We start from the raw sequence: 57671 nt of genomic DNA on the forward strand, positions 1-57671 counted from the left end.
TTTGTACTGGCCCATTTTGAAATCTTTCAGGGAATAACGGTCACTGCCTGTATAGATAGTATTACCCGTTCCCCAGTAAGCAGCAAGTATTGCTTCTGTATTTTTTGTTATCTTATAATGCAATGATCCGGCCAGTTTAAAGTTAACCGTATTCGGATTTAATAATTCCTTTTCGGTATAGCCTGTACGGGATACATTTTGAGGTGTATTCAATAGTCCGTTGGCATTGATGAAATTGGCTGCACCCGGAAGGCTGGCTGCAATGCTTGAAAAGAATGCACGGATGTCAACCGTGGTTTCGTCACCGTACACATTGATGCCGTCATAATTCGGATCTGTTTTCCTGTTACCCGGAATTACACTGCCCGTGGTACCTGTCCGGCTGTAATTCCTGTTATCGGTAGCCATCCAGTCTTTTGCCTGTATGAGCTCGGCATTTATTTTAAAAGCAAATCTTTCAGACATTTTTTTTCCCCACCTCAGGTTCCAGTTATTATAGAGGGAAGGATCTCTTTGACGTTTATTACCCACATGCATGATACCCTCTTTGATCAAAAAAGAGAAACCCTGGTATTTGAATGGGTTCTTGCTGGTCATCAGCAGGGTTCCGTTCATACCGCCGGGGCCGTATAAAGCAGAAGAAGCGCCGGACAGCAGTTCTATATTATCCACATCCAGTTCACTCAATCCGATGATGGAGGCCACGGAAAAGTTCAGACCTGGGGCCTGGTTATCCATTCCATCCACCAACTGGTTGAAACGGGTATTACCGCTTGAGTTAAAACCACGGGTGGTCGGTGTTTTAAAAGTAAGTGAAGAAGTGGTGATGTCCACGCCTTTAAGCGTTGTAACCACATCGTAATAATTTGAAACCGGTGAGTTACGTATGTTGGCGGCGCTGATCCTTTCGATGGAAACAGGCGATTCCAATATCCGCTGGGGAACCCTGTTTGCCGCTACCACTACTTCCTGGCCAAGGGCATTACTGGGCTTAAAATCAACCTGGACCGGTTTGGCTGCACTGGTCACCGTAACTTCCTGCAGTTCATATCCTACGGAAGATATCAAAATGGTTACAGGCAGGCTTTTCACGGTCAGCTTAAAATTACCTTTATCGTCAGTGAAAGTACCGGTCTCCGTCCCCTTGATCATTACCGAAACAGCCCCGGACCCTTCCTTCGTGTTGCTGTTTCGTACGTTTCCGTTAATAGTTACATTTTGTGCATAGGCCGCAATCGTTAAAATAGTAGCCATGAAAATAGTAACCATATAGGTTGTAACTTTTCTCATATCTCGTTTTTTGGTTTTAAATATAAGGCAAATTAAGCATTGTTATTTTTAACTTAAAATTTAATTTTTTACCCATCTTGTTGAAATCTAAGCTGGTAAAAAACGTGGTATTACAAAGCCCGGCAGTAATTTAGCAGCATGGCAAATTTCAATTTCCCCGGGCAGACCGCTTTTTACAAAGGCAAGGTAAGAGACGTTTACACCATTGCCGGTAAGTACCTGGTGATGCTGGCCAGTGACCGCATCTCGGCCTTTGATGTGATCCTTCCCCGGCCCATACCATTTAAGGGACAGGTATTGACCCAGATTGCTGCATACATGCTCAAGGCAACTTCCGACATCTGTCCCAACTGGCTGATGGATGTTCCGGCACCCAATGTGAGCATCGGTAAAAAATGCGAGCCCTTTAAAATTGAGATGGTGGTAAGAGGCAATCTTACCGGTCATGCCTGGCGTACCTATTCTTCCGGTAAACGGGAATTATGCGGAGCAGAAATGCCCGGCGGAATGAAGGAAAATGACCCCTTCCCCTCCCCGGTCATTACACCCAGCACGAAGGCTTCAGAAGGACATGATGAAGATATATCTCCCGCAGAGATCATAAACAACGGGTTGGCAACAGAAAAAGAATGGAATGCATTGTCCGGTTATGCGCTGAAACTTTTGCACGCGGAAATGAGATAGCAGCCCGGCAGGGATTGATACTGGTGGATACCAAATATGAATTTGGCAGGATCGGTAATGAGATCATTTTAATGGATGAGATACATACGCCCGATTCGTCCCGTTATTTTTATACCGACGGTTTTGAGGAAAGGCAGCAAAAAGGCGAACGCCAGAAACAACTGAGCAAGGAGTTTGTGCGGGAATGGCTGATCGAAAATAATTTCATGGGCAAGGAAGGACAGACCGTTCCGGCCATGAGTGATGAATGGGTGGACACCATTTCAAAAAGATACATTGAACTGTATGAAAAAGTGATCGGGCAAAAATTCGTTCCTCAAAAACTCAGCGACGAAGAAACGGAGAAACGGATCATCGCAGAAATAGAAAAACTGGGATTAACGTAATATCAGGTCTTTTTCATTTCATCCAGCCTTGGCCGCAGCCGTTTCATGCTTTTGTTGAACACCATCATCCCTTTATCAATTCCCTTGCGCAGTTCCTTTTGTTCCTCCAGGGGTAAATTGTACACCGTTTGGCAAGCCTCGCTGCAGCAACCATCCTTTTTTGCAGCACAATCCGCACATTGGATGAAAAGCAGGTGGCAGCCGTCATTTTTACAATTGGTATGTGTATCGGCCGGTTTGCCGCACTGGTGGCACCGGGCAATGATGTCTTCCGTGATGCGCTCACCCAGCCGGTCGTCAAAAACAAAGTTCTTGCCGATGAATTTACTCTCCAGCCCCTTTTCCTTCGCCTGCCGGGCATAATTGATGACGCCGCCTTCGAGGTGAAAAACATTTTTAAACCCGTTGTGCAGCATATAAGCGCTTGCCTTTTCGCAACGGATGCCGCCGGTGCAGTACATGATGATGTTCTTATCCCTGTTCTCCTTCATCATATCCACCGCCATGGGTAACTGCTCCCGGAATGTATCGCTGGGGATCTCGAGTGCTTTTGTAAAATGCCCCACTTCGTATTCATAATGGTTGCGCATGTCGATCACGATGGTGTCTTCTTTTTCCATCAGTTCATTCATTTGCTCCGCATTCACATAGCGGCCTTTTTTCTCCATGCTGAAACCGGGATCGGTGATCCCGTCCGCCACGATCTTGTGCCGCACTTTTATCTTCAGCACCCAAAAAGATCTTCCATCGTCATCCACGGCAATATTCAGCCGGATACCGTTCAAGGCAGGGATGGAATACAGGTAGTCCCGGAATGCATCTACATTGCTGTCGGGCACACTGACCTGTGCATTGATTCCTTCCTGCGCTATGTATATCCGTCCAAATACTTTCAGGGCATTCAGGGCCTTGTACATTTCGTCCCGGAACTGTTTGGGATCCTCAACAGGAAAATACTGGTAGAAGGAAATGGTGGTGCGGTGTTCGGTTTCGGCGAATAATAATTTTTTCAGTTCCGCCTGGGAAACCCGGTTGTGTAATACTGCCATAGTTTTTTCATTTGAATTTTTAACTGGTCTTCGACTTCGCTCAGACCAACTAAGAATAATCTTCCGGTACTTAGGATGTACAAGTACTTCGACTCCGCTAATACTTCGACTCCGCTAATACTTCGACTCCGCTAATACTTCGACTCCGCTAATACTTCGACTCCGCTCAGTACCGGAAAAGATTGGATGCTTGCAGGGCAAACCAAATTTGAGTTGCAAATATACTCAAAAATTCAGTGGAGTTTTATTGAAACAGTATTTTATAACCCGATGCTGAGTCCCCCGTTCCTGCGCCGGGGCTGTGCATTGGCCCGTACTGAATTACCCAGTAATCCGCCCGTGCCGATCCTTATTTCGCCGGAGATCGCTTTATTGTTACTGTATCCCACCACATAATCAACCCGGAATATCTTCAGTATATTTTCCAGTCCCACAAAGCCCTCGGCAAAATAACTGCTGCGGTTCACATAATATGCATTGGTGCCGGCCACCAGGTTCCAGTTCAATCGCTTAAAGAGCGGGATCTTATTCGTGAGGAAGCCATTGAAATGATGTTCAATATGCCCGAATGCAAAAAATGGTTCGGTTGAACTGTTGAGATAATAAGGAGCCAGTTGGTAGCTGTTCACGTATTCGCTGGCGGCAGTGGAACGGTTGCCGTTGAAATGCTGGAAATCCTGGATATGAACAGTCCGGGCATTGAGGAAACCTCCTATTCCGAGTTTATACCGGAATGTGCCTGCCAGTTTTAAATTCACGCCATCTGCCACACTGAAACGCCACTTGTCGAAGTTTGCATCGCTCCCCAAGATATTTTTGATCCCCCGGGTGTAGTTCAGACTGAACGTGGGATATTTTGAACCCAATGACATCTTGCGGTTTGGATACTGAATATAACGCTGGCCAGGCCTGAAGCTTATATCAATGCTCAGCACCAGTGCCTGGTTGGGGGTAAATTGTGCGGGGATCCTTTCTACGGGATAGTTGGGGGTAATGCGGCCTGAATCTACTTTGAAAATGGTAAAGGTACTGCTGTTATCCAGCGGGATCCTGTCTTCGTACAAAACATGGACCGCAAACCGGAAACCACTTTCGTACCGTTTACTGAAACCCAGGGAAGCAAAGTAGTTCTCATAGATCTTCATGAAATTATCGCCCCAGAATAAGGTATTGATCGCATTATTCAAAGGCAATACCTGGCTTTCTTTGTTGAACTGGCTCACCCGCTTGCCGCCACTGAATTCCCAGGTCTGCCGCCTGATCTTTTTATCCGTTTCCCAATCCCTTGTCCGCAGCGTCAGTTTGGCCCACGCATTCAGGTGTGTATTACTGAAGCCATAACGAAGATTGGGTTCAAAGGAAACATTCGTTTTGAATTTACTGAAGTACTTATCATAAAACATATTCAGGTTCACCACCACCCCTTCCACCGTATTATACTCCAGCCCTTTTATCAGGGATTCAATACCCCATTGAAACGTATTGGTCTTGCTGTAATGCGTGCGCTGGATCCCCTTCCAGAAAATATTCAACGGCTTCAGTTTGCCCTGTTTCTTTTTCAGGGAGTCGATCGAAGACTGGCTGAGCAATGAATCCCTTCGTACTTCAAAAAGGCTGTCCTTCACTTCGTAGTCAAGCCTTTCTTCCACTTCCAGCGGAACCGGCCGGATGGTATCCCAGTATTCCTTCGAACGTTTGTTTACCGCCGTATCGTAGCGCACAATGATGTTATTGAACCGGTTTTTGGCAAATACCGGGTTGATGAGGTAGTTTGAATATACCGCCACAAAATTTCCGATGGCATCAATGCCAAATTGTTTGAAGCTGAAATGGATCAGTTGGTTCTTCACCCGCCACACATCATTGCCCACCGGCACATGTATCTGGGTTATCTGGAGTGTGTCTACGATCTCAAGCTGCGAGGTCTTTGTAAGCCGCAGGTCCAGGCTGTGAATACGCCAGTCGCCATCGGTGATATTGATGATGCCGGAGAACACGGGTTCATAGTTACGCCGGGGGATCACCTGAATGCTGTTGATCTCTTTTCCGTCTTCATAAAAACTGCCCAGGAATTTATAGCGGTACATGCTCAACGCCGCATCGGCAATGGGAGAAACGAACCCTCTTGGATTGAGCTGGTTGAGGAATATGGAAACATTGTTTTGATAAAAACTGATGAAGGTTGGGAACGTGAAGCCAAACCCATCGCTGCCACTGACCCGGCTGCTGATCACTTCCAGCCGCAGTTTATCCGGCAACTGGCTGTATATTTCAGAAACCGATTCAGAAAGATAGATAATGCCCCTGCCGGATGAATCTACACCCATGTCTTCCCGGTCCTGTTCGGAGATCTTACGGCCCAGTATCTTTTTGGGAAGGTTCCGCAGCTTCAGCATATCCTTTGCATAGAGGCCGCATTGAAATGCCTTTACCTGCTCACTGTAAAATGACCTTTTCTTAATGGCCTGCCGGATGATAGCATATGCCGGGTCTTCCCCTTTTTTGATCACTACTTCGGCCATATCAAGCTGCTGGTTGGCAAGAATGAATGTTATCTCTTCATCGGCTTTTGCGATGGTGATCTTCGATTCCTGTTTGCGGTAGCCTATATGCTGGCAGACCACGGTATAAGTACCCGGGGAAACAGCAAAAGAGAATTTGGCTTTATCATTTGCACTGGCCCCGATGGATGTTCCTTTGATGGTAATGGATGCATAGGGCAACAGGTCGCCCTTATCAGAAAAAACAGTACCGTAAATTTTTTGAGCAGAGACGGGAACAGAGGCAAGTAAAAAAAGGACCAATAAAGCTCTGGGCATATTCAGTTTTGATTAATAACAAAAATAAAAGGCATTTTGTTACTGAAAGACTAAAATTAATCAAGGGATCCTTTATGCCTTGCTTTTGCGGAGAAAACTGCCTGCCAATGCCGCAAAACCCGCCACCAGCGCCCCGATGACCGCAGTTGCCAGCATCAGCAAATAAGGATTATCCATGTTGATCATAAGCAGGGATACTTTATGCGCCAGTATATGTTCATTGGCATTGCTGATCCAGAAACCCAAACCACCCCACAACAGGAAAAGCGCAACAAAACCGGTGATGAATGCCTTCCCGGGTCTTTGCGGGATCAATGCAGCCACTAAAAATGCAGCCAGGGCAATGCTCCACCAGGGAAGAAAAAGGCAGGCGGCAAAACTTAATAAAGCGGTTAGAATTAAAGAAACTATAAACTTCATAATATTAATTTGAAAATTTGAAGATGTACCAATCTGAAAATTTGAAGATGTACCAATCTGAAAATTTGAAGATGTACCAATCTGAAAATTTGAAGATGTACCAATTTGAAAATTGCTATCATTCATTTTCAAATTGTTTAATTTTCAAATCTTCAAATCATTTACTGAATGTCATTTTTCCCTGCACACGTTTATCGTTCACTTCTTCCTTCGTCATCATCCAGAGTGAATAGTATTTTCCGGCAGCCCACTGGTCAACAAAACTGTCGTAATATTTACTGCCCGGGTTACCGCTTTGCCCGCCGGGATAAACACCATAAGCTTCTGTTTTGGCCGTAAGGCTGATCACCATCCGCCAGCTGGGACCATGGTCAACCTTGGTGGCGTTGATGCATTGTGCACCGCCGCCGACCGGCAAATTCATCCTGCTCAGCGGCGCCAGTTTTGCCAGGTGGTTGATACGCGTAGCTTTGTTCTTCTCCCATTCCAGTTTTCCTTCGGCTTCCAGCTGCTGCAGTTGCGGCACCGATTTTTTAAATGCGGCTGTGATATCATCCGCCAGCGTTTCTGTCTGCGGCGTGGAAATATCATCCAGGAATTTATAGGCTGAATCTTTAATCACCCCCTCCACCAACGTACTCACAAAAGGACGCATGCTGACCCCGGGAGCATTCGCATACTCGTCGTCAAACACCACGCTTTCAAAACTTTTCCAGAACTTTTCAAATACAGTCGGGCCTGTTGAACCCACTTCATTTCTTGCATCCCAGCTTTTAAACAGCTCGAAATATTTTTTCTCCGCCGCATTCAGTTCATGCACTTTCATGTTGGCAATGATCAATGGCTTCATCATCACGGCACTCATATCCAGGTTGTCTGTCTGTAATGCCATCATATCCTGCGGGGTTATATTGGTCATGGAATTCAACCGCCGGTTAATGGCAATGCCCCGGTACACAGGGTAATCCCTTCCCAGGTAATAATGATAGGTACTGTCGTCAACCGGCTTTTGGTTGGCGCTGCTCACAAAACCACGTTCGGGGTTGTATTGATAAGGCACTTCATCCTGTGGTATCATGCCCTGCCACAAATAAGTGGTATCCGTTCCGGGCATCACAAAATCACCCTGGCCCTTCCACTTTGCCGGCCATTCGCCCTGTGTACGGATGGCGATGTCGCCGCTCTTGCAGGCAAACACACAGTTCTGACCGGGTGTGTGCAGGTTGGTAACGGCGGCCTGGTAATCGGCATAATTCTTTGCGTGATTGAGCATGTTGAATATCCGCAGTTCGTTGCTGGCATCGTGTGCCTTCCAGCGAACGGCATAATATTTATTGTTGGTGCTTCTGCCACCCGAGTACGATTTATCAAACATCACCGGGCACCAGTCCTGTCCCAACTGCACATACGCCACCGAATCTATAAAATCAGCCTTGCCTTTTATTTTGATGGTATCCACCCTGAATCTTGATTTGATCCATTGCCCGTTGAATAAATATTCCTGGCGGGAGTCGTCTTTGAATTTTATCTCGTAATAATCCCGCACATCCCGTCCACCGTTTGTAAATCCGAAAGCGCAACTGTCGTTAAACCCGATGATCACACCGGGCGCCCCGGGAAAACTGACCCCGTATGCATTGAATTCCGGCGTTGATATCTGCACTTCGTACCAGAGGGACGGCAGGTTCAATCCCAGGTGCGGATCGTTGCACAAAATGGGGGCTCCGCTTTTTGTTCTGTTGCCGCTTACTGCCCAGTTATTGCTTCCGTTATCCCGGTCGGGTTTGGATGCTTCTGATACAGCAAGTTCTTTATTGTTCAGGTATAACGAATCTGTACCTGCCGGCGCCACGGGAAAAACCTTTTGTTTTTCAAAGGGGGTCCCTTTCGGAATGATGGGATCCAATGAATCCTGTAAAGAGGGGAACAGTTTCGCAAAATCATCCGCACTGAAATAGCTTTTTACATTGGTCAGTTCAAAATCATCATCCCGGGCTGCCAGGTCATAACTCATGTACTTAAGAAAGAGAGCCGTTTTAAGGTTGCTCCATTTTTCGGGTTTATAGCCGATCAGTTTATACTCCAGCGGCAATGAACTTTCGGTCAGCGTTTCAATATAGGCATTCACACCGGCAGTATATGCATCGCCCTGCGCCTTGATCACAGGGTCTTTCTCTGATTCCTGCAACGCTATTTCTGCCGCGTATACCATTCCCAGTCTCCTGAATTCCCGGTCGTGTTCCAATGCTTTTTCACCAACGATCTCACTTGCCCTTCCCCCGGCAGCAAAGGTTTGCAGTTCCATCTGCCAAAGCCGGAACCTGGCATGGAGGTAGCCCTGTACAAAATAGGCGTCGTTCTCCTGCTCGGCAAAAATGTGCGGCACCAGGCGTTCATCAAAATATACATCCACCTTTCCCTTCAGTTGCGGGAATTTAAGGTCGGCAGCATACTGCTCATTGACCGGCTCGGCATTTTGCCAAAAGCCATGCTGGGGGCTTAAAAATGTACCGAAAGGCGGGGCATCTTTTCCGCCTATTTTCCAGCTGGTATTTAGTACATACACCAACCCCGTGGTTACTGCTGCACTGATCAGGAAGGGAACAATTCTCATACAAGAATATTATTTGCTGTAAAATACTAAAAACTAATATAATACTGTGCAATGATGTCACAAACCAGCCTGTCCGGGAAGAAAATAGTTTTACACCGCATGTTAAAAAACCTGCTTTGGCAATAGGTGGTATGATGTTTGGATTTAAAGATAACGGTATCCGGATCGTTCACGTTCAAAAGATAAAAACCATGAAAAGGAAAATATTTTCGTACGTCTTCATACTGGCGGCATTATGGGTGTTTACCTCATGCAGTAAATCAGATACGCAGCCCCCTGCTACTATCACGTTAGATGGCAAATGGATTGGCACATACCACAATGGCGCCGGCGGCCCGGTCAATTATTTTGCGCTCACTTTTAAATCAGGCGGCGCCCTGGTGGTGCATGCAAACAATTCCTTAACCCCCGACGTAGCGAATGGCACCTGGACCCTTTCTTCTGACAGTGTGAAAGCCAGTTACAGTTATACGGGATCAAGCGCCATCTATTCCATGGCGGCTAAATATACCGGCAGCTCCAATATCATGGCCGGTACAGTCGGACTCAGCCCAGCCGTTACAGGCGAAGCGGTTTTTTCTGTGACCAAACAATAAAGCGGCATATACCACTAAAGTAGTATTGCCGGTCTGGCACACAGGCCTCAACTTTGCACTACTCATATTTTAGTGGTTTCGAGTTTAAGTAAAAAAGTTGCCCCGGGAACGTGGCAACTTTTATTTTTGCAGTATGGAAGAACTAAGCATTGATACAAAGAACATCCTGGGTCTTAAGTTGCCATCCGATCCACGCTGGGTGAACCTGGCCGAACTGCAGCTGGAAGAGATCCTGACCGATCATGCCTATTGCGAGCAAAAGGCAGCTACCACCTGCATCAGCCTGATCCAGCGATATTCCGATAAAGAAAGACTGGTGAAAGAATTAAGCCCGATCGTAACGGAAGAGTGGGGACATTTCAGGCAGGTATTGGCCGAACTGCATAAACGGAAACTACAGTTGGGCAAACAGCGAAAAGATGTATACGTTAATAAACTGCTGGAGTTTCAGCGCAAAGGCGGGCACCCCGACGAGCGTTTCTTAGACCAGCTGCTTACCATGGCGCTGATAGAGGCCCGCAGTTGCGAACGCTTTAAAAGGCTGAGCGAAGGGCTGGATGACCGGTACCTGAAGAATTTCTACCGCCGTTTTATGGAAAGTGAAGCCGGGCATTATACCTTGTTCATCAACCTGGCAGAACATTACTTAGATAAAAAGACCGTACGAAAACGCTGGACCGAGTGGCTGAAATATGAAAAGGAACTGATGAATGAGATGGAAGTGAGGGGCGACCGGATACATTAATGCCCCCACCCCTGAAGCGGGCCCGGGATCAGGACGCAAAGTAATTTTCCTCTTCTTCAAAATTAATATACGGGTATTGTTCCTGCAGCTTTTTCAGCTTTTCCAGGTTGGTTTGCAGGAATTTTTTATGTTGTTCCGAAGCAGGATTGAAAGGCCTGTGATTCTTTGCCGCAACGATCACGGAGATCTCCTTCATCAGCTGCTGTGATGGTTCGTCAATACAGGCAGCAATGAATTTTTCCCACACATAGCTGGTGGCGGCATAATTGGGATGCACCATATCCTCTGCATAAAAACGGTAGTCCCGCAGGTCGTCAATGACCAGTTCATAGGCCGGGAAATAAAAACAGGAATCATTTTTTTCCAGCAGCTGGTGCACGGCATGGTTCAGTGTTGCCTTGCTTCGGTTATTCTCTACAAACCCATCCCGTAAATGACGGACCGGGCTGATGGTGAAAATGATCTTCAGACTAGGATTGAATGCCCTGGCTTTCCCGATCATCTGTTGCAGGTCATTCGTTACTTCCTCAACAGAGAGCAGACGTTTATTGAATTTATCGGTTGGCACTTTATGGCAATTGGCAACCACTGACCTCACCCCCAATCCCTCTCCGGAGGGTGAGGGGAGTTCGTACACAAATGCCGAACCCAGTGTCAGCAGTAACCAGTCTGCTTTTTTAAAAAAAGAATGCGCTGCAGCCTGTGATCCATTGATCCGTTGCAGGCATGCATCCTGGTCCGTGTTTGAAAAACGGCTGTGATGTTCCCAACTGTTCCAGCATTCGTTCTGGTAAAACAGGTCTGCTGCACCGTACTGCTTATTTTCTATATACGATGCAATGGAACGGCTAATGCTGACGGGATTGAACAGGATGCCATTCGGATTATCCAGTACAGTGAATTTATGCGCAGAAAGTTTAGCCCCTACCTGTTCGGTAAAACAGGACCCGATCAGCAGCAACCTGTGCCGGTGATTGATCTTTGTATCAAACTGCCTGGGAGTAAATTCCAAATGAAAGTCCATATCACGAATTAAACGAATTGCACGATTTAAACGACTTCAACGATTTAAACGACTTCAACGCCTCAAACGATTTCAACGGTTCAAACGCCTCAAACAAATATCTCCGATGCCATACGACTACATATCTTTAAAGCATCTTTGTCAAGTTCATTGAGCAGATCTTTTTCTTCAAAATAAGGGATCATCCTTTCCGTATCCATGTTGCCCACCAGTTCATCATCGGCCATGGGGCAGCCCCCGATCCCTTTGAGGGCGCCGTCAAACCGCCTGCATCCTGCCTCCAGTGCGGCATCCAGCTTTTCCTTCCAGTTTGCGGTGGTTGAATGAAGATGCACACCTATTTCTGTCCCGGGCAATGAATCCACCAGGTAACCGGTAACGCTTTTCACCTGGCCGGCCGTTGCCAGTCCAACTGTATCTGCCAGCGAAATGATCCTGATTTCCATTTCCACCAGCTTATTCACCCAATCAAAACGATCTCTTCATCATACACATCGCCATAGGGATTTCCAAAACCCATGGAAATATAAACCACCAGTTCTGTTTTATTTTTAATGCAGAGGTTCTGTATCTCCTCCACCCTTGCCAGGGATTCTGCAATGGTTGAATTGGTATTTCTTTTCTGAAATGTTTCCGAGACAGAAAAAGGGAAACCGAGATAACTGATCTCATCAAAAACCACTGCATCCTGCGCCCCTCTTTCATTGGCAATGATCGCCAGGAGTTTTGACCGGCTGTTTGTCAATTGCAAATTGCCTATTACCTCTTTGGTATCTGCCATCTGCGGTATTGCTTTGGGTGAAACAAAACTGCCGAAGTCGATGGTATCGAACCCTACTTTCAATAAGGCATTGATGTACGCTGTCTTTTTTTCCGTAGGTATAAAATGTGCCCAGCCCTGCATGGCATCACGGGGACATTCGATCAATTTTACAGGCTGGTCCATCATTTTCCGGGTTAGGAATGCGAAGGTAGTTATCAATATTGATTAATGGATTCCTTTTGCAGCCGGATCTTTTTCCGGAGGCGTTCAAAAAACCGGGCCCGGGCCCTTTCACCCACCCGGCTTATCTGCGTTGATTTCCGGATAGCACTTTTAAAGGTTTCCAATGTGTAATTATTAAACCGCTCATCCCGGGTATACATGAAATTGATGAGGTTATGGTTGATATACGTGATCATCGTATTCCCGGTTTCAGCCAATACACAATTATCCCCGGTAATAAGTTCATTATAATACATACTGCATGTTGCTGAGTTCTTGTCCGGTGATTTCCCGTAATTGAATTTGAGCCCCAGCTCAGCCTGCTTTTCCAGATGGGTTAACAGATCTTCCAGTTTATCGTACAGGCAACGGACATCCTCTTCCGATTCAAATAAATGCGTGTCCCTGTAAAATGCGATGTGGTTCAATATACTGTCTACCGAATCGGTACTCCATATTTCTGTGGATGGGATCCGGTTAAAGCTCTCCTGTACTTTCATGCCCAGTTTTACGTGTTCCTTATCCAGGTTCTTCACGGAGAATTTCAGGTCCTTCATATCTTCAAAATGCAGGAGGTTCTTCCGGTAAAAAAAGAATGTAAATGCAGCCAGTTCGGGAAACTGGAAATAAACAAAGGGAAAAATATCCTTCGGGAGGGAATAAATATGCTTGTGATCAAAACCCAGCATGAATTCAAACTGCTGCAACATCTCATTCAGGTACTGGTCATAAAAACCAAAGGAACTGTAGCCGAGTTTACCGGTAAAAATAAAATGATTGGTTTGCTGGTGCAAAAACCTGTCAACGGAAATATTATATGCGGAGCATAATTTCTGGATCTCATCAAACGTGAGGGGCTTCTCGCTCCCGGATACGCCGGTAAGCACTGTCGGGGCTTATCCCCAGTACTCCCGCTACCTCATCCGCAACAGACAGGTGGGGATGCAGCATGGACCTTATTTGCTGAAAAAACAATACCTGTGCATTATTCTGTTCCATTGGCCTCTCAGTTTATAATAAATAAAAAGCGGATCGGGAATTACATCATTATTTCAACCATAGCTGATATAAAATGCAGTTTAATTTTATGTAAGCCTGGCCTTCCTGTTGTTTATCTCTTCCCGCAGGCGGTTAAAGAACCGTATCCGCTCCCGTTCATTACTGGAACTGATGAGGGTGGCTTTCTGCATAATATTCGTAATGTTATTAAACATCGACCTGTTAAACGCTTCATCCCTTGTTCCGATGAAATGCATGAAACTATGATTGAGAAAAGTGATCCGCATATCGCCCAATTCTGCCTGCAAAGTATTATCGCCCAAAACCAGTTCGTTGTTGAATAACCGGAATGTGGCCGAACCGGAATGGGGATGATCCCCCATTTTGAATTTTACACCCGCTTCTGCCTCCTTTTCAATATGGCTCACCAGTTGTTCCAGTTTATCAAATAAGATGATGGCCTGTTCTTTAGACACCACCGCCCCGGCTTCAAGATAATATTCGACCTGGCGCAGGGTGGTGTTTACCGCCTCCGCATTCCATATCTCAGTGGTAGGTATGGAATTATAAACCTTCACGATCTCCTGCCCGATCGCATAGTGCTCATCAAACCCGGGATAATTGAAAGAGAATTTTGTTCCCTTCTCCACCTGGAACCCGGTAAAGGACCTCTTCCAGATGAAAAATTTGAAAGCCGCCAGTTCGGGTATCTGGAAATGCTGGTTGAACGGAAGGTCCTTTAACAGGAAATAAATGTGCTTTTTTTCAAAGCTGCTGATCACCGTATATTGTTTCAGCACTTCTTTCAGCCATTCGTCAAATCCAAAATTTGCATCATTATCCAGCTTCCCGGTAAAAATGAACGCATCACTTTTCAGGTTCATTAACTGGTCAAGTGAAACCTTGTAATGGACGCATAGCTTCTGCAGTTCTTCAAAACTGATGGGTTTATCGCCCCGGATGCGGCGGTAAGCGCTGTCATTACTGATGTCCAGCAGGCCGGCGATCTCATCCACCATAGAAATATGACCGGGCAGGATGGATCGGAGGTGCTGAAAGAACAGTAGCTGTGCATTGTTTGATTCCATGCAAAAAATTTGGCAAAAACTGCAAATGCCGCTTCTAATTTATCTTATATTATCCCAAACTACAATATTCTTTTTGCATTTTTTGCAAAAAAGTCAACTGGCGTTGCCCAGGCCGGGTAACAGATGCAGCAAATACGGATTTTCAATTAACACGGGTATTTATCAATTAGGAACCGGGGCTATGCATAAATAGTTTTGGATAATAAAATAATAATCATGAAAAAGTTAATGTTAGTTCATGCAGCAGTATTTGCAAGCATACTGAATCTATCGGCAAAATCAAGTCCAACCGGCATCCCAAAGGTCATCGACCTGAGCAGCAGCTTTGTACTGCCCAATACGCTCGTTGCCGAAACCGGCTGTTCCATAAAAACCACCGCCACCGTGGAAATAGCCAATCCGGACAAAGAAGCATATACAGCAAAATTCAAATTGGTCCTGAAAGAAGGCATGAAGGTTTTTCAATACCGGATCACCGGGTTTAATGGATACGAAGCAACGGAAGCTGATATACCCAACCCCAACCATGTTTTTATACTAATGCGGGGCCAACGGGTAACGGTCAAACTGGAAATACAGTTTTCGGGTACCGAAATTCAGTTCAATAAAGTCCACATTCTTACCTGTACAATAAAACCGGAACCGGGTTCTGCGTTTATTGATAACAAGCCCGGAAACGATCAGTTAACCAGGGAAATTTTTATTGGTTCGCCTAATGTCTTGTGTTTCCGTTGTGTGGAAACAGCCGACTTACCGGAACGTACCCAATTCTCTTTCTTTACTCCCGGTATAGACTATCTCCTACGGGACTGCCAGACATTTCCTGCATTTCTTTCCGGCCCATCCCCCGAATTGAAGCAGCCTGCAACCAAGGCAGAAACGGGCAAGCAGTATTTCGAGATCATTAATAATGCTGTGTTCGCCAACACAACGGTAAAAAAAGTATTGATCAAGAACCTGGAAGGGAAGTATCTGACTTTCAATAACAGTGCCGTTGCATTCATGGACCGGATTGAAAATGATACCCATCATTACCAGGACTGGGTAATACTTAAAAGTTCACTAAATGCATGCCAGGACCGAAAATACAAACTGGTGCAATACCTGGACGATAACCGTTGTTTTGAATTATACCAAATACAGGTGAGCGGTAAATATTACCTCTATTACAGGACAGGCATCCGCACCGGGAATGAAGGAGAAAAAATAATTATCAAGCCCCGGTATGAACTTAACGGCAACAATGACGGCAACCGGAAGCTATAACCCGGCTTTTGATAATTTACAAAAACAGAAATAATTGAAAAAGATAAAATCAAAACAAGAAAAGGCCATGCATGGGCACAGTTATTACGTTTGGCGTGCCCGCAAATAAAAGTCCTGGCATACCTGGCATCAGTATGACCATACCGATAGGCGAATGATGTGGTTTATCATATCACATGAAAACGGAATTGGGTATTGATTTGAAAAAAAAATAAAACTAAAATCATGAAAAAAAACATTCTATTATTTGTTTTAGTCCTATCAGTTCATGCAGTAACTGAAGCACAGCAAAATGATCTGCTGCTGACCAAAACCAAATCTCCCGTACAACTGAATGCAGTATTACGGGGAAACACATACATAAGGAATCAATACCCTGCTTTCAGAAACACCCCAATAAAAGATTACGATTATTACAACCGCAAGAGCAGGACCCTGCGAATCACCGGCCTTTCTCTGCTCGGCGCTGGTCTTGTTCTTGGGCTGTCAGGTTTACTTGTTGCCAGCAATGATAATTATACTGATTATGAAGGAAGGGATAGAACGATCCGAACCTTATTCGTGCTGAGTGCTGCCACCGGGATAGCCAGTATTCCATTGATGGTTCTGGCGCACGTGAATAAAACAAAGGCCAGGGCTTCATTATCCAGTCAGAAGACCTCTTTTGGCATTCCCGGCAAGGCAGAAAAGAATATCGTTGGACTTACATTATCGATCCCTGTCGGGAAATGATACCCTGCTCACTTTTAAAAGCATTTCTTGAAAATCGATACAACTATCCGGGATAATCGTTTTATTTTTCACTTGTTTTGGTTAACTTCATGATGAGTTGTATCAAGTATTAACGTGATGGTGGTCATCCATTTACGTGTAAAAAAAGATTTACTTTAAGGCGGTAAGATCCGTCAACAGAAACGAAAATTATGTACATGGCATCCATGCAGTTCCATATCGAAAACGGCCGGACCGGGAAACCGGAAGGGGTTGACCGGATCCCGGGCTCCATCCTGCCTGAACGCAGGGGAATTGCCATGGCCCTTTTGGTTTCCCTGGTTCTTTTGATCCTCAGCAGTTTCCCGGCAGACTGTAAAAGCCAGACCCTGAACTATAAAGTGGTCCGTAACGGCAGCGAGATCGGGTGGATGAAACTGGAGAAGACCTGTGAAGGCAATTACTGCAAGATGTTCCTGAATTCGGATATAAAATTCCGTATCCTCATACAGCTTACCGCATACGTTTTTGAGTCTGCTTATTTTTTAAACGGGAAACTTGTATATTCAAGCCAGTATCATAAATCGAACGGTAAAGTAAATGTGAACAAACAAACCCGGTTTACCGGCAATGGGTATGAAGTAATTGAAGACAATGAGTCAGCAAAATTAAACATCGGCAGTGATGTCAGTTTCAATCTCCTGAGTCTGTACTTCCGGGAGCCGGTGTCTTTAACGAAAGTGTATTGCGATAAACAACAATGCTATGCAGCCATAGAAAAAACAACAGACGGGGGGTACAGGATCCGGTTCCCGAACGGGAACAGCAATTGCTTTTACTACAGTAAAGGCATTTGCACCAAAGTAAAAATAGAGCATACATTTTATTCGGCAGAGATCATTCTTAATCCTTAATTGATGAACAGTACGGTCACTTTACTGGTTTTTACACTTTGTTTCGGAATGGCATTCCTGGCTGCCTGGATAAGCATACGGGAAAAAAGTAACCGCTTATTCAATTCAGACGGTGAACCGGCATCCAGTTCCGTTAAATTGCTGGGGGCACATATTGCGGGTATCTTCTGGCTGGGGCTGGTTCCACTATTCCTTTTTACACAAACAGCCATCCCCCTTTTAACCGGTGCTGAATTCCCGGATATGTACTGGCTGGTCTCCTTTTCGGTTGTGTTTGTATTGATAGCCCTGGCCGGTAACCGGTCTGGCCGCCAGGTACATCTCCGTTACCAAAACAGCAACCTCCTTACCGGTAAATTCGTAAACCTTTATTTCCCGGTGAGGATATTATTCCTGGCTTCATACGAATTTTTTTTCAGGGGCATTTTACTTTTTGACCTCAACAGCAGCCTTGGCATATACCCGGCCATCCTGATCTCAACGGGACTTACCGTTCTGATACATGTATTTCACGACAGAAGGGAGATGTGGGGCTGCCTGCCTTTCGGGATCATCCTGGGCGCTCTTTGCATCAGCATTCATGCGGTATGGCCAGCCATCGTGTTACACATTACCCTTTCGATGTTTTATGAGATACCCCCGGTTACCCGTTTTTTTTCCCAGTTAAAACCCACCAAATGAAAATTTTAGTCACAGGAGCTACCGGTTATGTTGGCCACAACCTCGCAAAAAAACTTGCGGAACGTGGAGACCAGGTACATGTATTGGTAAGAAATACGGCTTCAGCCAATATTCCGGTGCATGAGAATATCCGTGTATTTGCCGGCGATATAACCGACAGGCAATCCATTAACGCTGCGATCCGGGGTTGCGAACAGGTATATCATACGGCAGCGCTTGTAAAGATCTTCGCCAAAGAAAGATCCCTTTTTGAAAAGGTAAATGTGGAAGGGACAAAGAATGTATTGTCGGAAGCACTCGAAAACGGGGTTGAAAAATTCTTATTCACCAGCAGTTGTGGTGTGATCGGCCCGTCACTGGGAACGCCCATGAGTGAGAACGACCCACGCATTGTTTCTTTTGACAATGATTATGAGTTCACAAAATTCCTGGCGGAGAACGTGGTTAAGGAATTTGCGCAAAAAGGATTATTTTCAGTGATCGTTGCTCTTTCCAAAGTGTATGGGCCCGGCATCGAAACGCATCCTTTCAGTGTTAATACCGTGATAAATAAATTCATAAAGGGAATGCCTGCACTTATCCCCAGGCCGGGTGAACTGGCCACGAATTATTGTTACATCAACGACGTGGTGGAAGGGCACCTTCTGGCCATGTCCAACGGCACTTCCGGGGAGAAATATATATTGGGGGGCGAAAACATCTCGTATACAGACCTGTTTCAGAAGATCCGGTCCCTTTCCGGAACAAAGGCCAGGATCATACAGACCCCGCAGTTTTTTGTACAGGTATGGGGAGCAATGCAATGGGTACAATTTAAACTGACCAATAAAGAACCGTTTGTAACCAATAAGTCAATACGTACGATCTTCTGCAACAAGACCTTTACCAGTGAGAAGGCCATACAGCATTTGGGATACCGCCTAACCCCTATTGAAGAAGGGCTTCAGCAAACCATTCAATTCTTAAAAAACAACCATCATGCCTAACAGTAACTATTGCCTGATCACCGGAGCCAGCGAAGGGTTTGGAAAAGCCCTGGCGCTTGAATGCGCATCCAGGAAAATGAACCTGGTGCTGGTGGCCCTGCCCGGTCCTGAATTACATTCCCTGGCCGGATTCATTAAACGCAATTTCCAGGTGGATGTGGTGATCATTGAAAAAGACCTTACGGTGGAAGAGAATTGCATCTCGGTATTTAAACAGGTGGAAGAACGCAGGCTGCCGGTCAATATGCTCATCAATAATGCCGGCGTAGGAAGTACGATGATGTTCAGTGAAGGAAGCATTGATTTTTATCAAAAACAGATAAAGCTGAATGCCGTGGCCACCACCTTACTCACACACCTGTTCCTGGATACACTGAAACAGAACGGCCCATCGTATATCTTAAATGTAGGAAGCCTCAGCAGTTTCTTTTTCCTTGCCAAAAAGCAGGTGTATGGCGCAACCAAATCCTTTATTTATTTCTTCTCCAAAAGCCTGCGGAGGGAATTGCAGGCCGATAATGTACATGTGAGCGTGGTTTGCCCGGGCGGAATGAAAACCAATGCATCGGTCATTATGGTCATCAGATCGTGTAACTGGATCGGGCGGCAGTCCTTCATGAATCCCGAAGACGTTGCCCGGATCGCCATAGATGGATTACTTAAGAAAAAAGAAGAGATCATCCCCGGTCGGGTAAACCAGGCCTTCCTGCTGTTCAATAAGCTCTTGCCTGGTTTCATTAAAAAAATGCTCACCAATTACCAGATGAGAAAGTTACGGGCTGTTCCAAAAACAGAACCGGAACAACCAGCATCACAACAACCCATTGTTCAGAAAAAGATCAAAATGCATCTGCAATCTGTGGACCTTCCGCAAAACTAAAATGCATGAGACTATTCTTTACGAAACCAACGGTTCCTGTAATGTTACGATCAGGAACAATTTCATTGTGCTTATTGATGACGGTGTCATTTTTACTTAAGCCCGGTGTTATTTCTGCACAGCCCTTTGTCGATATCATAAACATTAAATACAGCAACAGCCCCAACACGGGCCTGCTGAATAAAACCGGGAATGATGTTGTACTTCAGTATTTCAGCCTGGGCACAAACCTGCCTGTACAGTTTAAGAACAGGAAAGATGCCATCATCTTCAGCCCGTATTTTGAAAAGTGGTGGTCAAAAATAAACAGCAATACCCAACAGCGTTATTCCGGTATTGCGCTGCCGGTCTCTTTAATAAAATCCATCCCCGGTTCCCGGTGGGGAGTTTTGCTCAGTGTGATCGCCCGGATGAATGACAGCAGCATCAGTAACAAAACGGGTATGCAGATCGGGGGAGCCTTTATTGTGAACTATAAGCGAAACGAGAACCTTACCTGGAAACTGGGCACCTATGTCAACAATGAATTATTTGGCGTATTTGTAATGCCGCTGGCCGGTATCGACTGGAAAATAAACAGCCGGAGCAACCTGTTTGGAGTATTGCCCGGCAACCTTACCTATGAACACAAGATAAACGATCATTTTATTACGGAGCCTGCTTCAGGGCCATCACAAATTCGTATGGGAAGAAAACCGGCTACTGGCGCATTGACGAGAACCAGTTGGGATTTTACCTGGATACGTACCTAAGCAAGAACCTTGTACTGAATATGGAGGGCGGTCATTCCTTATTCCGGAAGATACGAACAGGAGAAAAAAAGGTGTCAAAAATTGATGCAGCCGTGAATGATAATTTATACTTCAGGTTATCTTTTGCGTACCGGGTCCGGTTCACAAAAAGATGAGCAGGCCTACCCTCTTTGTTTCATTGTCTCATACAGGATGATACCCGCGGCCACCGATACATTCAGTGAATCAAAATCACCCGTCATCGGGATCCGGAACTTCTCATCACATATTTTTAACAGCGCCGGGTAGATCCCTTTTTCCTCCCCGCCCATTACGATGGCGCAGGGTTCCTTCATATCCAGTTCAAAGACTTTCCTGGCTGCCTTCATCTCACTGGCAAAAACCCTGATGCCGTTCATGTGCAGGTCATCCACGGCCTTCATCAGGCTGTTAACACGGCAAACGGCAATCTTTTCCAATGCCCCGGCCGATGTAAGCACGGCATCTTCATTCAGCGCACCTACTCCTTTATCGGGTATGATGATGGCATGCACGCCAAAACACCAGGCGCTTCTTGCGATGCCGCCGATGTTCCGGATATCTGTTACGCCGTCCAGTATCAAAAACAACGGCGTTTCCCCTTTATCCACCACGAATGAAATGACATCCTGCAGGTCCTGGTACTGCACTTTGGCGATCAGGGCCACACAACCTTCGTGGTTGCTTACATTAAAATTGTTCAGCTTCTCAACCGGCACTTTATTGATGGGGGTCTGGGTATGTTCTGCCAGTTTTTTTATTTCATCAATCCCTTCTCCATGCACCGTGCTTTGCAGGTATATGCGCTCCAGGTGCTTGCCGGTCTGCATGGCTTCCATAACGGCTTTGCGGCCCACAAGGAGCGAACTTTTTTTGGGCCGGTGATGTTGCTGGCGGAAATTTTTCACGGTTCAAATGTAGGTTTAAATCAAATAAAAAACCCTCTCTGTACGGAGAGGGTCTGGGTGTAAGCAATTAGTCTATTTTAATCCGAATACTTTCTTTACATCCTTCACGGCATCCAGTTTCTCCCAGGTGAATAATTCCACTTTCTTTTTAATGGTCTTGCCGTCGGGGGAAGTGAATGTTTTTTCAACGATCTTATTGGTACGTCCCATGTGGCCGTAGGCTGCTGTTTCGCTGTACATGGGGTTACGCAGTTTTAAGCGTTTTTCAATAAAGTACGGGCGCATGTCGAAGCAGGGCATCTGCATCACTTTTTCAGCAATTTCCCCGTCGCTCATTTTTACTTTAGAAGTGCCGTACGTTACTACGTTGATCGCAGTAGGCTGTGCCACCCCAATGGCATAAGAAACCTGTACAAGCACTTCATCGCATAAACCGGCAGCTACCAGGTTCTTTGCGATATGGCGTGTTGCATAGGCAGCGCTGCGGTCAACCTTGCTGGGGTCCTTACCACTGAAAGCGCCACCGCCGTGTGCACCTTTACCGCCATACGTATCCACAATGATCTTACGGCCGGTCAGACCGGTATCTCCGTGCGGGCCACCGATCACAAACTTACCGGTTGGGTTGATGTGGTATTTTATCTTGTTATTAAAAAGATGATTGTATTTTGGATACTTTGCTTTTACCCTTGGTATCACAATATTGATGATGTCCTTCTTGATCTTAGCCAGCATTTTATCATCGGAATCAAAATCATCGTGCTGCGTTGAAATGACAATGGCATCGATCCGCACGGGCCTGTTGTTGTCATCATATTCCAGGGTAACCTGGCTTTTTGCATCCGGGCGAAGGTATTTTATCTGCTTGTTCTCCCTGCGTATGGCAGCCATTTCAATCAAAATAAAATGGGCCAGGTCCAGTGCCAGCGGCATGTAGTTATCGGTTTCGTTGGTGGCATAGCCAAACATCATTCCCTGGTCGCCGGCGCCCTGTTCTTCTTTTTTCTTACGGTCAACACCCTGGTTGATGTCGGATGACTGCTCATGGATCGCTGATAAGATGCCGCATGAATTTGCTTCAAACATATAATCGCTCACGGTGTAGCCGATCTGGCGGATCACTTTACGGGCGATCTCCTGCACATCCAGGTATGCCTTGCTCTTCACCTCGCCGGCCAGAATGACCTGGCCGGTGGTAACCAGCGTTTCGCAGGCTACTTTGCTGTTGGGGTCAAAGGCTAAAAAGTTATCAATCAATGCATCACTGATCTGGTCTGCAACTTTATCGGGGTGTCCTTCGCTGACAGACTCGGAAGTAAATAAATATGGCATGTTATTTTTTTAAGATGGCAAAGATAAGGTTGTGCCGGTTAAACAACAAAGTCTGCAGGGCATTCTGCAGACTTTATTAATTCACATACTGTGTATTGTTTAAAGCTTTGAATAAATGATCCGTAGCCTCAGTTTATAATTGGGGTTGCTTCCGCTTCCGATCCGCACCCTTCCATAAGCAATATTGTTGCTGAAGGGGATGTACGACGAAGTTGAATACTGTCCATAATGCAGGTTATAAGGCGCATACAGCCGCATGCCGTAATTGGGCGTGTGCTGGGTTACCAGTCGCTGTATATACCGGGAGATATTGAAATTATAATGACTGATCTGCATCCCAAAGGGGTCGTATTTGGTTCGTTTAAATCCGCCAAAATAATTAAAGTCGATGGTTCCCGGGAAATAAGGGAATAATATAGGGGTCCTGTAATCGGGGTCATAGATCGTAGTGGTGTTCAGGTCAAAATAAACCGGTTTCCACTTTGGATCCACGGTTGAATCCCGGAGGTCTAAATACAGGAAATTGGGCACCGAAAGTTTTTCATCAAGCATCGGGTCGGTTGGTATTTGTTCTACGATCAGCTCCGCCCGGTGAACGATGCGGTTTGATAAACCAGGCAAACCCGGTATGCTGAGATTGACATACGTGCCGGGAGCGGTCTGAAGATAGTGCTCTCCTGCCAACGGTGTCATAACGGGGTATCCAGACCGGTTCCTTACAATATTACAAACGGAGTTGGAAGGAGGATAGGTCCCGATCAGGTTGCTGTTGAACCGCAATGAAGTATATACCGTATCCAGCTTTCCATTGTTCTTCCTCCGATAGTGTATTTCCAGTTTGGTAGCGGTATCTGCCAGGTTAACATACATCAGCCCGTTTCCATTGCTTGCCAGAACGGCAAGGCCATTATAAAAACGCTTATACAGGGAATCTGAATAAAAGGCATTGTTGATGCTGTTTGCCTGGGTGCTGTCGCGGTTATATAACTGCAGTGCCCAGTTCTGGTCAAGTTTTATTCTTACCTGGTAGTTGACCGAATCTCTCCGGTTGGTGAATTTTACATAATTGCCCAGTTTGCGAACGTCGATATCGGCGGTACCAAGTGTGGGACCACCATATACCGGTTGATAATTGGTTGGATTGTCCTTATACACAGAATCCCTGAAATAGGGTTCGTTCACTTCTTTCACTTCCAGGTGAATGGGCAGGGTACTGTCGCCCCAGAAACCTTTATACTTCAGGCAAAGTACAATGGAATCAAGCCCGGCGCCAAAACCATTTAGTGTGTCTTTTACATCACCGATATAGTAAGGGAAAAAGGGCGGCTTCAGTTGCATGAATGAATTTGCTGTGGTGGTGCCAAATAACGGATCGAACGTGATGCTGCCCAATGCATAGTCTTCTGTACGGAAAATATAGGTGGAGTCCAGGAATACGCCCTGGGTGGAATTGACCGTGAGAATGGTATCGAATGTGTTGACATTATCAACCGCCGGTAAAAGGTCGCTGCCGATCCGGGTGGTGTCAAACTTTGTACAGTTCCAGTTTAAGAAAGATATAAGAACCGCTGCTGTGAGCGCAATGAATAGAATACGTTTTTGCACCATACTGATTAAATGAAATCTGTGTTAGTTTTTCTATTTGGCAAGGTCGGTATACAATTGTAAATAGTCTGTTAAATCACTTTCTGCATCGTACCTGATCACTTTCTTGCCTTTCACTTTTGAAAACTGCTCAACCAGTTTTTTATCCACTTTATCAGCGCCAAATGTGATGGCGTCTGCATACGTAGCCCCTCCCCTGAACATGGCCAGGTTGTTGGCATCTTTAAAGGGTTCCAGTTCTTTTTTGTGATGTGGTCGTTTATAGTTGCCAGCTTCAGGAAATCGGCACCCAGTTTTTCTTTAAATGTCTGCTGGCCGATGGTATAAACGATCTTGCTGTTGCTGAAAACAGGTTCCTTCTTATACGCATTCTTAATGAACATCGGGATCAGTCCCGTCATCCAGCCGCTGCAATGGATGATGTCGGGCGGCCATCCGAATTTTTTTACAGTTTCCAGTGCCCCTTTGCAGAACAAGACCGTACGCAGCCCGTTGTCCTCGAACCAGCTCTCCTTTTCATCATGAAAAATGGATTTTCTTTTGAAGAAATCCTCGTTGTCCAAAAAGTAGATCTGCAACCGGGCATTGGGCAGTGAGGCCACTTTAATGACCAGGGGATAATCGTCATTATCGATGGTGACATTGATGCCCGATAAGCGGACAACCTCATGCAACCGGTGCCTCCTTTCATTGATCACACCAAACCGGGGCATAATACAACGAACTTCCATACCGCTGTCATTCGCCTTTATTGCCAGCTTGTTCACTATTTCCGCAAAATCTGTCAACTCCAGGTAGGGCGACATCTCGTTGGCAATAAATAAAATCCTTTTCTTTGTTGACATTTGTACTTAGTTTGTTGCAGTATTTAGTTTAAAGGGAGTGCAAAAGTACTGTATTTTTTTGGGAAATTGAGATTGAACAAGCATTTGAAGCCTAATTAACCAGACAATGATCGTTTTTAAGAAAGCAGCCGATATTGGCAGATTCCTGCACCAGGCAAGTGAAAAAGGCAGAAAAACGGGCTTTGTGCCTACCATGGGTGCCTTGCACCAGGGCCATATCTCGCTGATCGGAACTGCAAAAAGTTCCGGCAACCTGGTGATAAGCAGCATTTTTGTAAACCCTACCCAGTTCAACGATGTTAAAGACTTTCAAAACTATCCTTCCACCATTGAAAAAGACATTGACCAGTTGGAAAATGCCGGATGCGATGTATTGTTCCTTCCATCGGTTGACGAAATGTACCCGGATGGATTAATGAACAAAGCCCCCTATGAACTTGGCTACTTAGAAACCGTACTGGAAGGAAAATACCGTCCCGGTCATTTCCAGGGAGTATGCCAGGTGGTACACCGCTTACTGAGCATCATACCTGCCGACTTCTTGTATCTTGGCCAGAAAGATTTTCAGCAATGCATGGTACTAAAAAAGATGATGGAAGGGAAAGGGCTCAAAACAACCGTCATCATCTGCCCCACCCTCCGGGAAGCAGACGGGCTTGCCATGAGCAGCCGCAACATGCGGCTTAATGAAACGGCCCGGGCAAAGGCCGTGGAAATATTCAAAACCCTTTCACACATCAAGAACGAAGTAAAGCCCGGCAACCTGGTGGAATTAAAGAATGATGCGGCCCGGCATTTGAATAAGGCCGGCTTCCGGACAGATTACGTGGAGATCGCCGATGCAGAAACCCTGGAACTGAAAGACCACTGGGATGGGAGAACGAAACTGGTTGCCTTATGTGCCGCCTTCATGGGTGATGTACGGCTCATCGATAATATGCTGCTTTGACCGTATACCTGTGTGGTAACCTAGTATTAAATTTATCTGCAGAAATTTTTCAAAGCCATTCCTTCGTAATTTGTCACCGATTATGCGTAAACCGTTATTCGCCATTTTGCAGTATGTCATTTTCCTGGGTGCCGGTATCTTCCTGGTATGGTGGAGCATTCACAAACTATCCGACAAGGATTACGCAGAATTCATCATGGCTTTAAAAACGGCAAACTATTACCTGCTCATCCCGGTTTTTTTTATCCTGATCGCCAGCCATCTCAGCCGGGCCATCCGCTGGAAGATATTGATGAGGTCAATGGGCTATAATCCTAAAATAAGCAATACCTTCTGTGCGGTGATGATCGGCTACCTGGCAAACTTTGCCTTTCCCCGACTGGGCGAGGTCTTAAAATGCACCATCCTGGGCAAATATGAAAAAGTACCCGCAGATAAACTGGTAGGTACCATCCTTGTTGAAAGGGCCGTTGACCTTGTATCGTTCTTTATCATCATCGTTATCTCGCTGCTTACGCAGGCCGACGTGGTGGGCGAATATGCCATTAATATCTTTAAACGGTACATCCTTTCAAAAGATACCGGTACCACCCTGTTCAAACTGGCACTGGTGATCTTTATCATCACCGGCTTCTTCATCATCTTAAAATACCTGGTGAGAAAATACCCCGGCAGCAAACCCATTCAGAAAATCAGAGGCATTGTCAAGGGCATCATTGAAGGGTTACTTACCCTGAAGAACGTGAAGAACAAAGGCCGTTTCATCCTGCACAGTTTTTTTATATGGGGCTGTTACCTCGGCGGGACCTATCTTGGTTTTTTTGCCATTGCAGAAACCAGCGGCCTCCCGGTCCTTTCGGCATTCCCCGTACTGGCATTTGGTACGGTTGCCACGATCGTTACACCCGGCGGCATCGGCCTGTACCCGGTATTTTTAATGGAAGCCATGAAGCTGTACAGCATACCCGAAAGCTATGGTACGGCAAACGGCTGGCTGCAATGGTCGGCACAGTTCCTGATCGTACTCGTGGTGGGTTTTTTATGTTTGTTAATTTTGCCTTACATAAACAAAACAAAGAATGAGATCAGTAAGCAGCATACCCAACAAGATATTTAACCTTGATGACCTGATGCACCAGGTAAGGCGCTGGCGGCTGCACAACAAAAAGATCGTGTTCACCAACGGGGTGTTTGATATCCTGCACGAAGGGCATATTGCTTCATTGAGTGAAGCCGCTTCGTACGGCCATGTACTGATCGTTGGCGTGAATACCGATGCTTCGGTGAAAAGATTAAAGGGAGAAAGCCGGCCGGTGAACAGTGAAAATTCAAGGGCCCTGATACTGGCGTCACTGGTGATGACAGATGCCATCATCCTTTTTGAGGAGGACACGCCGCTGAATCTGATTTCAGCCGTATTGCCCGATGTATTGGTGAAAGGCGGGGATTATACCATCGGCCAGGTCGTGGGTGCCAACGAAGTGATGGCCAATGGCGGTGAAGTGAAGATCGTTCCCATACTGGAAGGATTTTCCACCACGTCCATCATTCAGAAGATGAGGGATACCAAATAGCGTATCAATAAACTTCACAGAAATTTAATACGCATTTAAAGTGTTGTTCATTTACATGCCTTTAATTTCGTTTCACTAACCAGTAAACAAGCTTGCAGAAAAGAAAGATCATATTCCGGGACCTGAGCTGGCTTTCCTTTAATGCAAGGGTGTTACAGGAAGCAGCCGATGACACGGTTCCGTTGCGGGAACGCATCCGCTTCCTGGGTATCTTTTCCAACAACCTGGATGAATTCTTCCGGGTACGGGTGGCCACACTGAAACGTATGATCGAGTTTGGCAGTAAATCGCGGATGCATCTTGAAATTGCCCCGGAAGCCATACTCGAAGAGATCCAGGAAATAGTAATTGAACAGCAAAGGGAATTTGAACGCATATGGAATGAGATATTAAGGGAACTCCGGAAAGATAAGATCCTGCTTGTCAATGAAACCCAGCTGAACAGGACACAGCAACGGTTTGTACTGGACTACTTCAACGAAGAGATACGCAGCAATGTCATCCCCCTGATGATCGAAAGCATCCAGGATTTTCCCGTACTGAATGACCGTTCCATTTACCTGGCATGCAAGCTATCCAAGAAAGATAAGAGCATCCCCCAGAAATTTGCGTTGGTATCGGTACCCACAAGACGGTTGCCAAGATTTATCATACTGCCTTCAAAAACAGCCGAAAAACACATCATCCTGCTCGAAGACATCATTCGTTTCTGTCTGCCCCATATCTTTTCTTTTTTTGGATATGATACTTTTTCTTCCCACATCATTAAAGTGACCCGTGATGCCGAGATCGATATAGACAATGATGTATCTACTTCCCTCATTCAAAAGATACAAAAGGGATTAAAGAACCGTAAAAAAGGCAAACCCGTAAGGTTTGTTTTCGATAAAGCGATCGACCCGGCACTGCTTACCTACCTGGTAAGAAGAATGGGATTGCAGCAAAAGGACAACCTGATACCCGGCGGACGCATCCACAACTTCGTGGATTTTATGAATTTCCCGGAATCTGTTTTCAGCCAGAAAAACCTTCGGAAAAAACCCTTTATTCACCCGGCATTAAAAAATGTAACCAGTGTAAACAAGGTCATACTGAAAAAAGATGTGCTTTTAAACCTTCCGTATCATTCCTTCGACAGTGTTATAGATCTGTTGAGGGAGGCCGCCATTGACCCGGACGTAACGAGCATAAAAATAACCTGTTACCGCCTGGCCGACCGGTCAAAGATCATCAATACACTTACCAATGCCGTACGCAACGGCAAAATGGTGACGGTGGTATTGGAACTGCGTGCCCGTTTTGACGAAGAAGCAAACCTGGAGTGGAAAGAAGAACTGGAAGAAGCGGGTGCAAAGGTCCTATTGGGGGTACCCCACATGAAAATACACGCCAAACTTTGCCTGATAAAAAAGAAGATCAACAACCGCACCATTCATTATGGGTTTGTAAGTACCGGGAACCTGAATGAGAAGACAGCAAAGGTTTACGGAGATACCTGCCTCCTTACATCCGACCGTAACATCATGGCCGATGTTAACCGTATCTTTAATTACCTGGAGCAGCCTAAGAACAGGATCCAGTTATTGTTCGAATGCAATACCCTTATTGTAAGCCCGACCGACATGCGTACGCAAATGCTCCAGTTCATCAACAAGGAAATAAAAGCAGCCAAAGAAAAAAAAACTGCATCCATCATCCTTAAACTCAACTCACTCAGCGATGAAATGCTCATTGGTAAATTATATGAGGCCGCAAAAGCAGGCGTGGAGATCAAGCTGATCATCCGCGGCATTTTCTGCATGCTTACCGAGAACAGAAAATTCAAGGTCCCCATCCAGGCCATCAGCATTGTGGATGAATACCTGGAGCATGCCAGGGTGATGATATTCCACAACGGGGGAAAAGAAAGGACCTTCATCTCCTCCGCCGACTGGATGGTACGGAATATCGACCACCGGGTGGAAGTTACCTGCCCCATCTTTGAAAAAAGTATCCAGGAAGAACTGAAAGACATCCTGCAGATACAACTGAAGGATAACATCAAGGCACGGATACTGGACAACGAACTCAGCAACCAGTATGTAAATCCCCGCAACACCAAAAAGATCCGCAGCCAGGTGGAGACGTACAATTATCTTTATCGCAAAGCACAATAACGCTGGCACGTTTAATACGTTTAAATCGTTTAAGGGTTAATCCGTAAATTCGTTGCCGTACACCTGACCATTAATCGTTTCAGCGATTGAAACGATTGAAACGATTTTAACGACTTAAACGATTACCGACATTGAGACTCGCCGCCATCGATATAGGAAGTAATGCCGCCCGGCTCCTGATAACCGAGGTGATCACCGAAGGAAAGAATGAGGCTGTTTTCAATAAACTCAATTTGGTAAGGGTTCCCCTCCGCCTGGGATTTGATGTATTTGAATACGGCGTGATCTCCAAACCAAAGACCGGCATGATGCTGCAGACGATGAAGGCTTTCAAGCACCTGATGAATGCCTACGAAGTAAAGCACGTGATCGCCTGCGCCACCAGCGCCATGCGGGATGCAAAAAATTCCGATGACATCATCCGGAAAGTAAAATTAGAAACCGATATTTCCATTGAGGTCATCAGCGGCGATAAAGAAGCCGGGATCGTTTTTGAGAACCATATTGCCGAAACCCTCGACAAGGACCACAGCTACATGTATATTGATGTGGGCGGCGGCAGCACCGAGCTCTCTTTTTCAGCAACGGAAGGCTGAATTTCAAAGAATCATTCAACATCGGCACCATACGGCTACTGCAGGATGCGGTGAATGAAAAGACCTGGGAAGTGATGAAGGAAATAATCAAGACCGTTACCAAAGGACAAAAGGAAGTGATGGCCATCGGCAGCGGCGGCAACATCAACAAAGTATTTTCGCTGAGCAAACGAAAAGAAGGCAAGCCCCTTAGCCTCGAACTTTTAAGAGACTATCACAAAGAACTGGGCAGCGTAACACTGGAAGAACGGATGCGGCTTTACAGCCTGCGGCCCGACCGTGCCGACGTGATCATACCCGCCCTCCTCATTTACATCAATGCTATGCGCTGGGCCGGCGCCAACGAAATGTACGTACCCAAGATCGGGCTGGTGGATGGACTGGTGAGGCATTTGTGGGAAGAGGTGAAATAGGATCCCTTCCACCCTGGTTGGTGTCCCACCAACCGGAACAACCACTCAGCCCGATGCGGATAATTGAGATCGTGAACCTCATCCCGGCCCCGGCGCTGAAAAAATTTCGGATATCAAAACAGGTTCCTGTTCCATTCAACGAAATTTGCTTTACATAATCTCAAACTATATGTCTCCTGAATCACTCAATGAACTGATCCGCAGCCGGCGCTCTGTTTTCCCGACCAGTTTGAACAGGGCAAAAAAGTGGGTGACGAAATTATAAAACAGGTACTCATCAATGCCACCTGGGCACCCAACCACGGCCAGGAAGAACCCTGGCATTTCACCGTTTTCAGCGGCGATGGGTTACAGGCGCTGGCGGATTATCAAAGCAGCCTGTACAGGCAGGCGGCGGGTGATTCCTTCAATGAAAAAAAATACATCAAACTGCAGCAGCAACCATTAAAGGCATCGCATATCATTGCCATCGGAATGAGGCGGTCAACAAAGAAGAACATACCCGAGATCGAGGACATTGAAGCGGTTGCCTGTGCTGTACAGAATATTTACCTTTCTGTGGCCGCATACGGACTGGGCGGTTACTGGACAACAGGCGGGATCACCTACCTGGAAAATGCCAAATCCTTTTTCGGGCTTGCAGAAAATGACAAACTGCTCGGCTTCTTTTATATCGGTCATGTTGCGGTACCATCTGCACCCGGTAAACGAAAACCCATTGAGGAAAAAACGAACTGGGTAACCACATCCTGATGCAGGAAAGGCTTATTCTTTCGTCATTTTCTCCATCACCATTTTTTTGAGTTCAGCCAGTTCCTTTTTCAGCGCTTCATTTTCCTTTTTGAGTTGCTGGATACCGATCAATGCCACGCCGCTTTTATCCAGGGCCGATAAACTCTTTCCATCTCCTACCTGGAACAGGTTTTGAAAATCCTGTGCCATGGGACTGATATGGTATTCATCTGCTGTATTGCTGTACCGGTACCTGTATACCGGCATTTCCGCGATCTTCTGCAAAACCGAACGGCCATCCATCAGCAGCAGGTCGGTTTTTTTATTCCGGTCGCTTACATCGGTCCATACCCCGCCAGTGGTAAGCCTGGCCGTTGTTACAGCGTTATTGAACTCCAGGATGTTGGCAGCGGCGGTATTGATGCCGAATCCCCACCTGGTCACATTCACATCGCCAAAAACCATGCTGTTGCTTTGGGTAACACTGGCATCATACCCGATTGCAGTGGCATTGCTGATTGAAGCACCCGCCAATGTACTGGCGCCGAGCAGTGTATTCTGCGAGCCGGTTGTTGCCCCCCCGCTGGTATGGCCGATAAAAGTATTCTGAAAGCCGGTAGTGAGGTTATTCCCTGTCAAATATCCCACAATGGTATTATTATAACCCGTAACCAGGTCATCGGCCGTAGAAGTTCCTATGGCTGTATTCTGGTTTCCGCTGTTGGTGACTGCAGCAGGGTTAACCGAAAATAACGACCGGTAACCTACTGCTACATTATTGCTTAACATACCGGAAGCAAAATTCATGGTTGCCAGGGCCGATTCGCCGATAGCGGTATTCTGGCTGCACAGCGTATTACTTTCCAGTGCATTGCGGCCGATGGCGAGGTTACTGGCGCCGGAGATATTATCCCGCAGCGCCCTGCTTCCGATAGCCAGGTTATTATTTCCGGTGTTCGAAAAGAGAGCACTGTCGCCAACGGCAAGGATACCGGTGGCTGATGTGGAAGTACGGGCTGCTACAAAACCAATAACGGTATTATTGGATGCGGTGCTGTTGTATAATGCCTCATAACCTATGGCCACATTATTACTTCCTGAGCCAAGGTTGCGCAATACAAATGATCCCATCCCGGTATTCCTGGAGCCTAATGAATCGTTATAACCACTCTCATAACCGAAATAGCTTGTGGAGTTACCGGATTTAGACAAACGGTGTGCGCTTCTGCCCATGGCAGTATGCTGGCTGCCGGTAATATTATCATGCAGTGCCCCGGTTCCAACAGCCGTATTTTCCTGGCCGGTAGTGTTTAAGTAAAGTGCTTCGCTGCCAATGCCCGTATTTTTAACTCCATTGGTTGCATTGGTAGGCTGGTTATAAAAAAGCGCTTTGGAGCCTACGGCAGTATTATCCATAAAATAGTTGACGCCTCCATTAAAGCTCTGGGTTACCATGGCCGAATCTCCCACGGCCGTATTGCGGCTGCCCGCCGTATTTGCCTTGAGTGCAAAGCCTCCCACTGCTACATTGCCCGACCCGGAGACATTTGCCAGCATTGCCAGCGTACCGATCGCAGTATTTGATGCGAGGGAAGTATCCAGTGCCAGGGCTGAAGCTCCTACGGCCGTCTTGTTGTTACCCGACCTGTTATTCAGCAGTGTATTATAACCCACTGCCACATTATTGGTCGTGTTTTTTGTATTGAACATGCTTGCTGCACCAACAGCAACATTATTCGACCCTGTTGTATCGCCGTTCATTGCATTACTTCCAATAGCGGTATTACTCTCACCGGATCTGTGATTTGCCAACGAGGTGGCCCCTATGGCTACATTGCTGTTTCCGGAAGCGTTGTTCAACAATGCGTTCGCACCAACTGCCGTATTAAACAAGCCGGTTGTGTTCTGCAATGCATTATTTCCAATTGCGGTATTGGAAGCGGATGTGGTTACTTTGGTCAGGGCATTATTTCCGAATGCAGTATTACCCGATCCGGTAGTAATGCTTATGCCTGCATCGGTTCCGATGAAAAAATTACTTTGGTTCATATCAAACTGGCCGATCCATGAATTGTTTTGTTTGAAACGGACTGGCATCAGATCCAGGGTCCCAATAAAATTCACCGAGGTATCCGTACCTGCATTGCCCGTCGTGCTCCAGCCTGTTGAACTGCTGGATAACCATATCCAGGTGCCGCCGTCATAATAATAAAAGCCCGTACTGTCGGGTGCCACCTGGCATATCAACAAACCGGCAGCCGGTGTGGCAATGGAATTTTTCTGCGCCTTCGTCATCCTGGGGATCAATATGCCTTTGGTTGTACTTTTTACATCAAGCAGGGCACTTGCGTGAGCCGGGCTTCCATCGGTGTTTATGGCAAGCGATTGGGCCGAACCGTGTATGCAGTAAACGGAAATGAATATCTGCAGGAGGGCAATTCTTTTTAACATAGACAAAATTTTGGTGGCTCAATTTAGTATTTAATAATATTCAGAATAATTTAGATTTCCACATCACTGTTGTTTTTCGGCATTTTAAATTTAAAAAACTGCCTGGCAATAATGATCACAACAAACCTGGTCTCAACAGCGGACACAAAGGTCTGTCGCCCCGGCCGGATTGGATATAAATATCTTAGACCGGGCCCTTGAACATAACAATCCCTGGCATGAATAATATTTGTTTCTTCAACCTTCTTTCTGCAAATTGCTTCCCGGAACAGATCCGTTACTGTCATGACAAATATCCTCATCCTGAGATCGGTCCTGGTCGTTTTGATCGCTTTCAACTTCAGCATTGCCGTTGCACAACGATCAAACGCAGGCAACTGGTTCATTTATTTCGGCAACCAGTCCATCAGTAAAAAATGGAACTGGTGGAACGAAGTGCAGTACCGTAATTATAATTTCGCCGGCGACCTGCAGCAGTTGCTTTTACGGACAGGCATCGGGTATAACCTTACGGAGAACAACAACAATATCCTGTTGGGCTATGGTTTCATCCATTCGCAGCGCTACCTGCCCGGTACAAACAATAAGTCGGGCAGCAACGAACACCGGCTTTACCAGCAGTTCATAAACCGGCAGCATTACGGCCGCGTTTTCATCCAGCACCGTTACCTGGCCGAAGAACGTTTCCTGCCCGGCGACTTCCAGTTCAGGCTTCGTTACTTCCTGTCCTTCAATATTCCGCTCAATAATAAGACCTTGAGCAAAAACACGGTCTATCTTTCTGCTTATAATGAAGTATTTTTAAATGCGGAATCACCCGTGTTCGACCGGAACCGGCTCTACGGCTCCATCGGCTATGTGATCAATAAGAATTTCAGGATGGAAGCCGGTTTCATGGCACAAACACTGGAGAACACGAACCGCAACCAGTTTCAACTGGTATTGTTCAACAACCTGCCGCTCACAAAAACAAAATAAGTCATGGCACAAGCTAAAGCAAAGACAGTGGAAACATCGGCCAGTGTGACCGCCTTTATCAAAAAGGCTGATAAAGCAAAACAGGCAGACAGCCTTGAATTGCTGAAGATATTTGAAAAAGCCTCGGGCTTTGAACCGAAGATGTGGGGCCCGGCCATCATCGGCTTTGGCAGCTATCATTACAAATATGAAAGCGGGCGGGAAGGCGATGCACCCCTTTGTGGATTCTCTCCCCGCAAACAGGCGTTCTCCTTTTACCTTTCTTCGGGTTTCAAAGAAAGGGAAGATCTGCTGAAAAAATTAGGTAAACACAAGGCCAGCAAAGCCTGCATCTACATAAAAAAGCTGGAAGACATAGATCTTACTGTTTTAAAGAAGATGATCCGTCTTTCGGTAACGTATACAAAAAGCCATTTGAACGGATGTTGTTAAATACGCAACAACCGTTGATTCCGGCATTAATTTTTTAATACCTTCGCACCATGAAAAATCACCGTACGATCACCCTCCTGCTGGCATTACTATTCAGTTCAGTCATTTCCATTGCCCAGTCCGACAAAGATGCACAGGCGTCTTATGACCAGGGCATACGGCTCAAAGACGAAAAAAAGACCTCGGAAGCCTTTGAGAAATTCAAGGAGGCCATTGCTGCCAATCCAAAACATACCGATGCACTCTACCAGGCCGGCTGGTGCCAGAACGAACTGAAAAATTACAACAGCGCCGTCAGTTACCTGCACAAGGCAAGGCAAACAGGCGTTGCCACGCCCAAACTTTATTTTGAAATGGGTTATGCCTTTGAGAAACTGAATAAGAGTGATTCGGCGATCTTCTATTACAACAAATGCCTGGAGCTGAAACCCGGTTATGCCGGCGTGTATAAGCAACTGGGAAATATGGCCTATACCAGGGATGATTATGAGGATGCACTGGACCTGTTCGGTAAATACGAGGAATTTTCAAAGAAAGACATAACCGACTACTTGTACTGGTACCGAAAAGGCTTTACCTATAATGCACTGAAGCAATACAACAATGCAAAGGAGTCGTTGAATAGATCGCTTTCGTACAGGAATGACAACATGAACACATTCCTGGAACTTGGTTTTGCCTGCTTTAAACTTAAACAGGATGATGACGCCATCCGGCATTATAAGTCTGCCATAGCTATTGATCCCAAAAGCCATATCCCCTATAATGGCATTGCCGAAGTATACCGGGATAACAGGAAAGATATGAATGAGGCCATGAAGTGGTACCGCAAAACGCTTGAAATGAATCCTACTGAAAGGAAAGCCAGCTATGGCATGGGGTACTGTCTTAACTCCAAAGAGCAATTCAGTGAAGCGGTCAGTTACCTGAAGACAGCCATAGAAAAAGAGCCCACCTATACGGCAGCTTACGTGGAGCTTGGTTACAGTTATTACAAAACCGGCAAGGACCCGGATGCAGAAACCAATTTCAAAAAAGCCATGGAACTCAATCCCAAAAATGAGAATGCCCGGTATTATGCCTGCCTGATGTACGTAAAACAAAAGAATAAAGCAAAGGCGCAGAAAATGGTGGACGAGTTAAGGGGCCTTTCTTCAAAACATGTAAGCATCCTGCAGCCAAAAGTGGATGCACTGTGACGGGGATCTGTCATATTTTAACAGCGGCTTAAAAATAACAGGCTTCAACCATCGTTAACCCCTCATGATAAAAACACTGACTGGTATATTCATCCTGTTAAGCAGTATATCGTATGCACAAGACCGTACGGGGGCCACTCAATTTGATGAATTCATCAGCAAGTCAGCCATTGAATGGGCGGCCTATGTAAATGACCAGGTGAAATTTGAAAAAGTACAGCTGAACAGGCTCCTGCTGGAAAGGCTCATCAAAAAAGAGATCAAAGCAACACTTCCCGTTTATTATGGACTGAATGATGCAAATCCCATTACGTACCTCGACAAAGACTCTGTTGACAACGTGATGTTATACCCGGGCAACAGGCTGCTTCCATATGATTCAACCGGCAATGACCCTGCCATTGACCCGGAAACTTCAAAAAACGGTCTCCATACAGATTCGTTGATTTTTACTGACATTATCCAGATCCTTTATGTTGAAAACGGCAGGTTAAAAAGTTATGTACCCTGGGTTTCTCCCATGATGCCTATCCGGACCAGCCAGGGACTTTACCTGGGATCAGGTGATTATTTCAGTACCTGTTTCAGTTTTAGATACAACCATCCCCTGCGTAAGAAAAGAAAAGACATGTTTCTCACTGAAACGAAACGAAGAATAAATCTGGATTCCGCAGGAGCTATCAGCAATATAAAACAGCTTTATGACCGCAACCTGGTTGAAACGCTCTGGCCCTTTATTTTAGAAGGGAAGCCGGAGGCCTTTTCCGTTGAAACAAATACCAGGTTAAAAAAGGAAGAGATCAACGAATACCTGTTGAATAAGACAAGGATCGCGGTTCCGGTTTATGATTCTACGGGAACCCCTTCGGGGTTTGAGTACCGCCGCACCGGTTTTGAACCGGGAAAGATCACCCGGATAGAACTGGTCCAGGACTGGTATTACAGCCGCAAAAACAATATTGTTTTCAATAAGATCAAAGAGCTGTTCCTTTATGTAAAAACAGCTTCCGCAGATGAGGAAAACTCCGGATACCGCCCGGTTTTAAAAATAGTTTTTAATTGAAAAACTTTCTACATTTACACCCTCATTGCTCCCCGGAATTGTTTTATTCTAACGCAGAGCCAACTCCACCCAGCATCATCCGTTCATTTAAAACCGGTTTTTATGTCTGTCAACAAAGAAATAAAAAAGGTCACCACCAATACCTTGCAGAAAATGAAGGCGGCCGGAGAAAAGATCTCCATGATCACGGCTTACGATTTTTCCTTTGCCCGGATATTTGATGCTGCGGGTATCGACATCATCCTGGTGGGCGACAGCGCCAGCAATGTAATGGCGGGCCATGAGACCACCCTGCCCATCACCCTCGACCAGATGATCTACCATGCACAAAGTGTGGTACGGGGCATCAACCGTTGCCTGGTGGTGGTGGATATGCCCTTTGGTTACTATCAATCCAACTCAGATATAGCGCTTGCTTCAGCCATTAAGATCATGAAAGAGACCGGCGGCCACTCGGTAAAACTGGAAGGAGGCGAAGAAGTGCTGGACTCGGTCAAAAAGATCGTGAGCGCCGGTATCCCCGTAATGGGGCATTTGGGACTGACCCCGCAAAGCATTTATAAGTTCGGTACGTACAACGTGCGGGCAAAAGAAATTGACGAAGCCGCAAAACTAAAAAAAGACGCCCTGCTGCTCCAGGAAGCCGGTGCGTTTGCCATTGTGCTGGAAAAGATCCCGGCGGTACTGGCAAAAGAGGTAAGTGAAAGCCTGCACATACCCACCATCGGCATTGGGGCCGGCGGCAGTTGCGACGGGCAGGTGCTTGTAATGCACGATATGCTGGGCATCAATACCGAATTCAAACCCCGGTTCCTCCGGCAATACCTCAACCTCTACGAACAGATAGACGGGGCCGTAAAACAATATATTGCTGATGTAAAAAGCCGGGACTTCCCCAACGAGAGTGAGCAGTATTGATTCAGGATCCAAGATACCGGATACAGGATTCAGGATAAAAGAGAGGGAAACCGGATAATGCGGCGGCCCTATCCTGTATCTTGCATCCCGCATCCTGAATCCTGAATCCTGAATCCTGAATCCTGAATCCTGAATCCTGAATCCTGAATCCTGAATCCTGAATCCTGAATCCTGAATCCTGAATCCTGAATCCTGAATCCTGAATCCCGTTTCCCCCCGATTCGGTAACTTGCGGCTCAATTTTTAACGATAAATCATCCCGTTCACATGGATATTCTAAAGACATTAAATGTAAAGGCAACCAATGACGGTGTTTCCACCGGATCAACTTCAATAAAAGCAAAAGGTGAAAAACTTGATTCCTGCTCTCCCGTTGACGGAAAACGGATTGCCACGGTTACAGGCGCCGATGCAAAAAGTTATGAAGCCGTTATCAAAAAAGCACAGGAGGCTTTTCTGGAATGGAGAATGTGGCCTGCGCCAAAACGCGGGGAAGTAGTAAGACAGGTGGGGGAAGAATTAAGAAAGAATAAACAGGCCCTTGGTCAACTGGTAAGTTACGAAATGGGCAAGAGCCTCCAGGAGGGTTTGGGCGAAGTGCAGGAGATGATCGACATCTGCGACTTTGCCGTTGGCCTATCAAGACAATTACATGGGTTGACCATGCACAGCGAAAGGCCCGGGCACCGGATGTATGAACAGTATCACCCGCTGGGGATCGTTGGCGTTATCTCGGCCTTTAATTTCCCCGTGGCGGTATGGAGCTGGAATGCTGCCCTTGCCTGGGTATGTGGTGATGTATGTATATGGAAGCCGAGCGAAAAAGTACCCCTTTGTGCCATCGCCTGCCAGAACATCATTCAGCCTGTGTTCAAAAAGAACAATGTGCCCGAAGGCGTTTCAAATATCATTTGCGGCGGAAGGAATGTGGGCGAATGGATGAGTAATGATACAAGGATCCCTTTGCTGTCGGCAACAGGCAGTACTCGGATGGGTAAAGCCGTGGGTGCGGCCGTTGGTCAGCGCCTGGGAAGAAGTTTACTGGAACTGGGCGGCAACAATGCCATCATCATTTCAGCTGACGCCGATCTTGATATGGCCCTGATAGGCGCTGCCTTTGGCGCTGTGGGTACAGCAGGACAAAGATGTACCAGCACACGCAGGCTCATCATTCATGAAAAGATCTACAATAAGTTCAGGGATAAACTGGTGAATGCATATAAGCAGCTTAAGATCGGCAACCCGCTTGATCAAAAGAACCATGTGGGTCCGCTGATCGATAAAGATGCGGTGAAGATGTACCTGGATGCCATTGAAAAATGCAAGGCGGAAGGCGGAAAATTTGTAGTGGAAGGCGGCGTACTGAAAGGCAAAGGATATGAAAGCGGTTGTTATGTAAAACCATGCATTGCCGAAGTAAAGAACAGTTTTGCCATTGTACAGCATGAGACCTTTGCCCCCATCCTGTACCTGATGAAGTACAAGACCATGGATGAAGCGATAGCTATGCAGAACGGGGTACCGCAGGGATTATCATCGGCCATCATGACGAATAATTTACGGGAAGCTGAAAAATTCCTCTCTCATGCCGGAAGCGATTGCGGCATTGCCAACGTGAACATCGGCACTTCAGGAGCAGAGATAGGCGGTGCATTTGGCGGCGAAAAAGAAACCGGCGGCGGCCGTGAAAGCGGCAGCGACGCCTGGAAGGTATACATGCGCAGGCAGACCAATACCATCAATTATACCGATAAACTGCCCCTGGCACAGGGCATTAAGTTCAACCTATAAAGTTTTGTAAATAAATACTGGTGGTGCGGCTGTTAAGGCTGCAATATCTAATTTCGATAAAAATAATTATGCAGCTATGAATAAATTTTTAAAAACCGCTGTTATCCTGTTATTTCTGAGTGCTGTTTCTTATGCCCAAACGGCAAAAGAAGAAGTGCCAAAAGGCTGGCATATGATGGATAAAACAGCTACCGGCTACTACGGCGTAAGTGCCGATAAGGCGTACGAATTCCTGAAAAGCAAGAACCTGAAAAGCAAAACGGTTGTTGTGGCGGTCATTGACAGCGGTATTGACACCCTGCACGAGGACCTGAAACCTGTTTTGTGGACCAACCCGAAAGAAATTCCCGGCAATGGTATCGATGATGACGGCAACGGCTATATTGATGACATACATGGCTGGAATTTCCTGGGTGGAAAAGATGGCCGCAGCGTGAAAGAAGACAGTTACGAAGGGGCACGGGTGTATTACAGCCTGAAAAGCAAGTGGGATAACAGGCAGGTAAATAAAGAATCCTTAAACAAAAAGGAAGCCTATGAATACGAGATGTATTTAAAGGCTAAGGCAGAAATGACCAACGATGACGGCAAGGAAAATGACTTTAAGGATGTGGACATTGAAAGTCTGAAAGACCTTCAGAACACGTTGATAAAAAGCGACAGTGTTTTACGGATCGCTTTGGCCCGGGATACCTTTACGGGGAACGACCTGGATCAATACACCACCAAATCATTTGCAGAAAGAAAGGCAAAGAATGATTTCCTGGGTATCATGAAGGCCAATAACCTGATGGACCAGACCAGTAAGGAACTGATCGGCGGCCTCAAAGAATACATTGAGTATATAGAAGGGGAACAGCGAAAAGCGGAGGCCAAAGTAAAACCGCCGGTTGAATACCGCAGGAATATTGTGGGCGATGATGAAACCAATTTCAACGACCGGGGTTATGGCAACAACGATATCATGGCATCCACTCCCCTGCACGGCACACACTGTTCGGGCATCATTGCAGCCGCCCGGAATAATGGCAAAGGAACGGATGGCATTGCAGATAATGTACGCATCATGATGCTGCGGGCAGTACCCGACGGCGATGAACACGACAAGGATATTGCGTTGGCCATCCGGTATGCAGTTGACAACGGCGCAAAGATCATCAGCATGAGTTTTGGAAAGAGTTTTTCACCCCAGAAGCATTGGGTGGATGAGGCCTTTGCCTATGCCGAAAGTAAAAATGTATTGCTGGTTCATGCGGCCGGCAATGATGCAAAGAATGTGGATACTGCCGATAATTTCCCGAACCCGGTATACCTGAACGGAACCGGAAGGGCCGGCAATGTGATCACCGTTGGTGCCAGCGGGGATCCAAAATCGGGAGGCCTGTCTGCTTCTTTCAGCAATTATGGAAAAAAAGAAGTAGATGTTTTTTCTCCGGGCGTGAAGATCTATTCCACCATCCCCGGGGGGAATAATTATGGTAATTTACAGGGTACCAGTATGGCCTGCCCCCTGGTGGCAGGCATAGCGGCATTAACATTGGAGTACTTCCCCACGCTTTCTGCAAAGCAGTTGAAATACGTAATTGAAAAATCGGCCCAAAAGCCCGATTACAAGGTAAACAAGCCCGGTTCGGATGAAACCGTTGATCTCAGTGATCTTTGCCGTACCGGCGGTATTGTAAATGCCTATGAAGCGGTGAAACTGGCATCTACATTAAAAGGTGAGACAAAGGAAGAAAAAGAAGTGCTGCCGAAGCCTAAGATGAAGAAGAACAAGAAGGGATAATATCCTTCCGCTGAATTATTATAAGATCCTTTCCCTGGTGAAAGGATCTTTTTTTTGCACAAAGGAAATGAACTGTTCATCTTAATTTTATTTTAATTTTATCTTTCATAAATAAAAAACCATTCGCCATGGCAAAACCTGCTCCCTCCTCCTATTCCAGTTATTTCAAACGGTATATTGACCAGGTACCGGATGATGACCTGCTTACCGCATTTGAAAACCAGTTGCCGGTGATAAAGCAATTCTTATCCTCCATAACGGAAGAAAAATCCATGTATGCGTATGATACGGGGAAATGGACGCTGAAGGAACTGCTGCAGCACATCATTGATGCCGAGCGGATATTCAATTACCGGGCGCTGTGCTTTGCCAGGAAAGAAACCGCTTCGCTGCCGGGATTTGATGAGAACGGGTATGCGGCGAATTCAAACGCCAACAGCCGGAAATGGCAGGACCTGGTTGATGAATTCCTGGCCGTTCGAAAAGGTACCGGATGGATGTATAAAAGCTTCACGGATGAAATGCTGGATTTTCCCGGTGTATCCAATAACAACCCGGCCACTGCAAGAAGTTTTGGCTTTGTGACCATCGGGCATTTCAATCACCACAAAAAAGTAATGGAAGAAAGATACCTTCCCTAAAACCCGTGATGAATAACTACACAATAAAATGATCGCCGGGCCATGGCCCGGGGATCATTTTATTTATTACCCCTGAACTTATTGTTTTATGATCCGTTGTGTTATTACATCATTCCCGGTCCTTAATTCCATGATGTATAAACCCGGTGCAACGGTCTGCAGGTCGCCCACCACCACGATATTATCGCCCGGCATCAGCGTTACATTCCGTTTTAAGACCTCCTGGCCCCTTGCATTAATGAACCGTATGGTACTGTTCTCTTCTTTTGCACTGCGAAGCTGTAATTTAATATTGCTTGTGAAAGGGTTGGGATAGACCGTTAAACTGCTCACCGCAATTGAACCATCCAGCCTCAACGCAACTACAGTACTGAATGTGCTTTTGCCATCCATATCAACGATCCGCAACCGGTAATATAAGATCTTAGAAGCCACGTTGGCCAGTGCATCCGGGTATATGTAATTTTTTGTAAGTACCGTTGTCCCGTTACCGGCAACCGTACCCATTTTTGTGAAATTAATTCCGTCAACACTGCGTTCGATATCAAAATGATCGTTCTTGGTCTCGCTTACTGTTGTCCACCGTAAAACCGCATCATTACTTTCTTTTTTAACGGTGAAAGAACTCATCTTAACCGGCGTGGGCGATCCCAGGGCAATGGATGCTGTTCCGTCATCCACGAACTGGTCGCCAAAGGCATTCTCCCCGGTAATACGGGCAGTATTAATAACAGTCGATAACAGATCGGTAGTGGATGGCGTAGATACCTGGAACCTCAATGTATACGTTTCTCCCGGTTTCAGCACGCCTCCGGAAGAATTGGTGGCGCCTGTTCCTATATAAAACTTTACAAAGTCTTTCCCGCCGTTTGTCCCTTTATAGGCAAAGTCAGTATCATTGGCATCTGTCTGAATACTGTTGCCGGGAAAACCAGGTGCGTTCACAACGATCAGCGATCCCGGTACATAACTCACATTATAAGGAATGGTATCCACCACCGTACAGCTCAAAGCATCAGCCTGGCCCACATTTGAGCCGGACAGGGTATAGGTCAGTATCTCATTTGTCTGCAATGTTCCAAATGGCGCTGTTCCGTCACTAACCGATTTATTCAAAATAATTTCCGGGTCTTTTGCTTTAATGGTAAAAGCAAAAACACTGGGGAAATACTGGTCTGCTTCTGTACCGAACTCAATAGCAACCTCGGTAGCATTCAGTGGGATACCGTAACCGGTACCTACTTCCTGCTCATCAATATCAATACCCATCTGGTTGAGGAAATTTGGATTTTTAGTACTTACATGAGATCCATTTTTTGAAATGGTTCCGTTCCAGAAATTGGTACCCGGGTTTACCGTATTGGAAACAACATTTCCATTAACCTTTATATAATCTCCGTTGGGGTTAGAACCGGCCGCAGCAAGATTTGCATCTCCTTCCCAGGATACCGTTGACATATAAGCATCGGAAGGTAATACCGGAGAACCCGGTGCGTTTAATCCTGTCAACAAAATGGATTGGGACGTTGGTGAGCCGCCGCTGAATACCTGTATAAATCCATCATAAACCCTTACGCTGGAATAAGAAACTGTTTGATTTTCGTACACTACTACCATGGCCCATCCTCCATAATTACCGCCACCGCTTGCTGAACCAACAGCAACGGTTATGTCGGCTACGGTATAAGTGCCTGCGCCATTACTATTAACAAAAGCTGTTAAATCAATGTATGATTGGTAAGCAGAATCGGAACCGGTGATCAGGCTTTTATCCACTTGTGATACAGGAGCCGTGATATTTGTATAAGCGCCCGAAATACCCTTGCGTATTTTAACTGTTCGTAAATTGATATTTCCACTGCCACCGGTTCCACCGTCTATTCTTCCTCCCCAGTAGAGACGTGCGAATCTTACGGTATTTGTTCCGGATGGCATGACCAGGTCGGCTGAGGAAGAATTAAAAGTTGCATTAACGGTATTGCCATCAAGTTTCATATCAAAATAAAGATCTACCGTGTTACTGGTACCCTGGTACAAAGCCACGGCTACCTGGTTATTGCCATTTGTAAAACTCGAAGATGGGATATTAATTACAAAATCACCATCCGTATAATTCCTGTTGCCGCCTGGATTTGTTCCATAAACCAGGGTTCCGGTTGGCATATTCATTCTTGCCACTTCCACCCCATTCACATATACCACGGCTCCATCATCGTACTTTGCTGTTAAGGTGATCGTTGAATATTGTGCCGGGTTGGTAATGTTGATATCCCTTCTGAGATAATAGGTTTCCCGGTTCGTCTGTGAAGGAGCATTTACGTTGGGTTCATTGTATCCAAAAGCATTGCTGTTATTGGCAGTATTGGTCCAGTTGGAAGCATCATTATAAGCGTCTTCTGTCCAGTTCAGGCCCGAAATATTTGCCGGGGCAGATGAATAATTGTTCAGTGAGTAGTACCTCCACATACCACCATATGCTAAAAGGGAAGCAGTACTTCCTCCTCCATCTACATCCGTAAACTGGATATTTGCATTATCATTACCATAGGCGCTGGTTCGGCCATTGGAATAATTGCCTGTGCCACTGGTGCTGAAGTCGTTCATAGCGGTACTGTTCACTACCCCGGTACTCCCGCTTCCGCTTGTATAAACAGCAGTAATGGTATTCCCAAAAATGGTGTGCCCGCCACGTATGTTATCAGAAAAAACAGGATTTCCATAAGCCCGTATAACCTGGGCCTTTGCTGATTGCTGTGTTGCTGCTACGGTTAAGCATACCATAATGCATGCAACTACGATTCCTCGTGAGGTAAAATTTTTCATTGTCTTGTGGTTTAGTGTTAAACTATGCGGTAAGCATATAGTTTTTACAGGACTGGCTGTGATGCATTACGATCACAAAGACAACTTTTCAGCAGATATTAAATTGGAGGGATTTGGAAATTGGGTATTTCGTGAGATACGTGGACTTCAGGTAAGCAATTTTTAAATAGAGGTATCACAAAGGTATAAGAACTATCTTAAATTCAAAATTTTTATATGACTTTTTTTTGAAAGCCCTCATTTCTACAAGGCTGATATGATTTTAACCAACAAATTACCAATGTGTTATATCCTTTAACTAAAAAAGTGCAATAGGAAAAATCCTATTGCACTTCTGAATATGACTGGGTTTACCTTAACGTAAACAGATCAATTGGTTTTTGCGGTAGTGCTCTGGTTGATCATGTTATTCATCACTTTCACGGTCTCATCAATATAAATATCATTACTTACCCGCTTCAACCACTGGTTATTTTTCTCCAGTTTATCCTTTGCGGCACTCAATAGTTCCGCATCGGCAGTAGTATTCTTCACATTCATTTCCTTGCTTAGCTTATACAGGTCATCCAGTTCTTTGACCTTTGCCTTTAATTGCTTCTGCTCTTCTTTATATTTAGCCAGGTTCAGCGAGTACTCCTTGTCATTGTATTTATCCAGCCAATTAACGCTTTCCCTTATTTTCTTGAATACCGGGTTTGCTGAGATCTGTGCATCACCATGTTTAACTACTGCATCGCTGCTGATGGTACTGGTCCAGGGTTTAAAGTCGGCTTTACCGATTTCATCCCAGGGCAAAGAATAAGAATCATCCCGCTCCCGGAATTTCAGGTATTCCAGCCTGTCGGGAATAACAATGTCTGGGGTAACGCCCTTTATCTGCGTAGAGCCGCCGTTTATACGGTAAAACTTCTGCAGGGTCAGTTTCACGGATCCCAGGTCTTCTGTATTCCTGTTGGCAAATGCCGGGTTCTCACTTTCGGGATTTAATGGAATGGTACGCTGAACGGTACCCTTGCCAAATGTAGAACTGCTGCCTATCACGATCCCTCTTTTATAATCCTGTATGGCTGCCGCAAAGATCTCGGAAGCGCTGGCGCTGAACTCATCCACCATAACCGTCAAAGGGCCGGTGTACAAAACACTTTTATCCTTGTCCTTCCATTGGTACGGCCTGTCTTCCCCACGTCCTTTAACCACACACACTGGACCATCTTCAATAAACAAACCAGCCATTTTTACCACTTCCGGCAGGGAGCCACCCCCGTTGCTGCGCAGGTCGATTATAATGCCTTCCACGTTCTCCGCCTTGAGTTTCTGAACTTCCCTGGCCACATCCTCCGAGCATTTGGCGCCGTTTGGATTGGCAAAGTCAATATAAAACTCCGGCAGGTAGATATAACCCACTTTATGGTCACCATTGATGATGGCGCTTTTGGCAAATGTGTCGTCTAATTTTATCTCATCTCTTAAGATGGTGATCACTTTTACGGAACCATCCATCTTACGAACGGTCAATTTCACTTCGGATCCTTTTTCAGAACCCCGGATCAGTTTCACCGCATCGGTCACCGAATACCCGGTAACATCCACCGGCTCTCCGTTGGCCTGTGCGATCTTAATGATCTCATCATCCACTTTCAGCTCACCCCCCTTCCAGGCGGGTCCCCCGGAAATAAGCGTGCCTATTTTTATCTTACCGTCATCTTCCTTGAGTACCGCACCTATCCCAAAGAAACTACCCTTCATCCCCTCGTCAAACGAGCGCTTGTCGATGGGTGCAAAATAATTGCTATGCGGATCCATGACTCCGGTGATGGAATTTACAAATGTGCTGAAGTTCTCGTCACTGGTCTCCCTTGTCTTCTTGGTGGTAAAATACCGCTCGATCTGTTTTCTCACCGCATCCCTTGCTTCTCGCTCCAGGGTGGAGTCTGCCTTATACTTGAAATCTTCCTTGCCCTTGTTCTTCTCCCGGTCATCCAGCATATCGGAATAACGGCCAAGCGTCATGTATTTCAACCGCTTTCGCCATATCTCTTTTCTTTCTGCCTCGGTCTTTGGGTTATTCAGTTTTTCCCGGTCAAGTATTACGTTCTCCTCTTTTGAAAAATCAAACGGCTTTGCCAGGATATCCTTATACAAGACAGCGGTTTCATTCAGGCGCTTCAGGTACACATCATTGATGGCATAAAAAGATAACAGGTCAGAACCATGTATCTCATCATCGATCTTGCTGTCGAATTTCCTGAACTCCTCTATATCGCCCTGTAAAAAAATATTGCGGTCATTATCCAGGTCCTGCACAAATTTTTTGAGCACTTCCCTGGAGAAGTTATCATCGATCTTCTTTGGACTGTAATGCCCCTGCTCCAGCAGCACACCCACATTGCGCAGTATCCTTGTATACTTTGACTTGGGATTATCGTGGTCGTTCTTTCCCTGTGTTTGAAAAGCAACGAACATACTTGCAGCGGTAAGTACCAGAATTACCGGTAAGAATTTTTTACTCATCATAAAACGTGCAATTTTTTGCATACTGTAAAAATAACGGAAAAACAACTGTTTCTGTTTCTTATAAACGTATGATTTTGAATAATGTTTTGTTAAACCAGTTCTCCGGAAATGAGAACGGATGAACGGTAATTTTATTTCCCCCTTGTGTCATTATTCCATCATAATAACAATCCGGGCAGGCATAAAAAAACCCGGAACTTTTCCGGGTTTTGGGTAACCAATGGGGCTCGAACCCACGACCCTCAGAATCACAATCTGATGCTCTAACCAACTGAGCTATGGCTACCGTTTTAACAGGGGGCAAAAATAAAGAAAAACAGCTCTCCTTCAAAATTACATTTTGAACCCGCTTACATAATCTGTTTCTTTGCAGCCCTGCTGTCATTCATGCAATCCATTCATTACATACTGATCATTCTTTTTTCCTGCCTCACCGGCTGGCTGGTCATCCGGCTCATCCTCAAAATTCTATTCTGGCCCGAAAAACCGTTGCCAGCCCTGGGTTTTAAATTCCAGGGACTGTTACCAAAACATCAGCCGCTCATTGCGGAGCAACTGGCCGAAATGGCCGGCAGGGAATTCTTTTCAATTTCTTCCCTGAAAGAAAAAGCAGCCAACCCGGCCAGCTTTGATAAACTGAAGCCGGAGATCGAATATCACATCGATCATTTCCTGCGGGAGAAACTGAAAGAAAGCTTTCCCATGCTTTCGATGTTCATCGGCGACAAGACCATCAACCAGCTGAAGGGCGCTTTTTTACTGGAACTGGAAAGCCTGTTCCCCGTCATCATGAATTCCTATCTTTCAAATCTTGAAAACGATCTCAACCCAAAACAACTGATCGCTGAAAAGATCGCCGGTCTTTCGCTGAAAAGATCCGGCATCCTGGCGAACAAATCAGCCAAAAAACTGTTTATCCGTCTGCAGCTGGCAGGTGCACTGACCGGGTTGCTGCTGGGATTGCTGCAGGTCTTGTTGTTCAGGCTGTTAGCATAGACAATTTCCCTTGCTCCCTTCATATATACCACTCATCCTGATGGGGCCGGGTATTTCGTTTTTTTTGAAGGTTCTTTGCACCCGGTTAAAAAATATTAAAATACTCTATAAATGATACGTACTGGTAAACTTTTGCTGATTGTAGCTTTTTCATTATCCTTTTCACAGGCATTCTCCCAAATGCCGGGTATGGGCGGCAACCGTGCCGGTATGGGCGGACAGAATATGAACCTGGGCCATTTTTACGGCAAGATCATCGACAGTGTATCCGGGAAACCCATTGAAGCGGTATCGGTGCAACTCATACAGAATAAGTTTGACTCGGTGGCAAAGAAAAGAAAGGATGTAATTGTTGGCGGAATGCTTACTACCAAAAAAGGCGAATTCAGTATTGAGAACCTTTCCATAATGGGCACGTACAAACTGAAAATAACAGCCATTGGTTTTAAAACGATCGAACGGAAAGTGAACTTCGAGCTCAACATGGGAGCCGCAAGGAACGGCGATCTCAGCAGCATGCTCAGCGGTGTGGACAAGGACCTGGGCAATATTAAACTGGAAGCAGACGCAAAACAACTGGAGAATGTGACCGTAAGCGCCAGCAAAGCCACCCTGGAGATGAAGATAGACCGGAAGGTATTCAATGTAGAAAAGAACCTGAACAGTGTAGGCGGCACCGCCGTGGATGTAATGAAAAATGTTCCTTCCCTTAATGTGGATATAGATGGCAATGTTTCTTTACGCAATGCCACCCCGCAGATATTTGTGGATGGAAGGCCAACCACCATGACCCTCGACCAGATCCCGGCAGACGCCATTGCATCCGTTGAAATAATTACCAACCCCTCCGCCAAATATGATGCCAGTGGCGGTGGTGCAGGCATCCTCAATATAGTACTTAAGAAAAACAGGAAAGCCGGTTACAACGGTAACCTTCGTGCAGGCATTGATATGCGTGGCCGCCCGAACCTGGGAGGCGATGCAAACATAAAACAGGGCAAAGTGAACTTCTTTGCAGCCGGACAGTTTGGAATGCGTAAATCCATCAGCACGGTAACAAGCGACCGCACCGACTTCAGCAGCAACCATACTGCCTACCTGGCACAACGGAACAAACCCATCAACACCGGCTTCTTTGCTTTCGGCAGAATGGGCATGGATATTTTCATCAACAACCGGAACACCCTTTCGGTGGGCGGCAATATTGTACGCGGACAATTCAAGACCAACGACCTCATTAACATATTCAGGGATACCGTGAGCACATCGGGCACCATCAGCGACCGGGGCGAAAGAACAAGTAAGAATACCGGTAACTTCCGCAACTACGGGGCCACCATGAGTTTCAAGCACAATTTCGCCAAGGCAAATAACGAATGGACAGCCGACCTGACCTATAACCAAAGCAGGAACGATAATATCGGTGATTACACTACCCAATACTTCTACCCCACCAATAATCCAAAAACACCCCTGTTCACCGAGCGGTCAAAAGGCGGGGGCAGCAGTTCGTTCTTTACGGTTCAAACGGACTACTCAGATCCGATAACCGATAAGATGAAGATCGAAGCAGGGCTAAGGGGCGCATTCCGGAATTTTACCAGCTTCAATGATAACTATATTCAGAATTCCACGGGACAGTATTTTCTCATTCCGGGCCTCAGCAATAATTATAAATTCAACGATGCCCTGTATGCCGGGTACCTGACATTCGCTCACCAGCTTAAAAAACTCAGCTACCAGCTGGGTTTACGGGTTGAAAGTTCATCCTACACAGGCAACCTGATCTCTAAAAACCAACAGTTTAAAACCGATTACCCGCTGAGCTTTTTCCCAAGTGCATTTGTGACCTATAAAATCGATGATAAACAGGATATGCAGGTCAATTATTCAAGAAAGATAAACAGGCCAAACTTCTTCCAGCTGATACCGTTCATTGATTATTCCGATTCGCTGAACCTTTCGGTTGGTAACCCCAACCTGGTGCCGGAGTTCACCAACCTGCTCGAATTATCCTATTCCAATCAATACAAACCGGGCAATACGTTCCTGGCCACTGTATATTTCCGCAATACCGACAACCTCATTACCCGTTACCAATACAAAGATGCCAACCCCAACCCTGCCAAGCCCGACAGTGTGATCATCAGCACCTACGTAAATGCAAACAGGAGTTATACATATGGCTTTGAAGTAACGGGAAAGAACAAACTGGCCAAATGGTGGGACCTTACCACCAACCTGAACCTGTTCAATTCAACCATACAGGCAGGGAACCTGGCAGGCGGCGAGACCAATTCGCAGTTCAGCTGGTTTGCAAAGATCAATAACAATTTCAAGCTGCCTAAGAACTTCTCCATACAGTTCTCCGGCGACTATACCGCCAAAACCCTGGTGGCACCGGGTGGTGGCGGAAGCCGTGGTATGGGTATGATGTTTGGCGGAGGTTCACAGCCGAGTGCACAGGGTTATATCAAGCCGATCTTCGGCGCCGACCTTTCCATCCGGAAGGAATTCCTGAAGAACAATGCCGCATCACTTACCCTCCAGTTCAGTGACATATTCCGCACCCGGCTTTATGCATCGCACAGTGAATCGCAGTATTTTGTACAGGACAACGAACGCCGCAGGGACCCGCAGTTTGTACGCCTGAACTTTAACTGGCGCTTTGGCAAGATGGATGTATCGCTTTTCAAAAGGAAGAACATGAAAGGGGAAATGGAGAACATGCAGAATGCACAACAGGGAATGGGAGGAAATTAACTGAATCATTTTTCGATCGCCGTGGCCGGTGTCCCCACCGGCCACTTTCACAATCATACGAAAATCTACCGGCCATTTTTCACGGCCTTTAGTGAAGCTTCGCTGTCTAAAAATGAAAATTTCACTCATTAGTTTGCGGTTGGTGGGGACACCAACCGCGGCGGAACCCGTGGCCGGTGTCCCCACCGGCCACTTTCACAATCATACGAAAATCTACCGGCCATTTTTCACGGCCTTTAGTGAAGTTTTGCTGTCTAAAAATGAAAATTTCACTCATTAGTTTGCGGTTGGTGGCGACACCAACCGCGGCGGGAACCCGTGGCCGGTGTCCCCACCGGCCACTTTAACAATCATACGAAAATCTACCGGCCATTTTTCACGGCCTTTAGTGAAGTTTCGCAGTCTAAAAATGAAAAATTTTAATCATTATTTTGCGGTTGGTGGAGACACCAACCGCGGCTAGAACCCGTAGCCGGTGTATACACGGCCACTTTCACGATCAAACGAAAATCCATCGGCCATTTTTCACGGCCTTTAGTGAAGCTTTGACGCCATTTACCCTCCTAATTTGGTTTTTTTAGCATTATTTTGCCGAAGCAAAAACTCTTTATGAAGAATATCTCTTTCAAACAGGTTCTCCCCCACTGGTTGCGGTGGCAACCTTTCTATTACTATCTGTCATCCTCACAAAGCCCGCCCTGGAAGGGAAGGCCGTTCAGCAAAGCGACGTGATACAGTGGAAGGCCATGGCGCAACAGTCATTTGAGTTCAAGGAAAAATATGGCCACTTTCCCAAATGGACCAACAGCATGATGAGCGGGATGCCCACCTTCCAGATCGCCCTGGGCCCGAAAGATCCGATGAACATTCACCTCGGTTATGTGCATGATATACTTACCATGGGTTTCCCAAAACCGGTATTCTATTTATTCATTGCAGCGCTTTGCTTTTACCTGCTATGCATTGTCATAGGGCTTAATCCCTGGGTGAGTATATTCGGGGGCATAGCGTATGCCTATTGTTCATACGACCCGGTACTGATCGCCGGGGGGCACGATACCAAACTGCTTTCCATGGCCTATGCGCCTGCCGTACTTGCCGGCATACAAATGATATTTAAACGAAAATACTGGATCGGTACTGCGCTGTTATTGACATCCGGCATATTGATGCTTGGACAGCTACACCAGCAAATTGTTTACTACACTTTACTGATGACTGTATTTATGACGATGCCTTTCATCATAAAGTGCATCAAAGAAAAAGCGATAAAACACCTGGCAATTTCGGCAATACTCAGCATCAGCATCGGGGCGGTCATATTAGGTACCATGGCATTGATCTACTGGCCAACCTATGAGTTCAGTAAAGAAACCATGCGTGGCGGGAGAAGTGAACTGACGCAGAAGGACAAAAAGAATGAAACAAAAGGCGGCCTGGATAAAGATTATGCCTTTCAATGGAGTTACGGCAAAGCCGAGACCATGACCATGCTGGTGCCCAATGCATTTGGGGGAAGCTCGTCGGAAGGACTGGGTGAAAATTCAAAAGCCATTGAAGTATTGCAGGAGAATGCCGCTACCCTACCCCAGGGATTTGCACAACAGGTGGCCCAGTCATCGCCGTTGTACTGGGGCGAACTATTAAGTACCCAGGGAACTGTTTACATGGGTGCCATTGTTTGCCTGCTCTTTCTGTTCGGCGCATTTTTATCAAAGAATGAGCATAAGTGGTGGCTGGTTGCCATCACATTATTTGGTATCATCCTGGCATGGGGCAAAAATTTTGAAGCGGTCAATTATTTCCTTTTCGACCACTTACCTTTTTATAAAAAATTCAGGGCGCCTTCCATGGCATTGGTGATACCGCAGCTTTCCATGGCATTGCTGGCATCCATATTCCTGGATGAATTTGCCAAAAATACAGATAAGGAGAAGTTGAAACAACTGTTCAAAAAATGCCTGTACATTACCGGTGGCACCATTGCCGTGCTGGCAATGTTCTACTTCTTCGCAGGTTTTACCAACGAGGCCACCAATGAACTGCGTAAGAATATAAATGATGCCCTGCAGGGGAAAGGAACCGATTTTACCCGGAGCTATTTCAGTGCACTGAAAACCGACCGCCAGGCATTTTATGCGGGCGATATGTGGCGAACGATCGGCTTTTTATTGGCCGGAATTGCACTGATCTTCTTCTATGCAAAGCAATGGATAAAACCCTGGATACTGTACGCAGCGATGATCGTTCTCTGCACCATCGACCTGTTTGGCGTGGCCCGGAGATACCTGAAAGAAGAGAATTTTGTGGAGCCCGCCGACCTGGAAGCAGCTTATACCGACACCCGTGCCGACATCCAGTTAAAAAGCGACACCGGTTATTACCGGATCGTGAACCTGACAAGCCCGTCCGGGGATGGCAGGTATTCCCTGACCATGAGTACCGCTTTCAATGATGCCATCGCTTCGTACAAACACAACAATATTGGCGGCTACAGCCCGGCCAAACTTGGTTTGTACCAGGACCTGATCGAAAGGCAGATATACAATAATATACAGGCCTGGGGTACCGACCCAATGGCAAGAGACAGTTTCCAGGTACTGAATATGCTGAACATGAAATACGTGATCGTTCCCGACCGGAACGATGCCCGGCAGAATATGGCCATGCAGAATCCCTTTGCCATGGGACCCTGCTGGCTTGTTAAAGAAGTGAAGTTTGTAAAGAATGCCGATGAAGAAATGAATGCCCTCAATGCTTTTGACCCGGTACAGGTTGCTTTCGTGGATGAGAAGTTCAAAGCCGCTGTTCCCTTCACCCCCGTTTACGATTCAGCTGCTTATATCAAGCTGCTGTGGAATAAAAATGACGAGATAAGATACGAGTTCAATGCAGCCGCCAACCAGTTTGCTGTATTCAGCGAAGTATATTACCCGCTGGGGTGGAAAGCGTATATTGACGGCAAGGAAACACCGTATTGCAAGACCAATTATGCACTGAGGGGGCTTGCCATACCTGCCGGCAAACATACGATCGACTTTGTTTTCGATCCCGGATCAGTCCGGGTGGGAGAAAAAGTGGCCCGGTATGCGAATATTTTTTCGGTACTGGTTGTTTTGCTCTGCCTCTTCATGGCATGGAAAAGCTGGAAGAAGGGACCGAAAAATATAAAAAGCTGATCACACACTTTGCAAACAGGCAGGAAACATACATTCATTGAGCCGGGTGATGAACTGGCCCGGTTGATCAATGAAAAAGCCAACGGGCTTTATGAGCAGTTGAGAACACTTGACATAAGCGACACGGTCATTGATGATTTCGGAAAACATTATTTCAGCAGTCACCATACCGGCAGCCGGCTCTTCTTTTCCATACAAAGCAGCGCCGATATCATTTACCGGTCGGTTAAACTGGTAAACAGTAACATACAGGACATCCGTTTCATTGATTACGGCGCCGGGCTGGGTACGCTGTTTCTGCTGGCCGGCAAGATCGGGTTCGGGAAGGTATATTTCAATGACTATTTCCCGCAATGGGCCGGTTATGCAAAGATCATCTGCGATAAACTTGGCATAACCATCGATGATTTCATTTCCGGTGATATTGATGCCGTGATCGGTTATGCAAAGGCAAACGACCAGGCTTTCGATATCGTGGCATCCAGGAATGTGGTGGAGCATATTTACAGCCTGGAGCATTTCTATTCAAAGCTCTTCCGGTCCGGCCTTACCACGGTCTGTTATTCCACCACCACGGCCAATTATCATAACCCGGCCATGCGGTGGAAACACTACTGGTATCACCATAAAGTGGAAAAGGGTTTTTACCGGAAGCAGCGGGAAGAATTCATAAAAGAATTAAAGCCGGGTATCGGCGCAGTGGACCTGGCGAAACTGGTGAAGCAAACAAGGGGCAGGGCTTTTTCGGATCTCACGGATACGATAGAAAAGTATTTCAATAAACAGCCGGTACAAGCCATCTCACCGCCTGGCAGCAACACCTGCGATTGCAGGACCGGCGTGTGGGCCGAGCATCTGATCACAAAACAGCAGTATGTTCAAATCATTGAAAAAGCCGGTTTCACCGCAACCTACACAGCAGGTTTCTGGGATACCCATTATAAATATGCTGTTGTAAATTTATTCACCCGGTTACTGAACGGGATCATTAAAATATCGGGAAGTAAGGGTTATTGGTTTGCCCCTTTTGTAAATGTGGTGGCCACCAGGAAATAAAATGAACAGCACCGTAAAGATATTAAGCCTGGTATCGTACAAATTCCTGCCGCCCGACATGGGTGGCCAGAAAGGCATTGCTTTCTTTAACCGCTACCTGGCTGAAAAAACCGACCTGCTTTGTGCCACCGTACAGGAAAATGATAAAACAGAGAATGAAGGTTACCCTGTTAAAAAAATCCTCGGCAACAGCAAACTACGGTATATCAACCCCTTTTATTTCTTTACGCTGAGCCGCATCATCAAAGAGAACAACATTACCCATCTCATACTGGAACACCCCTATTACGGCTGGCTGGGCATGCTGCTGAAGTGGTCTTGTAAAGTAAAGCTGGTTGTACATTCCCATAATATAGAATCGCTGCGGTTCAGGACGATGAACAAATGGTGGTGGGGCATTTTATGGAATTATGAAAAGTTCACCCACCGGAATGCAGACCTGAGTTTCTTCATTCATGACGATGACCGGAACTATGCCCTTGCGTGTTTTAAACTGCAACCCGCGAAATGCGTGACCATCACCTATGGCTTTGAACACCCGGCCGCCCCTGCAGAAACTGAAAAAACAGCAGCCCGCAGGTTCATCTGCAACACCCAGAGTATTGACCCCTCGGAGAAATTATTGCTCTTCAACGGGACCCTTGGCTACAAACCAAACCTGGATGCGCTGGATATCATACTGCAGAAGATAAATCCGCTGCTGCTGGCAACAGAAGGCTTCCGGTACAAGATCATCATCTGTGGCAATAAACTCCCGCCTGCCTATTCGGGCCTGGTAAATTACAAAGACAGGAATATTATTTATGCCGGTTTTGTGGCCGACATCAATCCATATTTTAAAGGCGCTGATATTTTCATCAACCCGGTCGTGGATGGTGGCGGCATTAAAACCAAACTGGTGGAGGCATTGGGCTACGGCCTTTCGGTTGTAAGCACCCGAAGCGGGGCCATTGGCATCCCGGCTGAAGTAACCGGCTATAAGATGAAACTTGTTGCAGACAATGACTGGGGATCATTTGCCGGGCAGGTCATTTCGATCGATACCGAAACCAGGACCCCGGGGG

41 protein-coding genes, 1 tRNA gene and 5 pseudogenes (2 of these 47 cut by a window edge) are annotated in these 57671 nt (G+C 46.1%); 29 read left to right on the forward strand and 18 right to left on the reverse strand.

Annotated elements, in window-relative coordinates; translation table 11 throughout:
- Window positions 1–1290: the 5' portion of a TonB-dependent receptor gene (locus IPJ02_02785; protein ID MBK7374516.1), read on the reverse strand. It extends 1482 nt beyond the left edge of the window; 1290 of the gene's 2772 nt are visible here — the first part of the coding sequence; the start codon lies at window positions 1288–1290; its stop codon lies beyond the left edge, outside the window.
- 138 nt (window positions 1291–1428) lie between these two features.
- On the opposite strand from IPJ02_02785, the pseudogene IPJ02_02790 reads away from it, so the two are divergent.
- Window positions 1429–2360 (forward strand): annotated as a pseudogene (locus IPJ02_02790) (phosphoribosylaminoimidazolesuccinocarboxamide synthase).
- A gap of 2 nt (window positions 2361–2362) precedes the next feature.
- On the opposite strand, the gene IPJ02_02795 reads toward IPJ02_02790, so the two are convergent.
- The 4 genes from IPJ02_02795 to IPJ02_02810 all read right to left on the reverse strand — a co-directional run bounded on the left by IPJ02_02795 (window position 2363) and on the right by IPJ02_02810 (window position 9262).
- Window positions 2363–3409 (reverse strand): rhodanese-related sulfurtransferase, encoded by a 1047-nt coding sequence (locus IPJ02_02795; GenBank protein MBK7374517.1) that lies wholly within the window; start codon window positions 3407–3409, stop codon window positions 2363–2365.
- A gap of 260 nt (window positions 3410–3669) precedes the next feature.
- Window positions 3670–6228, reverse strand: a complete 2559-nt coding sequence (locus IPJ02_02800; GenBank protein ID MBK7374518.1) for a carboxypeptidase-like regulatory domain-containing protein — start codon at window positions 6226–6228, stop codon at window positions 3670–3672.
- Window positions 6229–6300: 72 nt separating this feature from the next.
- Entirely contained in the window at window positions 6301–6648 is a 348-nt protein-coding gene (locus tag IPJ02_02805; protein ID MBK7374519.1) for a hypothetical protein, read from the reverse strand.
- Window positions 6649–6805: 157 nt separating this feature from the next.
- On the reverse strand, window positions 6806–9262 hold the full coding sequence (locus IPJ02_02810; GenBank protein ID MBK7374520.1) for a penicillin acylase family protein: 2457 nt from the start codon (window positions 9260–9262) through the stop codon (window positions 6806–6808).
- 191 nt (window positions 9263–9453) lie between these two features.
- Between IPJ02_02810 and IPJ02_02815 the strand changes: the two genes are divergently transcribed.
- Window positions 9454–9858 (forward strand): hypothetical protein, encoded by a 405-nt coding sequence (locus tag IPJ02_02815; GenBank protein MBK7374521.1) that lies wholly within the window; start codon window positions 9454–9456, stop codon window positions 9856–9858.
- Between the two features lie 133 nt (window positions 9859–9991).
- Window positions 9992–10603, forward strand: coding sequence for a tRNA-(ms[2]io[6]A)-hydroxylase (locus IPJ02_02820; protein ID MBK7374522.1), 612 nt, complete (start codon window positions 9992–9994; stop codon window positions 10601–10603).
- 28 nt (window positions 10604–10631) lie between these two features.
- On the opposite strand, the gene IPJ02_02825 is transcribed toward IPJ02_02820, so the two are convergent.
- The 5 genes and pseudogenes from IPJ02_02825 to IPJ02_02845 all read right to left on the reverse strand — a co-directional run bounded on the left by IPJ02_02825 (window position 10632) and on the right by IPJ02_02845 (window position 14699).
- A complete protein-coding gene (locus IPJ02_02825) occupies window positions 10632–11627 on the reverse strand; it encodes a GSCFA domain-containing protein (GenBank protein ID MBK7374523.1) in 996 nt (331 codons plus the stop codon).
- Between the two features lie 89 nt (window positions 11628–11716).
- A pseudogene (locus tag IPJ02_02830) lies at window positions 11717–12576 on the reverse strand (hydroxymethylglutaryl-CoA lyase).
- A 29-nt stretch (window positions 12577–12605) separates the two neighbouring features.
- Complete coding sequence (locus IPJ02_02835; GenBank protein MBK7374524.1) at window positions 12606–13499, reverse strand: hypothetical protein; 894 nt, start codon at window positions 13497–13499, stop codon at window positions 12606–12608.
- Window positions 13456–13611: a hypothetical protein gene (locus IPJ02_02840; GenBank protein MBK7374525.1), complete on the reverse strand. Its 156-nt coding sequence runs from the start codon at window positions 13609–13611 to the stop codon at window positions 13456–13458. Before IPJ02_02840 ends, IPJ02_02835 begins: the two co-directional genes overlap by 44 nt.
- Window positions 13612–13697: 86 nt before the next feature.
- A complete protein-coding gene (locus tag IPJ02_02845) occupies window positions 13698–14699 on the reverse strand; it encodes a hypothetical protein (protein ID MBK7374526.1) in 1002 nt (333 codons plus the stop codon).
- Between the two features lie 216 nt (window positions 14700–14915).
- Between IPJ02_02845 and IPJ02_02850 the strand changes: the two genes are divergently transcribed.
- The 7 genes from IPJ02_02850 to IPJ02_02880 all read left to right on the forward strand — a co-directional run bounded on the left by IPJ02_02850 (window position 14916) and on the right by IPJ02_02880 (window position 20889).
- Complete coding sequence (locus tag IPJ02_02850) at window positions 14916–15965, forward strand: hypothetical protein (protein ID MBK7374527.1); 1050 nt, start codon at window positions 14916–14918, stop codon at window positions 15963–15965.
- Between the two features lie 225 nt (window positions 15966–16190).
- Complete coding sequence (locus IPJ02_02855; GenBank protein MBK7374528.1) at window positions 16191–16697, forward strand: hypothetical protein; 507 nt, start codon at window positions 16191–16193, stop codon at window positions 16695–16697.
- Window positions 16698–16894: 197 nt separating this feature from the next.
- Window positions 16895–17590 (forward strand): hypothetical protein, encoded by a 696-nt coding sequence (locus tag IPJ02_02860; GenBank protein ID MBK7374529.1) that lies wholly within the window; start codon window positions 16895–16897, stop codon window positions 17588–17590.
- A 3-nt stretch (window positions 17591–17593) separates the two neighbouring features.
- Window positions 17594–18271 (forward strand): CPBP family intramembrane metalloprotease, encoded by a 678-nt coding sequence (locus IPJ02_02865; GenBank protein ID MBK7374530.1) that lies wholly within the window; start codon window positions 17594–17596, stop codon window positions 18269–18271.
- Complete coding sequence (locus tag IPJ02_02870) at window positions 18268–19257, forward strand: SDR family NAD(P)-dependent oxidoreductase (GenBank protein MBK7374531.1); 990 nt, start codon at window positions 18268–18270, stop codon at window positions 19255–19257. The genes IPJ02_02865 and IPJ02_02870 overlap by 4 nt, the downstream gene beginning before the upstream one ends.
- Window positions 19250–20137 (forward strand): SDR family NAD(P)-dependent oxidoreductase, encoded by an 888-nt coding sequence (locus IPJ02_02875; protein MBK7374532.1) that lies wholly within the window; start codon window positions 19250–19252, stop codon window positions 20135–20137. The genes IPJ02_02870 and IPJ02_02875 overlap by 8 nt, the downstream gene beginning before the upstream one ends.
- 5 nt (window positions 20138–20142) lie before the next feature.
- Window positions 20143–20889, forward strand: a complete 747-nt coding sequence (locus IPJ02_02880) for a hypothetical protein (protein ID MBK7374533.1) — start codon at window positions 20143–20145, stop codon at window positions 20887–20889.
- Window positions 20890–21050: 161 nt separating this feature from the next.
- Here the strand turns inward: IPJ02_02880 and rlmB are convergent, their stop codons facing one another.
- The 4 genes and pseudogenes from rlmB to IPJ02_02900 form a co-directional block, all read right to left on the reverse strand.
- The gene (gene rlmB, locus IPJ02_02885; protein MBK7374534.1) at window positions 21051–21815 is read right to left on the reverse strand and encodes a 23S rRNA (guanosine(2251)-2'-O)-methyltransferase RlmB; all 765 of its coding nucleotides are present in this window, start codon (window positions 21813–21815) and stop codon (window positions 21051–21053) included.
- 72 nt (window positions 21816–21887) lie between these two features.
- Window positions 21888–23147, reverse strand: coding sequence for a methionine adenosyltransferase (locus IPJ02_02890; protein ID MBK7374535.1), 1260 nt, complete (start codon window positions 23145–23147; stop codon window positions 21888–21890).
- Between the two features lie 99 nt (window positions 23148–23246).
- Window positions 23247–24755, reverse strand: a complete 1509-nt coding sequence (locus IPJ02_02895; protein ID MBK7374536.1) for a DUF4270 family protein — start codon at window positions 24753–24755, stop codon at window positions 23247–23249.
- A gap of 30 nt (window positions 24756–24785) precedes the next feature.
- Window positions 24786–25597, reverse strand: a pseudogene (locus IPJ02_02900) (glycogen/starch synthase).
- Window positions 25598–25703: 106 nt separating this feature from the next.
- Between IPJ02_02900 and IPJ02_02905 the strand changes: the two are divergent.
- From IPJ02_02905 to IPJ02_02930, 6 genes and pseudogenes are all read left to right on the forward strand, one after another.
- Window positions 25704–26546 (forward strand): pantoate--beta-alanine ligase, encoded by an 843-nt coding sequence (locus IPJ02_02905; protein MBK7374537.1) that lies wholly within the window; start codon window positions 25704–25706, stop codon window positions 26544–26546.
- An 82-nt stretch (window positions 26547–26628) separates the two neighbouring features.
- Window positions 26629–27663, forward strand: coding sequence for a flippase-like domain-containing protein (locus IPJ02_02910; GenBank protein ID MBK7374538.1), 1035 nt, complete (start codon window positions 26629–26631; stop codon window positions 27661–27663).
- Window positions 27626–28120 (forward strand): D-glycero-beta-D-manno-heptose 1-phosphate adenylyltransferase, encoded by a 495-nt coding sequence (gene rfaE2, locus IPJ02_02915; protein MBK7374539.1) that lies wholly within the window; start codon window positions 27626–27628, stop codon window positions 28118–28120. Before IPJ02_02910 ends, rfaE2 begins: the two co-directional genes overlap by 38 nt.
- Before the next feature lie 92 nt (window positions 28121–28212).
- Window positions 28213–30276: a polyphosphate kinase 1 gene (ppk1, locus tag IPJ02_02920; GenBank protein MBK7374540.1), complete on the forward strand. Its 2064-nt coding sequence runs from the start codon at window positions 28213–28215 to the stop codon at window positions 30274–30276.
- A gap of 131 nt (window positions 30277–30407) precedes the next feature.
- Window positions 30408–31285 (forward strand): annotated as a pseudogene (locus tag IPJ02_02925) (exopolyphosphatase).
- Window positions 31286–31454: 169 nt separating this feature from the next.
- Window positions 31455–32038: pseudogene (locus tag IPJ02_02930) on the forward strand (nitroreductase).
- Window positions 32039–32050: 12 nt separating this feature from the next.
- On the opposite strand, the gene IPJ02_02935 reads toward IPJ02_02930, so the two are convergent.
- Window positions 32051–34468, reverse strand: a complete 2418-nt coding sequence (locus tag IPJ02_02935) for a tail fiber domain-containing protein (protein ID MBK7374541.1) — start codon at window positions 34466–34468, stop codon at window positions 32051–32053.
- A 303-nt stretch (window positions 34469–34771) separates the two neighbouring features.
- Between IPJ02_02935 and IPJ02_02940 the strand changes: the two genes are divergently transcribed.
- The 8 genes from IPJ02_02940 to IPJ02_02975 all read left to right on the forward strand — a co-directional run bounded on the left by IPJ02_02940 (window position 34772) and on the right by IPJ02_02975 (window position 43276).
- Window positions 34772–35446, forward strand: a complete 675-nt coding sequence (locus IPJ02_02940; protein ID MBK7374542.1) for a DUF2490 domain-containing protein — start codon at window positions 34772–34774, stop codon at window positions 35444–35446.
- A gap of 3 nt (window positions 35447–35449) precedes the next feature.
- Entirely contained in the window at window positions 35450–35878 is a 429-nt protein-coding gene (locus IPJ02_02945; protein MBK7374543.1) for a DUF1801 domain-containing protein, read from the forward strand.
- Between the two features lie 50 nt (window positions 35879–35928).
- Window positions 35929–37077 carry a tetratricopeptide repeat protein gene (locus tag IPJ02_02950; GenBank protein ID MBK7374544.1) on the forward strand — a complete coding sequence of 383 codons (1149 nt, stop codon included), beginning with the start codon at window positions 35929–35931 and terminating at the stop codon, window positions 37075–37077.
- Between the two features lie 64 nt (window positions 37078–37141).
- Complete coding sequence (locus IPJ02_02955) at window positions 37142–38140, forward strand: hypothetical protein (protein MBK7374545.1); 999 nt, start codon at window positions 37142–37144, stop codon at window positions 38138–38140.
- Between the two features lie 102 nt (window positions 38141–38242).
- Entirely contained in the window at window positions 38243–39058 is an 816-nt protein-coding gene (panB, locus tag IPJ02_02960; GenBank protein MBK7374546.1) for a 3-methyl-2-oxobutanoate hydroxymethyltransferase, read from the forward strand.
- Between the two features lie 267 nt (window positions 39059–39325).
- Entirely contained in the window at window positions 39326–40849 is a 1524-nt protein-coding gene (locus IPJ02_02965) for an aldehyde dehydrogenase family protein (protein MBK7374547.1), read from the forward strand.
- 76 nt (window positions 40850–40925) lie between these two features.
- Window positions 40926–42635, forward strand: coding sequence for a S8 family peptidase (locus IPJ02_02970; protein ID MBK7374548.1), 1710 nt, complete (start codon window positions 40926–40928; stop codon window positions 42633–42635).
- A 128-nt stretch (window positions 42636–42763) separates the two neighbouring features.
- Entirely contained in the window at window positions 42764–43276 is a 513-nt protein-coding gene (locus tag IPJ02_02975) for a DinB family protein (GenBank protein MBK7374549.1), read from the forward strand.
- 78 nt (window positions 43277–43354) lie between these two features.
- On the opposite strand, the gene IPJ02_02980 is transcribed toward IPJ02_02975, so the two are convergent.
- The 3 genes from IPJ02_02980 to IPJ02_02990 form a co-directional block, all read right to left on the reverse strand.
- A complete protein-coding gene (locus IPJ02_02980) occupies window positions 43355–46099 on the reverse strand; it encodes a T9SS type A sorting domain-containing protein (protein ID MBK7374550.1) in 2745 nt (914 codons plus the stop codon).
- 369 nt (window positions 46100–46468) lie between these two features.
- Complete coding sequence (locus tag IPJ02_02985) at window positions 46469–48613, reverse strand: carboxy terminal-processing peptidase (GenBank protein ID MBK7374551.1); 2145 nt, start codon at window positions 48611–48613, stop codon at window positions 46469–46471.
- Window positions 48614–48825: 212 nt separating this feature from the next.
- Window positions 48826–48899: transfer RNA gene (locus IPJ02_02990), tRNA-His, on the reverse strand.
- Window positions 48900–49000: 101 nt separating this feature from the next.
- On the opposite strand from IPJ02_02990, the gene IPJ02_02995 reads away from it, so the two are divergent.
- The 5 genes from IPJ02_02995 to IPJ02_03015 form a co-directional block, all read left to right on the forward strand.
- Window positions 49001–49609 (forward strand): DUF445 domain-containing protein, encoded by a 609-nt coding sequence (locus IPJ02_02995; protein MBK7374552.1) that lies wholly within the window; start codon window positions 49001–49003, stop codon window positions 49607–49609.
- Between the two features lie 111 nt (window positions 49610–49720).
- Complete coding sequence (locus IPJ02_03000) at window positions 49721–52372, forward strand: TonB-dependent receptor (GenBank protein MBK7374553.1); 2652 nt, start codon at window positions 49721–49723, stop codon at window positions 52370–52372.
- Between the two features lie 653 nt (window positions 52373–53025).
- Window positions 53026–55551, forward strand: a complete 2526-nt coding sequence (locus tag IPJ02_03005) for a hypothetical protein (protein ID MBK7374554.1) — start codon at window positions 53026–53028, stop codon at window positions 55549–55551.
- Window positions 55552–55560: 9 nt separating this feature from the next.
- The gene (locus IPJ02_03010; GenBank protein ID MBK7374555.1) at window positions 55561–56607 is read left to right on the forward strand and encodes a methyltransferase domain-containing protein; all 1047 of its coding nucleotides are present in this window, start codon (window positions 55561–55563) and stop codon (window positions 56605–56607) included.
- A 1-nt stretch (window position 56608) separates the two neighbouring features.
- Window positions 56609–57671, forward strand: the 5' portion of a protein-coding gene (locus IPJ02_03015) for a glycosyltransferase family 4 protein (GenBank protein ID MBK7374556.1). 68 nt of this gene lie beyond the right edge of the window; only the first 1063 of its 1131 coding nucleotides appear in the window; its start codon is at window positions 56609–56611; its stop codon lies off the right edge, out of view.

The organism is Chitinophagaceae bacterium, assembly GCA_016710165.1.
Classification (GTDB): Bacteria; Bacteroidota; Bacteroidia; order Chitinophagales; family Chitinophagaceae; genus Ferruginibacter.

Excerpts from the sequence above, each read along its gene's own strand:
- IPJ02_02795 (MBK7374517.1), bottom strand. The coding sequence starts at position 3,409 with ATGGCAGTATTACACAACCGGGTTTCCCAGGCGGAACTGAAAAAATTA.
- IPJ02_02800 (MBK7374518.1), bottom strand. The coding sequence starts at position 6,228 with ATGCCCAGAGCTTTATTGGTCCTTTTTTTACTTGCCTCTGTTCCCGTC.
- IPJ02_02805 (MBK7374519.1), bottom strand. The coding sequence starts at position 6,648 with ATGAAGTTTATAGTTTCTTTAATTCTAACCGCTTTATTAAGTTTTGCC.
- IPJ02_02810 (MBK7374520.1), bottom strand. The coding sequence starts at position 9,262 with ATGAGAATTGTTCCCTTCCTGATCAGTGCAGCAGTAACCACGGGGTTG.
- IPJ02_02815 (MBK7374521.1), top strand. The coding sequence starts at position 9,454 with ATGAAAAGGAAAATATTTTCGTACGTCTTCATACTGGCGGCATTATGG.
- IPJ02_02820 (MBK7374522.1), top strand. The coding sequence starts at position 9,992 with ATGGAAGAACTAAGCATTGATACAAAGAACATCCTGGGTCTTAAGTTG.
- IPJ02_02825 (MBK7374523.1), bottom strand. The coding sequence starts at position 11,627 with ATGGACTTTCATTTGGAATTTACTCCCAGGCAGTTTGATACAAAGATC.
- IPJ02_02840 (MBK7374525.1), bottom strand. The coding sequence starts at position 13,611 with ATGGAACAGAATAATGCACAGGTATTGTTTTTTCAGCAAATAAGGTCC.
- IPJ02_02845 (MBK7374526.1), bottom strand. The coding sequence starts at position 14,699 with ATGGAATCAAACAATGCACAGCTACTGTTCTTTCAGCACCTCCGATCC.
- IPJ02_02850 (MBK7374527.1), top strand. The coding sequence starts at position 14,916 with ATGAAAAAGTTAATGTTAGTTCATGCAGCAGTATTTGCAAGCATACTG.
- IPJ02_02855 (MBK7374528.1), top strand. The coding sequence starts at position 16,191 with ATGAAAAAAAACATTCTATTATTTGTTTTAGTCCTATCAGTTCATGCA.
- IPJ02_02860 (MBK7374529.1), top strand. The coding sequence starts at position 16,895 with ATGGCATCCATGCAGTTCCATATCGAAAACGGCCGGACCGGGAAACCG.
- IPJ02_02865 (MBK7374530.1), top strand. The coding sequence starts at position 17,594 with ATGAACAGTACGGTCACTTTACTGGTTTTTACACTTTGTTTCGGAATG.
- IPJ02_02870 (MBK7374531.1), top strand. The coding sequence starts at position 18,268 with ATGAAAATTTTAGTCACAGGAGCTACCGGTTATGTTGGCCACAACCTC.
- IPJ02_02875 (MBK7374532.1), top strand. The coding sequence starts at position 19,250 with ATGCCTAACAGTAACTATTGCCTGATCACCGGAGCCAGCGAAGGGTTT.
- IPJ02_02880 (MBK7374533.1), top strand. The coding sequence starts at position 20,143 with ATGAGACTATTCTTTACGAAACCAACGGTTCCTGTAATGTTACGATCA.
- IPJ02_02890 (MBK7374535.1), bottom strand. The coding sequence starts at position 23,147 with ATGCCATATTTATTTACTTCCGAGTCTGTCAGCGAAGGACACCCCGAT.
- IPJ02_02895 (MBK7374536.1), bottom strand. The coding sequence starts at position 24,755 with ATGGTGCAAAAACGTATTCTATTCATTGCGCTCACAGCAGCGGTTCTT.
- IPJ02_02905 (MBK7374537.1), top strand. The coding sequence starts at position 25,704 with ATGATCGTTTTTAAGAAAGCAGCCGATATTGGCAGATTCCTGCACCAG.
- IPJ02_02910 (MBK7374538.1), top strand. The coding sequence starts at position 26,629 with ATGCGTAAACCGTTATTCGCCATTTTGCAGTATGTCATTTTCCTGGGT.
- rfaE2 (MBK7374539.1), top strand. The coding sequence starts at position 27,626 with ATGAGATCAGTAAGCAGCATACCCAACAAGATATTTAACCTTGATGAC.
- IPJ02_02935 (MBK7374541.1), bottom strand. The coding sequence starts at position 34,468 with ATGTTAAAAAGAATTGCCCTCCTGCAGATATTCATTTCCGTTTACTGC.
- IPJ02_02945 (MBK7374543.1), top strand. The coding sequence starts at position 35,450 with ATGGCACAAGCTAAAGCAAAGACAGTGGAAACATCGGCCAGTGTGACC.
- IPJ02_02950 (MBK7374544.1), top strand. The coding sequence starts at position 35,929 with ATGAAAAATCACCGTACGATCACCCTCCTGCTGGCATTACTATTCAGT.
- IPJ02_02955 (MBK7374545.1), top strand. The coding sequence starts at position 37,142 with ATGATAAAAACACTGACTGGTATATTCATCCTGTTAAGCAGTATATCG.
- panB (MBK7374546.1), top strand. The coding sequence starts at position 38,243 with ATGTCTGTCAACAAAGAAATAAAAAAGGTCACCACCAATACCTTGCAG.
- IPJ02_02965 (MBK7374547.1), top strand. The coding sequence starts at position 39,326 with ATGGATATTCTAAAGACATTAAATGTAAAGGCAACCAATGACGGTGTT.
- IPJ02_02970 (MBK7374548.1), top strand. The coding sequence starts at position 40,926 with ATGAATAAATTTTTAAAAACCGCTGTTATCCTGTTATTTCTGAGTGCT.
- IPJ02_02975 (MBK7374549.1), top strand. The coding sequence starts at position 42,764 with ATGGCAAAACCTGCTCCCTCCTCCTATTCCAGTTATTTCAAACGGTAT.
- IPJ02_02980 (MBK7374550.1), bottom strand. The coding sequence starts at position 46,099 with ATGAAAAATTTTACCTCACGAGGAATCGTAGTTGCATGCATTATGGTA.
- IPJ02_02985 (MBK7374551.1), bottom strand. The coding sequence starts at position 48,613 with ATGATGAGTAAAAAATTCTTACCGGTAATTCTGGTACTTACCGCTGCA.
- IPJ02_02995 (MBK7374552.1), top strand. The coding sequence starts at position 49,001 with ATGCAATCCATTCATTACATACTGATCATTCTTTTTTCCTGCCTCACC.
- IPJ02_03000 (MBK7374553.1), top strand. The coding sequence starts at position 49,721 with ATGATACGTACTGGTAAACTTTTGCTGATTGTAGCTTTTTCATTATCC.